Here is a 55,519-nt window from a genome sequence, read left to right on the forward strand (position 1 = left end):
GTGCCAACTCCCTATCGGGGGTGGGGGGGGCGGGGGGGGTGCCCGGTGCGCACCGGGCACTCCCGCCGCGTCCCACGGTCACGCCGCCGTACAGGTCACGCTCGGGACGCCTCCGTTTCCGGGCGCGCCACCCAGACCGAAGCTCACCGAACCCCCGGTCGGCACACTCCCGTTGTGGGCGGCGTTCGCGGCCGTCACGCTCGCCCCGCTCTGCGTGTACGAGGCGTTCCACATGCTGGTGACCTGCTGGGCGCCGGGCCACGTCCAGGTGACCTTCCACGACTTGATCGGCGTCGTGCCCGAATTGGTCACCTTCACCTCGGCGTTGAAGCCGCCGCCCCAGTCGCTGCTGACGCCGTAGGCGGCGGTGCAGGCCGCCGTGCCCCCGCCCGGATCACCCGGGCCACCGGGATCCGTCCCGCCGCCCGGAAAGCCCGGCGCCTTGATACTCGCCAGGTATCCGTCCTTCACCGTGTCCACGGTCGTCCAGTCGTCCTTCAGGATGCCGCCCGTGTCACCGGAGTTGGGGTTCCACGACCAGAAGGTCCAGGAGATGCTGTCGGCGCCGTACGTGCTCGTGGGCCTGAGGTAGCTCACCAGCGCGGCCAGCCACTTCTGGTCGGTCGTCGACTGGAGGGTCGTACCGAACTCGCCGACCCACACCGGCGCGATGTTCTGCTTGAAGATGTAGCCCCAGTACTTGTCCCAGATGTCGGGCATGTTGGCGGGGAAGGACGGGTCGTCGAACCAGCTCTGGTGGGCCACGCTCGTCGCGTAGTCGTGGGCCGAGTAGACGACCCGGTTCGGGACGTCCAGCTGGACGGGGTACTGGGCGACGCCCATCAGGTTGCCGCCCCACCAGCCCGACACCCCGTTGAACGTCTGCACTCCCTCCACGAAGATCAGCAGCTCGGGGTTGACGGACAGCACCGCGTTCCCGGCGCGCTGGGCGGCCAGCCGCCAGTCCCTCGCCGTGTCGCCGCAGCCCCAACAGGCCGGGTCGTGCGGCTCGTTGTGGAGGTCGATGCCGATCACGGCAGAGCTTCTCTTGTAACGGGCCGCCAGCGCCTTGAGGTTGGCGATCCACGTCGTCTCCGGGACCGCGGACGTGTACCAGAGCGCGGACTGGCCGCCCGCGTCCGGCCGGTGCCGGTCCAGTACGACCTTGAGGCCGCCCTGACCCGCGTACGCCACGATCCTGTCCATGATCTGGAGGGAGCCGAGGCCCTGCAGGTCGGCGTTCTTGCCGCCGGAGAAGTCGATGCTGTTGGGGACGGAGCCGCTCTTGAAGATGTCGTCGCTGTACGGCAGCCGGAGGGTGTTGTAGCCGAGCGACTTCATCTGGTCGATCATGCTCTTGTAGTCGCGTGCCCAGAGGCCGTGCGGGGCGTAGTTGGCGGTCTCGAAGCCGAACCAGTTGATGCCGGCGATCCGTACGGGCTGACCGGCGGCGTCCAGGATCCGGCGGCCGCTGGTGTGCCAGTAGCCGTCACCGGGAGCGGCCTGGGCGACGGCTGTCTTCGCTGCCGCGTCCACGGCGGCCGCGTCTGTCGCCTGGACACCGGCCAGCGGTAACACGAGCGCCGCGGCGGCAGCACACAGCGCTCTTCGCAAGCTGCGGAACATGTCGCTGCTTCCTCTCGGGAGGCGCGGGCCCGGAACGGATGGGAGCGCTCCCACCACACCGCGCACCCCCATGGAAGAGATAGGCCGTGGACACGTCAAGAAGTCGGGCGGCTTTCGGGACATTCGATGTCCCGAAAGCCGCCCGACCGCGACCGGTTCACTCGTGGCTCAGCCCTGGCTCAGTCGTGGCTCACCGCGACTCACCGTGTCTCACCTGCTGAGCTTCTGGAACCTCCGTACCGCCAGCGGAACGAAGATCAGCGTGAGGACCAGCGGCCACACGCCCGCCATCAGCAGGGCGTGCTGCTCCACCCACGAGTCGCCGCTGCCCACCGGCGTGCCGAACAGCTCGCGGGTGGCCGCGGCCGTCGACGAGATGGGGTTCCAGGCCGCGACCGCGCCCAGCCAGTCCGGCATCAGCTGCGGTGCGACGAAGATGCTGGAGATCATCGTCAGCGGGAAGGCGACCGCGAACAGGCCGCCCGCCGCCTCCGGGTTGGGCACGAGCAGGCCGAGCCACACCCCGAGCCAGATCAGCGCGAACCGCAGCCACAGCAGCAGTCCGAAGGCGGCCAGGAAGCCGAGGCCGCCGTCGGGCCGCCAGCCCATGGCGACCGCGGTGAGCATCAGGATCGTCAACTCCGCGCAGGCCACGATGAGATCGGTGACCCCGCGCCCGGCGACCACGGCCGACGGCGCCATCGGCATGGAGCGGAACCGGTCGATGACGCCCTTCTCGGAGTCGTACACGACGAGCGTCGCGGTGTTGATGAACCCGAAGGCCATCGTCATCACGAACATGCCCGGCATCAGGAAGTCCTTGTAGTCACCGCCGCCCGGCACCTTCATCGCGCTGCCGAAAACGTACCCGTACAACAGCACGGACAGGATCGGGAAACCCAACTGCCAGGCGATGTTGATCGGTTGGCGCTGGTAGTGGGTGAGCCCGCGCCGGACGATGTTCCAGCAGTCGGCGAGCACCCAGTACGTACGACTGTGAACGCGAACGCTCGATTCGGCCGGCCCGCTCACCTCCAACGTGCTCATGCCGCGACCCCCTTCGTCTCCTTGGCGTCCTGCGCTTCCTTCGCTTCCGTTGCCCCCGCCGCTTCCGTTGCTTCCGTGCGGTGTCCGGTCAGCCGCAGGAACACGTCGTCGAGGCTGGGCCTGCGCAGCCCGATGTCCTCCACCCGGACGCCCTCGTCCTGAAGTGTGCGCGCCACCTCGGTGAGGGCCGCCACCCGCTCGGTGACCGGTGCGTGCACCCTCAACTCGGTCTCGTCCGACTCGGGTTCGCCGTCCGTGACCCGGGCGACGACCTTCACCGCCCGGGCGAGGTCGGACCGCTCGGCGACGACGACCTCGATCCGGTCGCCGCCCACCGTGTCCTTCAGCCCGTCCGGGGTGTCGTCGGCGATGGCCCGCCCCTGGTCGATCACGGTGATGTGGGAGGCGAGCTTGTCGGCCTCCTCCAGATACTGCGTGGTCAGCAGCACGGTCGTACCGCCGGTCACCAACGCCCGTACGGACTCCCAGACTTCGCCCCGTCCGCGCGGATCGAGCCCGGTCGTCGGCTCGTCCAGGAACAGCACGCTCGGGGTGAGGATCATCGACGCGGCGAGGTCGAGGCGCCGCCGCATACCGCCGCTGTACTTCCCGACTCCCTTGTCGGCGGCGTCGGCCAGGTCGAACTGCTCCAGCAACTCCACCGCCCGCAGCCGCGCCCGGCGCCCGCCCAGGTGGAAGAGCCGCCCGAACATCTCCAGGTTCTGCCGACCGGTGAGCACCTCGTCCACGGCGGCGTACTGACCGGTGAGCCCGATCCGCGCCCGCACCTCCCGCGGCTGCCGTGCCACGTCCAGGCCCGCCACCCGCGCGTGTCCCCCGTCCAGCTTCAGGAGCGTGGCCAGGATGCGCACGGCGGTGGTCTTGCCCGCGCCGTTCGGCCCGAGCAGGCCGTGCACCGTGCCCTCCCGCACCGCCAGGTCGAAACCGTCGAGAGCGCGCTTCTCCCCGTATCTCTTCTCAAGCCCCTCGGCCCGGACCGCGTAACCACCACTCACAGCAGTACTCCTCCACCCCTGAAATCCACCCGGAAGTCCACCCCGAACCCGGGAACCCAGAAAACTGGGTACGCCGTACTCTTTTGAGAGTACACCGTACCCAGTTCTGGCCCAAGGGATTATTCTGAGCCCCATGACAAGCGGCACGACTGGCGGCACGGGTGGCACGGACACCAGCGGGAGCGGCGACATCGTCCGCACCCTCCACCTGCTGTGGGACACGGGGCCGCGCCCCAGCCGCGGCCCCAAACCGGGGCTGACGCTGGACCGGATCGTGGAAGCGGCCGTCCAGGTCGCGGACAGGGACGGCCTGGAGGCGGTGTCGATGCGCCGGATCGCCGCGGAGCTGGGCACCGGCACGATGTCGCTGTACCGGCACGTTCCCGGCAAGGGCGAACTGCTCGACCTGATGCTGGACCGCGTCCAGCGGCCGGGTGACGACATGAGCGTCTTCGGCGAGAACTGGCGCTCGGCCCTTGAGGCCTTCGCCCGCGCGACCCTCGCCCTCTACCAGCGCCACCCCTGGCTGCTCCGGGTCAACAACTCCCGCCCGGTGCTCGGCCCGAGCTCCATGGACGGCATGGAGAAGGTGATCTCCCGTATCAGGCCCATGAGCCTGCGCGACCCCGAACTGGTCTCGGTGGTCATCATGATCGACTCGTACGTCACGGGGGCCGCCCGCACCCAGCTGTACGCCCAGGAGGCGGAACGCCGGACCGGCCTGACGGACACGGAGTTCTGGGCGGCCCAGTCCCCGATCCTGGAGAAGGTCATGACCAGCGGCCGCTACCCCGTGATGGCCTCGCTCTCCGAGGACGCCTTCGGCTCCGACTTCGACCACTTCGAGTTCGGGCTGCAGCGGATCCTGGACGGGCTGGAGGTGCTCGTCGAGCGCGACCGTCGCGACCACGGCGGCCGCGGCGACGGTGGCGACGGTGGCGGCCATCGCGGCGGAGAGTGACAAACCGGGCGTTCGGTGCCTCTATGGAGGCATGAGTACTCCGACTCCGAGCCCCGAGCTCACCCGCTTCGTCAAACAGTGGGCCGTCCTGCTCACCAGCCACAAGAAGGACGGCAGCGGCGTCGGCACCCCCGTCAACATCGCTGTCGAGGGCGACCACGCGTACTTCCGCACCCCGGGCAAGGCATGGAAGACCAAGCGGCTGCGCAACAACCCCGAGGTGGAGATCGCGCCCTCCACCATGCGCGGCGCACCCACCGGACCCGAGATCCACGCACGGGCCCGGCTGCTCGACCACGACAGCGAGGAGGACCGGCACGCGGCGAAGCTCCTGCGCCGCAAGTACCCGCTCACCCATGGCGTGTTCGTGCCGCTCGCCCACAAGGTGATGGGCGCACAGACGCTGCACTACGAGGTACGCGTACGGGACGAGTAGGCGGGGGCGGGCCGGACGACGGGGACCTCTGGTGGCGTCCGGACGGGGACTTCCCAGGGCGAAGTCCGGAGCGCTCAGCCGCGCCGCAGGAGCCGCTTGAGCCCGAAGACGACAGCGAGGGCGACGGCGAGGGCGATCGCGCCCATCTTGAAGTCGGCGTTCGGCCCGTCGCCTCCGTCACCACCGTCGTCACCCGCGGCCGAACCGCCGCCCTCCGAGGGCGACTTGCCGCCGCCCCCAGGCACGTTGCCCGCCTCCACGGAACTCTCGCCCCCCTCGCTCCCGTACAGCAGCGTGGATCCGTCCGGGGTGTACGTCACCGACTCCCCCTGCCCCTGGAGCGGCACGCTCAGCCGGCCCTGCTTCTTCAGTTTCCCGCCGTTCCACTCGTACGCGATGCCGCCGAAGTAGCCGCGTACGGCGAGCTGTTTGCCGTCGGGCGAGAAGGCGCCGTCGGTGACCCAGAGGTCGATGTCGTCGATGCGCTTGAAGGTGTTGGTACCGGAGGTGGAGAGCTGGGCGGGCCCCTCGTACAGTCCGCCCCCGTCCTCGTTCTTCGAGGCGATGTAGACCCGGCCGGTCTTCGGATGCACCATCAGCGCCTCCGCGTCCCGGGCCCCGTCCGCGTACTTCACGTCGTACTGCGTGGCGCGGATCGTCTGGTCCTTCAGCTGCTTGGGTTCGGGAAGTTCGTAGATCCACACGTGGTCCCACGTACCGCCGAGGTTGTCGCCGATGTCGCCGACGTACAGGTTCCCGTCGGGACCGATGGAGATGGCCTCCACGTCCCGGGGGGCGCCCACGCCACTCATGGTGACCGTGGCGACGGTCTCGCCGGTCCTGCTGTCGACGGCGTAGAGGAACGCCCCGTCGTCGCTGTCGTTGTGGGTCCAGTAGACGCCCGGGTGGGCGCGGGAGGCGACGAGTCCGCTGGACTCGGTGATCCGGGGGTCCTTGATCGTGAACCCGTCCGCTCCCTCCGACCCGTCGGCATCGGCGGCAACGGCGGGCGCGGCGAGCACCCCGGCGAGGAGGGCCCCGAAAAGGAACGCAAGCGAGCGACGCATGCCCCAAGACTGCCATCCCCGCCGCCGTTTCAGAGGGCGTGGTCAGCCTCACACCCGGCCGCCACCGGTGATCGTCCATGATGAGCGGATGCTCAGGTTCATGCCCGTCGGCGATTCCATGACCATCGGAAGCGCCGGCGAACACACTTGGCGTTACCGGATGTGGCAGCACCTGCGCGCTACGTACGGCGGACCGTTCGGGATCGTCGGTCCCCGCGAGACGATCTACGACAAGGCCACGGACGCTCCCGGCTCGTACGAGTACGCCGACCCCGACTTCCCCCGCGCCCACCTGGCCGGCTGGGGCGAAGGCTGGATCCACCTGGCCCCGCTGATCGGCGAGGCGGTGCGCTCGTCCGGCGCCGACGTGCTCCTCGTCTCCCTGGGCCTGATCGACCTGGGCTTCTACACGGACGCGGAACAGACAGCTGCGAACGCCCGCACCTTCATCACACAGGCCCGCGCGGCGAACCCCCGCGTGGCGATGGTCCTCCTGCCGGTGATCCCGAACACCCGGGCGGACACGGACGCGCCCTTCGCCGCGGAGGTCACCCGCTTCAACGAACTCCTCGCGAAAGCGGTCGCGGACCTGGACGAGCCCGGGTCCCCGCTTCTCCTGGCCTCTGTCCCCGAGTCCTACGTCATCGGCTCGGACACGTACGACGGCACGCATCCGAACGCCTCGGGCGAGCGCAAACTGGCGGCGGCGTTCGCAGGGGCGATGTACCAGGCGTGGGGCCTGGGCGAGCCGTACGGGGCCGAAACCGCCTGACCGAATCACGGCGTGCCCTGGTCACCGTGCGTATCGTTGTACTGCGCGGCTGCACTCGTCCCAGGGGCAGCCGAGGAGCGCCACGATGACCGTCCTGGAAGACAGGATCGAGATGGCCGACACGAACGCCGATCGCCTGGACCAGTGGTTTGCGCGACTTGAGCGGATGCCCGTCCCCGAGGGAATCAAGGTCGAGATCGTCGGGGGCAACGTCTTCATGACGCCGCAGCGAAGCGTCCATTGGCACATCATCCGGAGGATCGTCAGGGCGTTGGAGGACAGGTTCGGCATGGACGTCGAGGCATTGTCCGACGTGCGGATCGACTTCCCCGGTCACGAGAACGGCTTCTGCCCGGACGTGGTCAAGATGCGCGACGGCGCTACCGATGGCACGGAAGGCCGCCGGCGCCACGAGGATGTCGAATTCGTCGCCGAGGTCATCTCGAAGGGGACGGCCCTGAACGACTACGGCCCCAAGAAAGCCGCCTACGCCCTCGCCGAGGTCCCCGTCTACCTCATCGCCGACCCGTACCAGGGCAAGTGCCACCTCTACACCCAGCCCAAGGACGGGGAGTACATCAGCGAACTCTCCGTCGCCTTCGGCGCGGACATCGACACGACGAACACGCTCCTCGGCCTCACGCTCAGGACGGACGAGTTCCCCCGCGACTGACACCCCGGCAGCCTCGGCCTCACGGTTCGGCGCCGGCGGCCTACCCGCGCGCGGAACGGTGTTGCCTAGAGCGCACTCCACGTCGTTGGCTAGGACCTCATGAAGTACACGCAGCTCGGACGCACAGGTCTCAAGGTCAGCCGGATCGTTCTCGGGACCATGAACTTCGGTCCCCAGACCGACGAGTCGGACAGCCACGCCATCATGGACGCGGCGCTGGACGCGGGAATCAACTACTTCGACACCGCCAACGTGTACGGCTGGGGCGAGAACAAGGGCCGTACCGAATCGATCATCGGGAACTGGTTCGCCAAGGGCGGCGAGCGCCGCGACAAGGTGGTCCTGGCCACCAAGGTCTACGGCAACATGGCCGCCGACGGCACCAGCCCCTGGCCCAACCACGACAAGCTCTCCGCACTCAACATCCGCCGCGCGGTGGATGCGAGCCTGAAGCGTCTTCAGACCGACTACATCGACATCTACCAGTTCCACCACATCGACCGGTCGACTCCCTTCGAGGAGATCTGGCAGGCCGTCGACGTGCTGGTGCAGCAGGGGAAGATCCTGTACGCCGGATCCTCCAACTTCCCCGGCTACAAGATCGCCCAGGCCAACGAGACCGCAGCCCGCCGCGGCGGCACGATCGGCCTCGTCAGCGAGCAGTGCCTCTACAACCTCGCCGAGCGCCGCGCCGAGATGGAGGTCATCCCGGCCGCGCAGGAGTACGGCCTCGGCGTCATCCCCTGGTCGCCGCTGCACGGCGGACTGCTGGGCGGCGTCATCAAGAAGGAGGTCCAGGGCGGCCGACGCGCCTCCGGCCGCTCCGCCGACGCCCTCGCCAACACCGCGACCCGCGCGCAGATCCAGTCCTACGAGGACCTGCTCGACAAACACGGTCTGGAGCCCGGCGAGGCCGCCCTGGCCTGGCTGCTCACCCGCCCCGGCGTCACAGGCCCGATCGTCGGCCCCCGCACCGCCGAACAACTCGACTCCGCCCTACGAGCCGCCGAACTGGAGCTGTCGGACGAGCTCCTGACCGCCCTGGACGAAATCTTCCCGGGCCCGGGCCCCTCCCCAGAGGCCTTCGCCTGGTAGGAGGCGCAGCCCCTACCAGGGGCGCGGGGAACTGCGCGACCAGCCACAACGGGCCCGCAGCCGACAGCCCACGCGCAGTATCCCGGCTCTCCCGGGGGGAACGACCGGTTACCTTCCGACCGCCGCCGCCACGGCAACCACCACGAACATCAGCACAAGTACACCGGCCATGATCCGGTTACGGGTTTTCGGGTCCACACGGTCGAGCGTAACCGGACGCCCTCAGCCACCTCCGCCGAGGGCCCACCGGGTGAGCGCCTCGTAGTGAGGCTGCTCACCCGGTACGCCCGACCTCGGCAGCCGGCTGCGCATCAGGCACAGCTCGCCGACGGTCCAGGTCGGGCCTGCGAAGTCGGCCAGCACGGAGACGTACGGCGCGAGGTCCGCCCCCTCCCGGGCGCGGGCCAGCGTGAGATGCGCCCGGTACCGGTGCCGCTGCTGGTCCCCCGCCACGCCCACCTTCCGGCCCGCCGCCTCCGCCCGCTCCGCGAGCAGCCGCATCGTCCGTACGTCCCCCGCGGCGCCCACCCACAGCGTCCGCTCCCCGAACCGGCCCCCGCCGCGCAGCGACAGCGGGAACGGGTCGGTCCGTCGCGCCGAACGCTCCAGCCGCGCCGACAGCTCCGGTACGAGTTCGTCGGCGACCTCTCCGTAGAACGCGAGCGTGAAGTGCCACCCGGGGCGACCCGTCCAGCGCAGCCCGTCCGCACCGGGCAGTTTCCTCAGCCCGGCCACCACCGAGGCGAGGTCACCGGACACGTCCTCGGGCGGCAGTACGGCGGCGAAGAGTCTCATGGAGCCAGTCTCCCCGCCGGGCGCCTTCACACCCGAGCGTGTCCTGGTCACCATGCGTATCGTTGTACTGCGCGGCTGCGCTCGAACGAGTCGCAGCCGGGGAGGAGCGCCACGATGACCGTCCTTGAAGACAGGATCGAGATGGCCGAAGACAGCGGCGAACTCACGCTCGACGCGATGTTCGAGTGGCTGGAGAAGATGCCCGTCCCCGAGGGAACCAAGGTTGAGATCGTCGGGGGGAACATCTTCATGTCGCCGCAGCGCCACACGCACTGGCGGATCATCTTCAACATCCTCAAGCAGCTGCTCGCCAGGTACCCGGAGGAGCACCTGCTGTCCGACGTCCGCATCGACTTCCCCGGCCACCTCAACGGATTCGCGGCCGATGTGGTAGCCCTCATGGAGGGCTACGAACTGGACGACAAGAGCCGCCTGCGCTACCAGGACGTCGAGTTCGTCGCCGAAGTAATCTCCAAGGACACCGCCCGCAACGACTACGAGCCGAAGAAGGCCGCGTACGCCGCCGCCGAGGTGCCGGTGTACCTGATCGTGGACCCGTACACCGGCCGCTGGCACCTGCACACGCAGCCGAAGGACGGCGAGTACCGGGGCGAGGTCAGCTTCGACTTCGGCGACGAGGTCGACCTGACCGGAACGCCCGTCGACCTCGTCCTCAAGACCGACGAGTTCCCCCGCGACTGAGCCCGGTCGAACCCGGGCGCCCTACGCCACCGTCGCCAACTCCCGTTCGCGCGCCCGCCCCTCCCGCGGGACGAACCGGACCTTCGGGTGGCCGTGGTGCCAGCCCACCGACAGGCGCAGGCCGCCGACGCGGGCCAGAACCAGGCCGACGGTGATCGCGGCCAGGGCCGAGATGACACCGCCGACGGCGAAGCCCACCCGGGGGCCGTACGCGTCCGTGATCCAGCCGACGACGGGTGCCCCCAGCGGCGTACCGCCCATGAAGACCATCATGAACAGGGCCATGACGCGGCCGCGCATGGCGGGGTCGGTGGCCATCTGGACCGAGGTGTTCGCCGTGACGTTGACGGTCAGGCCGAAGATCCCGATCGGGACCATGAGCAGGGCGAACAGCCAGAAGGACGGGGCCAGGGCGGCCACTATCTCTATGACGCCGAACGCCACGGCCGCCGCGATCAGCACGCGCAGCCGGGCCGTGCCGCGCCGGGCGGCGAGCAGTGCGCCCGCGAGGGAGCCGACAGCCATCAGTGTGTTGAAGAGGCTGTACGCGCCCGCGCCCGCGTGGAAGACGTCGTCCGCGTAGGCCGACAGCCAGACCGGGAAGTTGAAGCCGAAGGTGCCGATGAAGCCGACGAGGACGATCGGCCAGATCAGCTCGGGGCGGCCGGCGACATAGCGCAGGCCCTCCCGGAGCTGGCCCTTGCCGCGCGGGGTGCGCTCGACCTCGTGCAGTTCGCGGGAGCGCATCAGGAGCAGGCCGGTGATGGGCGCGATGAACGACAGGCCGTTGAGCAGGAACGCCCAGCCCGTGCCGACGCTCGTGATGAGCAGGCCGGCGACCGCGGGGCCGACCAGGCGCGCGGACTGGAAGTTGGCGGAGTTGAGGCTGACCGCGTTCTGCAGCTGGCCGGGGCCGACCATCTCGGAGACGAAGGACTGGCGGGCCGGGTTGTCGACGACCGTGGCGAGGCCGACGGCGAAGGCGGCGACGTAGACGTGCCAGACCTGGACGTGTCCTGAGATGGTGAGGAAGGCGAGCGCGAGGCCGGTGACGCCCATGGCCGTCTGGGTGGCCAGCAGGGTCGGGCGCTTCGGGAGGCGGTCCACGAGGACTCCGCCGTAGAGGCCGAAGAGCAGCATCGGCAGGAACTGCAGGGCCGTGGTGATGCCGACGGCGGTCGAGGAGCCGGTGATGCTGAGGACCAGCCAGTCCTGGGCGATGCGCTGCATCCAGGTGCCGGTGTTGGAGACGACCTGGCCGGTGAAGAACAGGCGGTAGTTGCGGATCTTCAGCGAGCTGAACATCGACGAGCGGGTCTTGCGGACGGACGGGGAGTCAGGAGCGGAGGGGGATTCGGGCGCGGTCGGGGAGTCGGGAGCGGTCGGGGAATTGTGGGCGGCTGGTCCGGGGGCGGAGTCTGCTCCGGGTCCCGTACTCAACGGCGTCGCCTCCTTGCGAGTTGGGTGAGTTCGGCCTACATGTGCGCGAGCTTCTCCAGGACGGGAGCGGCCTCGCGGAGCTTCGCCCACTCGTCCTCGTCGAGGCCGTCGACCAGTCCGGCCAGCCACGCGTTCCGCTTGCGGCGGCTCTCGACGAGCATGGCCTCGGCCCGCTCGGTCTGCGTGACGACCTTCTGGCGCCGGTCCTCGGGATGCGGCTCCAGCTTGACCAGGCCCTTGGCTTCGAGGAGCGCCACGATGCGGGTCATCGAGGGCGGCTGCACATGCTCCTTGCGGGCGAGTTCGCCCGGCGTGGCCGTGCCACAGCGGGCGAGGGTGCCGAGTACCGACATCTCGGTCGGGCTCAGCGACTCGTCGACCCGCTGGTGCTTGAGTCGACGCGACAGGCGCATGACGGCGGATCGCAGGGAGTTCACGGCGGCAGCGTCGTCGCCATGGGTTAGGTCAGGCATGTTCCTTAGAATAACTCATTACCCTAACTAAAGACCACCGGAACACCAGCCGAATGCCCGTGACCCGGACCACTGAACCCTCTACCTCGCCGCCATCACCCATATGAGTGAGTCGAACGCGGAAAGCGACCCGGCGGCCCGTACGGGCCAGCGACCCTCGTAGACATGGGGACCAGCGTGCTCAGCCTGCGGATAGACGGGGAGCTGCTCGAGCGGCTCCGGCACCATGCGGCGAGAAGGGGAATGAGCGTCCAGGACTATGTCGTCCGGACGCTCGTTCGCGATGACTTCGACGAGCGGTTCCAGACCGCGGTCGAGGAGACCGAAAAGTTCTACGGGGTCACGTGAACCAGCACGTGAGCAGGTGAGCCCGCGGCCGGTCGGGGCTCAGGTCAGCCCCAGCGCCGGCATCAGGTAGTAGAAGCCGAACACCACCGACACCACGTACATCGCCACCGGCACGTCACGCCCGCGCCCGGCCGCCAGCCGCAGCACGACGAACGTGATGAAGCCCATCCCGATGCCGTTGGTGATCGAGTACGTGAACGGCATCATCAGCATCGTCACGAACGCGGGGATGGCGATGGTGTGGTCGCTCCAGTCGATCTGGCCGATCGAGCCGGAGAGGATCAGGAAGCCGACCGCGAGCAGGGCGGGGGTGGCGGCCTGGGACGGGACCATCGTGGCGACGGGGGTCAGGAAGAGCGCGACGGCGAAGAGTCCGCCGGTGACGACGTTCGCGAAGCCGGTCCTCGCCCCCTCGCCGACGCCCGCCGTGGATTCGACGAAGCAGGTGGTCGCGGACGAGGAGGTGGCGCCGCCCGCGGCGACCGCGATGCCGTCGACGAAGAGGACCTTGCTGATGCCCGGCATGTTGCCGTCCTTGTCGGTCAGCTCCGCCTCGTCGCCGATGCCCATGATCGTGCCCATCGCGTCGAAGAAGCACGACAGCAGGACCGTGAAGACGAACAGGACGCCGGTCAGTACGCCGACCTTGCCGAAGCCGCCGAAGAGACTGACGTCGCCGACGAGCCCGAAGTCGGGGCTTGAGACCGGGTTGCCCGGCCACTTCGGGGTGGTCAGGCCCCAGGAGGGCACCTCGGCGACGGCGTTGATGACGACCGCGAGGACCGTCATGGCGACGATCGAGATGAGGATCGCGCCCGGCACCTTGCGGGTGATCAGCGCGAGTGTGAGGAGCGTGCCGAGGACGAAGACCAGGACGGGCCAGCCGGTGAGGTGCCCGGTCCCGCCGAGTTGCAGCGGCACGGTCGTCCCGGCGACGTCCGGGATGCGCGTGACGAAGCCCGAGTCGACGAGGCCGATCAGCATGATGAACAGGCCGATGCCGATCGCGATGCCCTTGCGCAGGCCGAGCGGCACGGCGTTCATGACACGCTCGCGCAGACCGGTGGCGACCAGCAGCATGACCACGAAACCGGCGAGCACGACCATGCCCATCGCGTCCGGCCAGGACATCCGGGGCGCCAGCTGGAGCGCGACGACCGTGTTCACACCGAGGCCGGCCGCGAGCGCGATCGGTACGTTGCCGATGACGCCCATCAGAAGCGTGGTGAAGGCCGCGGTCAGCGCGGTCGCGGTGACCAGCCGGCCGTTGTCCAGCTGGTGCCCGTACATGTCCTTCGCGCTGCCCAGGATGATCGGGTTCAGCACGATGATGTAGGCCATCGCGAAGAAGGTGGCGAAGCCGCCGCGGATCTCGCGCGACAGGGTGCTGCCGCGTTCGGAGATCCTGAAGTGGCGGTCGAGGACGCCGTGGGCGGGCCGGGGGCCCGGCTGCTCGGGCGCGGAGGCCTTGGTGGGGGCCGAGGTGGGCATGCGGGGACCTCATCACCAGCGGACATCCCCGATATCCCTTTGGCGTTTCATACGAGCGGAAGTGGCCAGAAACAAATCGGTTCAGTATGAATATATATCCGAGAGAGCGCCATCTCCGCGCGTAGACCTGATCGCCTCGTAAGCTGTCCCCATGGCGAAGTGGACTCCTGAGCACGAGGCACCGGAACCCCTGGAGGGTCCCGTGGTGGCCACCGTCACGGGTGGCACGATCCTCTGGTTCGTCCTCTTCCTGGCGCAGCTGCCGTTCTACGGCTGGTTCGACGACCACGGGTACCTGTGGTGGCTGTGGACGTGCCTGGCCGGAGCGGGTCTCGGCCTGTACGGCATCTGGTTCGTACGGAAGCGGGAAGCGGCGATCAAACGGGACGCGGAGAACGCGGAGAACCCGGAGAAGACAGAGAAGGCCGAGCAGACAGAGAACGCGGAGAAGACCTCCGGCGACCTGTCCGAACCGGTCACGGACTAGCACTTCCGGCCAGTCCCGTACAACCACGGCATCACCCCGACTCCTCCCCTGGTCGGATCTTTACGGCACTCGGCGGGTGAAGCCGGATATCGCCCCGTACCGTCGGAGGCATGACGCACATCGACGCGGGCGCGGAACTCGACCCTGTGCATCCCGTACCCATACCGGCCGCCTCCGTGCCGCGGGCGGCGGGCCTCAGTACGGCCGAGGTCGCCGAGCGGGTGGCGCGGGGCGAGGTCAACGACGTACCCGTACGCAGCAGTCGGTCGACGGCCGACATCGTCCGCGCGAACGTCTTCACCCGGTTCAACGCGATCATCGGCGTGCTGTGGCTGATCATGATGTTCGTCGCGCCGTTCCAGGACAGCCTGTTCGGCTATGTGATCCTCGCGAACACCGGCATCGGCATCATCCAGGAGTGGCGCGCCAAGAAGACTCTGGACTCGCTGGCGGTGATCGGCGAGGCCCGGCCGACGGTACGGCGGGACGGGGCGGCCGTCGAGGTCAGCACCTCCCAGATCGTGCTCGGGGACCTGATCGAGATCGGGCCTGGCGACAAGATCGTCGTCGACGGGGTGTGCGCGGAGACCGACAGCCTGGAGATCGACGAGTCGCTGCTCACCGGTGAGGCCGACCCGGTCGTCAAGCAGCCCGGCGACCAGGTCATGTCGGGCAGTTTCGTGGTGGCGGGCGGGGGCGCGTTCACCGCGACGAAGGTGGGGCGTGAGGCGTACGCGGCCCAGCTCGCCGAGGAGGCGAGCCGCTTCACCCTCGTCCACTCCGAGCTGCGTACCGGTATCTCCACGATCCTCAAGTACGTGACGTGGATGCTGATCCCGGCCGCGACCGGCCTGGTGATCACCCAACTCGTCGCCAAGGACAACGACTTCAAGGACTCGGTCGCGCGGGCCGTCGGCGGCATCGTGCCCATGGTCCCGGAAGGGCTCGTCCTCCTCACCTCCGTCGCCTTCGCGATCGGAGTCATCAGACTTGGCCGGAAACAGTGCCTGGTGCAGGAACTGCCGGCCATCGAGGGCCTCGCCCGCGTCGACACCGTCTGCCTCGACAAGACGGGCACGCTCACCGAGGGCGGCATGGACGTCACCGAGCTGCGCCCTCTCAACGGCAGCGACGAGACGTACGTACGAAAGGTCCTCGGCGCCCTCGGGAAGTCCGACCCGCGCCCGAACGCGTCGTTGCAGGCGATCATCGACGCCTACCCGGACGGCGAGGCCTGGCGCTCCACCGGGTCGCTGCCCTTCTCCTCCGCCCGCAAGTACAGCGGGGCGTCCCTCAGCAACGGCGACGGCGAGTCGAGTACGTGGCTGCTGGGCGCCCCTGACGTGCTGCTGGACGACGAGGACGCGGCGCTCGCCGAGACCGAGCACCTCAACCAGCAGGGCCTGCGGGTCCTGCTGCTGGCCCGGGCCGTCAAGGACCTGGACGACCCGCTGGTCGCGGAGGGCGCCCGGCCCACCGCGCTGGTCGTCCTGGAGCAGCGGCTGCGCCCGGACGCGGCGGACACGCTGAGGTACTTCGAGGAGCAGGACGTCCAGGCCAAGGTCATCTCCGGCGACAACGCCGTCTCGGTCGGCGCGGTCGCGGCCAAGCTCGGTCTGCCCGGCGCCTCGGCGACGGTCGACGCGCGCCGGCTGCCCGCCGGGCGCGAGGAGATGGCGCGGGCCCTGGACGAGGGCACGGTGTTCGGCCGGGTCACCCCGCAGCAGAAGCGCGACATGGTGGGCGCGCTCCAGTCGAACGGCCACACGGTGGCCATGACCGGCGACGGCGTGAACGACGTGCTGGCCCTGAAGGACGCCGACATCGGCGTCGCGATGGGCTCCGGCTCGGAGGCCACCCGGGCGGTCGCCCAGATCGTGCTGCTCAACAACAGCTTCGCGACGCTGCCTTCGGTCGTCGCCGAGGGGCGACGCGTCATCGGGAACATCACGCGGGTGGCGACGCTGTTCCTCGTCAAGACCGTGTACTCGGTGCTGTTGGCCGTGATGGTGGTGGTCTCGCAGGTCGAGTACCCGTTCCTGCCGCGGCACTTGACGCTGCTGTCGACCCTGACGATCGGTGTTCCGGCGTTCTTCCTGGCGCTGGCTCCCAACAAGGAACGGGCTCAGCCGCACTTCGTCCGCCGGGTCATGCGGTACTCGATCCCGGGCGGGGTCATCGCGGCGGTGGCCACCTTCACCACGTATCTGCTCGCCCGTCACCACTACACCGGGGAAGGGGCGTTGGACGCGGAGACGAGTGCCGCGACGCTGACGCTGTTCCTGATCGCGATGTGGGTGCTGGCGATCATCGCCCGGCCCTACACCTGGTGGCGGATCTGCCTGGTCGCGGCCATGGGTCTTGGGTTCCTGATCGTGCTTGTCGTGCCGTGGCTTCAGGAGTTCTTCGCGTTGAAGCTGGTGGGGACGACCATGCCGTGGACTGCCGTCGGCGTCGCGGCTGTGGGTGCGGCCGGTTTGGAGTTCGCGTGGAGGTGGGTGGATCGGAAGGTGCCTGCTTGAACGAACCGCGCCCAGCCCCCACGCGACCTGCGGGTGGGTGGGGGCTGGGCGCGCAGTTCCCCGCGCCCCTACGGGGCTCGGGGGTTACTGCACGTCGACGAAGTCGCCCGCGGCCTTGGCCGCCGGGGTGGTGGTCGTGCCTGCGAAGTTGTAGCGGAAGTAGCCGTCCGTGGCGGCGGTGACCGTGGTCTTCAGGGCGCCGGTCGATGTTGACGTGACCGTCTTGACGTTGACGTACGTCGTCGTGCCCTTCTTCTTGAACTGGAGCTTCACGGGCTGGTTGGTGTAGCCCGCGTACTTGTGCGTCTCCCAGTTGGCGCGGGTCAGGGCGCCGGTGACCGTGATGGTCTTGCCCTTCTTCACCGGCTCCGGGGAGGCGTTGACCGTCAGCTTGGAGTAGCGCTGGAGCTTGGTGGTGCCGAGGTCGCCCTTCTCGACGACACCGACCTTGGTGACGTCGAAGTCGTCGGCCTCCGGGTCCTGGCCGTTGAAGGCGATGGCGAAGGCGGCGGCCTTCCAGGTGCCGGCGTCGGAGTTGAGGAGCTCCACGTCCGGGTAGATGTCGATGGCGCCCTTGCAGCTGGCCGTCGTGGCGGTGACCGGGGTGCAGACCGGGTAGTCGTCGCCGATGAGGAAGTTGTCCGGCTCGGCGTAGGAGCCCTTGTAGATCGCCACGTCGACGACGAAGTCGGCGGCGGTGACGTCGACGTCGGCGGCGTGCGTCAGCGTGAACGTCGCCGGGACGGTGACCTGCTTGCTGGTGCCGGCGACGATCGCCTTGCCACCGTTGATCTTCATGTTCGAGAAGCCGGCGTCGAGGGCGTACGGCTCGTCCTCGGCGGCTGCGGCGATGCGGGCGCCGGTCTTGCCCGAGGCGGCGTGAGCGGCGTCGAGAACCTTCGCGACGTCCGCGCGCGAGGGAGCGGAGCCGTCGGCCTGGGCGGCCGGAACCGCGAAGGCGGAGAGAGCCAGGGCGCCGGTGACGGCGGCCACGGTGGCACGTATGCGCATGCGTTCCCCTGATGGAGAAAGGGACCCCGACGGTAATCGTCTGCACGCCGGGGCCCAAGTGATCGAAGAGCCTGTTGACTCGGTGATCAGATACGCGACGGAGGATATGGGTTGTACGTGTCGTGAATCTTTTGCGAATCCGTGGCCAAGATCACTGACCGGAGGAGCCCGGAGCCCGATGGGCCTCCCCGCGATCGGATTCACGCCCCCGGGCCGCCCTCAGTCGAACCAGCGGTCCCGCGCCAGCTCCGCTGTCCTGGACGGGTCTTCGAGCAGCGCGGCCACCTCGAAGCGGCGCGGCCACTGGCCCGCCGCCCAGGCGAGGCCCGCGGCGACGCCCTCCACGGTGGCGGCGTGCAGTACGCCGTCGCGGGTGCGGCGCCAGTCGAGTTCGGTGCCGTCGACGAAGAGTTCCTCGTGTTCGACATACGTCGTGGGGGTGGACGGTCCCAGGAGGCTCCGTACGGACTCCGGTACGTCGTGTTCGGTGCCCTCGCTCGTGACCTCGCCGGTGACCGATTCGCTCAGCCGCCGTACCTGGAACAGCTCGGCGAGGTCGGCGGCCCGGGCCGGCCGTACGGGGAGCAGGGGGGTGCCCGCGGTGAAGGGCAGCAGGTCGGGCGAGTCCACGACCACGGCGTCGGCCGCGTCGACCACGGTGACCTGGCCGTCCACGACGGCCCGCAGCTCGTCCGGCAGGGTGACCTGCTCCGGGTCGAGGTCGGCCAACGCGCCATAGAGGGCGTGCAGTTGGGTGGCCGAGACCTCGCGGTCGGGGTCGGCGAGCCGGTCGAGGAGTTCGGCGGCGCCGCCGGGTTCGGCGAGCAGGGCGGCCACCGAGGTGCGGACGCCGAGGGCCCGCAGGACCTGCTCGTCGTTGAAGCCGCTGGCGTCGGCGGGGTCGTACAGGCCGTGCAGGAGCGGGTCGCCGCCCTCGGCGCGCAGGCCGGCCGGGCGGCGGCCGTCGAGGACGGGGTGGTCGCGCAGCCACCAGGCCGTGTACGGCCGGACGATCTCGTGCGTGCCGTCCGGCAGCAGGACGCGGACCGGCTGGGTGAGGGCGTCCCGCAGCGGCGGGCGGGAGAGCAGGGCGAGGGCCTGCGGCCAGCGGTCGTCGTCCACGAGGTCGAGGTCCCGTACGGCGACGAGTTCCGTGGCGACGGGCGGCACCGGCGAGTCGGGCAGCCGGTCCAGGACGTCCTCGCACCACACGTCGACGGCGTCGAGCAGTCCCGCGTCGTCGGGTTCGGCGAAGTCCCCTTCCCTCGGCTCCAGTTCGTCCGGGTCGAGGACGACGTCCGTGGCGCGTACGAGGGCGAAGCCGGCCAGCACCCCGCAGGCGGCCAGCGGCTGCTCGCCCCAGCGCTCGGCCAACTCGGCGTCCACGGAGGCGAGTTCGTCCTCCCGCATGACCTGGGCGAACGGGCTGCCGGGCAGCACCAGCTCACCGGCCGGGGCGAGGTCGCCCTCCTCGTCCGGGAGGGCGAGGGCGGCGAGCCAGGGTTCGTCGCCCGGTGCGAGGTGGGCGTCGCGGACGAGCGCGAGGACGGTGTCGGCCAGTTCCTCGGCGTCCGGGGCGTCGTCGTCCCAGCCGCGGTCGTCGTCGAGGGAGGCGGCGACGGCCGCGCGGACCTGCGGGGTGGTGAGGACGGCGCGCGCGGTGGCGGGCAGGGCGCCCAGCTTCTCCAGGAGCGGATGGGCGGCGTCCGGATGGGCGACCTTCAGGCCGAGGCGCGCGAGGGCCTCAGGGGCCGCCTGGGCGCCGTCGGCGGTGGGCAGCAGGATCTGCCGGGGCCCGATCGTCGTACGCCCGTCCGCGAGCGGCACCGGAAGCCCCGAGAGCCGGTCCGGGTCGACGCCGGCCAGGCTGTCGTACAGCCGCCGCCACCACTCCGGGTCCTTCTCCAGGCCCGCGAGCCGGTCGACGGCCTCGGTCAGCGGCACCCGCGCGACACCCAGCGTCCGCAGCTCCACCCGCCGTTCCAGCCCGGCGGGCAGCAGGCTGGGCAGGACCTCGGCGAGCACCTGGACGGTCTCGGCTCCGGCCCCCTCCACCACCTCGGCGTCACGGGGGCGCAGGGCTTCGGGGAGGTCCTCGTCGTCGCCCGGCTCCACCACGGGCGGCAGGAAGGCGGTACGCGGCAGCCGGTCCAGGATCGCCTGGCGCAGCGCCCCGTCCAGCTCGCCCTTGCCGAGCGGGCCGGGCACGAGGCCGATGATCCCGGGGGTCACCGGACGCCAGGCGGCCAGCAGCTCGGCGTACGCGTCCGCGGCGCGCTGCACCAGGAAGTCGGTCAGCGGGCCGGGCGCGGCATGGCGGCGGGTCGTGTCGAGCGGGAGGGAGGCGATGAGCAGGGCGGGGACGCCGAGGGGTTCGTCGCTCGGGGTGGGCGCGTGCACGACCGGGCTGGTGCGGGGGCGCACCGGAGTGCCGTCGGCGTCGACCGGAACGGCCCAGGTGACCGACCAGTGGGGGCGCAGCCGCTCCTCGACGGGCCGGTCGGCGAGCAGGGCGGGCTCCAGGGGGCCGTGCGCGGAGACGGTGCGCCAGCGGGTCGTGCCGGTCATGCCGTCGCGGGAGTCCTCGACGAACACGCTGCCCTCGTCGTCGGCGCGGCGCCGGATCGTACGGACGTCGCCGTCCCCGATCTCGACGACGACCTCCTCAAGGCCGGGCAGGGCGAGCAGCAGGGCGTCGTCGACGGCGCCGAGGAGCCGCTCGGCGAGGTCCTCGGCCGCGGAGTCCCGCAGCGGCAGGATCACGGCCGTGTCGTACGGGTCCGGGGCGGTGCCCTCGGCCGCGAACGGCAGCCGGAGCAGCGGCACATGGCCCTCGCGGCGGCGCAGTTCGTCGCCGAGTCCGGGGCTGTGGCGGGCGATGTCCGTGGCCAGGTCGCGGGCCTCGGCGAGGGACCAGCGGACCCCGCCGTGCCGCCCGACGAGGGCGGGCTCGTCGGTCACGGCGAGCACGGCCGCGAAGCCGACGCCGAAGCGGCCGACCGCGCTGTCGTGGTCGTCCCGCTTGGCGGAGGCGCGCAGGGTGGAGAGCGACTCGACGCCGGTCGCGTCCAGCGGGGCGCCGGTGTTCGCGGCGACGAGGGCGCCGCCGCGGAGGGTGAGCCGGAGCCGTCCCGGGACGCCGGCCCGTGCCGCGGCGTCCGCGGCGTTCTGGGCCAGCTCGACGACCAGCCGGTCGCGGTAGCCGCCGAGGGCGAGGTCCTCCTCGGCGTTGGCGTCCTCGCGGAACCGGGCCGGGCTCGTCGCCCAGGCGTCCAGCACCCCGCGCCGGAGCCGCGCCGTCCCGAACGGATCCGCGCCCTCGGCCGCCGGCCGCACGAACTTGCTCACGGTTCACTCTTCCTCTCACGTTGTACGGCCGCCCGCGATGCCACGCGATGCCAGGCGATGCCTCGGTCGCCGCAAGAAGGTACCGCGCGGGTTCCCTGGCCGGGGGCTCCGCCGGAAGGCAGTATTCCCCTGCGGGCCGGTGGGGGCTGGTCGCGCCGTTCCCCGCGCCCCTTTGGGGCGCTGATGGGCGCGCCCCAGCCACAACGAACCCGCAGGTCATCTCCGGGGCCAGGCCCCACCGTCCTAGGGGCGCGGGGAACTGCGCGACCAGCCCCCACGAACCCGCACATCACACCGAACCCGCGGAAGCAAACCCTCAGGAGTGCCCGAACTCCTCAGCAGGCTCGTCCGGAGTGAGCGGTACCGACCCCGAGTCCGGCGACGGCCGGAGCGGGAACGGGTCCACCCGGGTCTCGTCGATCACCGGCGGAGCCGGCCGCGGCGGCGCAGGCATGACCGCCGCCTCCGAATGCCCCCCACACCCGTACGACAGCGACACCACACGCCCGTCCGCCGGCGAGAACTCATTCGCGCACACACCGAAGGCCTGCCCGAGCGAGCCCCCGATCGGATTCAGGAAGCCACAGCTGACGCACGTGGCCGGCGCGGCCTGCGCCATCGCCGACTTGGGCCCGTACGAGTCCTCCCAGCGGTCGGCGGCCACATGCAGCCCGTACCGCGACAGCACCCGCGCCCGCCGCATCCCGAGCTCCTCGGCGACGGAGGCGATCGAGCCACGGGAGGGCACGGCCGGCAGGGCGGCCGGAGCCACCGCCGTGACCTCGGCGTCCTCCGCCTCGACCAGCTCGGCCATCTCCTCGGAGATCGGCGAATTCGGCGCGGGCTCGTCCTCGCCGGAGAACCCGGGCTCAAGCCGCAGATCCTCCGCGTCGGTGGGGAGAAGATCGCCCGGGCCCATGTCACCCGGCCGGAGCCGCTCGCTCCACGGCACCCACTCGGGGGCGAGCAGGGAGTCCGGGCCGGGCAGCAGCACCGTCTCGTCGAGCGTCACGACCTTCGCCCGCGAGGCCCGGGCCACCGTCACGGCCCAGCGCCAGCCGCGATAACCCAGTTCCTTGCACTCGAAGAAGTGCGTGACGACGCGGTCCCCTTCGCTCACCAGCCCCGCGTGCTCCCCGACGACGCCGGGCGCGGCGGCCTCCTCGGCGGCGGCCCTGGCGAGGTCGACTGCCTCGGCGCACAGGCGGTCGGGGGTTCGGCTTCGCGTTGTCGCGCTCACAGGTATCGCTTCTCTCCTACGCCGTCTCACGAGTGCGCCGTCCCTCGACGGGGGTGCGGACGGAGCGGACCGGAGGGCCGCGTCGACGTCCGCGCCCGATCGCACTCGGGCGCACCTACGCCATCCATTCTGCGGGATGGCCGAGAGGCGCGCGGCCGAGAACAACCGCCGCGGGCGCGCTACGCACGCTACCTTCTCCCGGGCGCTTGGCCCACACCGAGTCGCCGCAGTTTGGCCTCGCGGGGCGGTTTCCCACCCGTTCCCACCTCTTCCCACCCGTCCGGCCCGTCGAACCACGCCCCCGAATCGCTCGCCTGCCTCCGAATTCACAGCGTCCACTCAGCCCCATACGCGCGGTAACCGCACTACGTACGCCCATCTCGGGGCACTATGACGGGGTGGCATCTGCAAGGTCGCCCCAAGGCGCCACCGGAATCGGTGGCCCCGGGGCAGGTCGGACGAGCGGATCGGGCCCGGTGCGCGGGGCCGTCCGTTCGGTCGGGCGCGCCCTGCATCTGCCGTTCACAGGAACGGCGAAGGGCATCAGGAAGGCGACCCACGCGCACGGCGCGGGCGAGTCCGGCCTCGGCAAGCTGATCGAGCTGCACGGGGTGAACGGCGCCGGCGACATGATGATCACCGTGGCGCTCGCCTCGACGGTCTTCTTCTCGGTCCCCACGGACGAGGCGCGCGGCCGGGTGGCCCTCTACCTCGCGATCACGATGGCCCCGTTCACACTCCTCGCCCCGGTGATCGGCCCGCTCCTGGACCGCCTCCCGCACGGCCGCCGCGCCGCGATGGCGGGCGCGTTCCTGGCCCGCGCGTTCCTGGCGCTGCTGCTGTCGGGCGCGGTCGTCACGGGCGGCATCGAGCTGTATCCGGCGGCGCTCGGTGTGCTGGTGGCGTCGAAGGCGTACGGCGTGGTCAGAAGCGCCGTGGTGCCCAGACTCCTGCCGCCCGCGTTCTCCCTGGTCAAGGCCAACTCGCGGGTCACCCTTGGCGGTCTCCTCGCCACCGGTGTGGCCGCGCCGATCGGGGCGGGGCTGCAGGCGCTCGGGCCCCGCTATCCGCTCTACGGCGCCTTCGTGCTCTTCGTGACGGGCATGTTCCTGTCCTTCTCGCTCCCCCACAAGGTCGACTCGGCCAAGGGCGAGGACAAGGCACTGCTCGCCGCGGACGAGGAGCATCTGCACGGGCCGCACCTGATCAAGGAGAAACTGCGGCGGCCCGGACTGCGTACCGTCGGCACGGCCGTCACCCACGCGCTCGCCGCGAACGCGGCCCTTCGCGGCCTCTCCGGCTTCCTGATCTTCTTCCTCGCGTTCCTGCTGCGCGAGCATCCGCTCGCGGGCGCCAGCGCGGCGGTCTCGCTCGGCATCGTGGGCGTCTCGGCGGGCGCGGGCAACGCGCTGGGTACGGCGGTCGGGGCGACGCTGAGAACGCGCGCGCCGGAGCTGATCATCGTGACCGTCATCGCGGTGGTGCTCGGGGTGGCCGTCACGGCAGCGGTGTTCTTCGGGGTGATCCTGGTGGCGATACTCGCCGCCTTCGCCGGGTTCGCGCAGGCCCTGTCCAAGCTGTCGCTTGACGCGCTGATCCAGCGGGACGTGCCGGAACTGGTGCGTACGTCGGCGTTCGCGCGCTCGGAGACGCTGCTGCAGATGGCGTGGGTGGTCGGCGGAGCGATCGGCATCGCGCTGCCCCTCAACGGCACGCTGGGCCTGTCCGTGGCCGCCGCGATCGTCGCCATCGGCTGGCTCGGCACGGTCCGCGGCCTGCTGGGCGCGGCCCGGCAGGGCGGCCGCCCGCACGCACGGGTCGCATGACGCGGCAGGTGGTGACCGTGGCGACGGGCAGCCCGGTCCGAGCGCCGGACGGAGTGTGCGGCACGCCGCGTACCCCAGGTGGCCGGGGCGCCGGGCGCGCCCGATAGCCTTCGGCCATGACCTCCCTGCCCCGCGGCAGAGCCGCTAATGGACTCGGCCCTTCGCGCCGCCGCCGCGCCGTCGCCGCCGTCGGCGCTGTTTCCGCCGGACTTCTCGTCCTGTCCGCCTGTGAGAAGCCGACGCCGATGGCCACCGTCACGGTCGGCAACAGCTCGGTCGCCACCGAGGCCGAGTGCTACAAGGACGGCGACGCCCTCGGCCGCGAGGCAGCGACCGAGTGCGTCGGCAAGAAGGCCTCGGACACGATCAGCGTCCCGCAGGGCGAGACACTGCGGATCGGTGTCGACCCGGAGATCGCCGACGAGGGCTGGGCCCTGTGGATCAACGGGCAGCAGGCCACACCGCCGTTCAAGAAGACGTACTACGCCTTCCAGGGCGTGGACCTCTTCGCCGGCCAGCAGGGCCAGCCCGCCCCGAAGACGCTGAACGTCAGCATCGTCCAGCAGAACAAGTCCGGCTCGGAGCTCCAGGGCGTCTGGAACTTCAAGCTGGAGAACGCGGACGCTTGAGCCGCCTGAGCAGCCGCGAGCGTCACGTGAACCGGCTGAACCGGCTGATCCGACGCCCATGCGCATCCTCGTAGCCACCGCGGTCCCCGCCGAACGGGACGCGGTGGCACGGGCGTTGTCGGCCGAGGCACTGGAGCGGGCGATTCCGGGGGCGAGCCTGTGGCGGGCCGCCCCCTTCGATCTGCTCGCCGCGGGCGTGGGCCCGGCGGCGGCCGCCGCGTCGACCGCGGCCGCCCTCACCGCCGCCGCGCTGGCCGGCGAACCGTACGACCTCGTCGTCTCCGCGGGTATCGGCGGCGGCTTCCAGCCCGAGGCGCCCCTCGGATCGCTCGTCCTCGCCGACGAGATCACCGTCGTGGACCTCGGCGCCGAGACCGCGGACGGGTTCGTTCCGGTTACCGAACTGGGTTTCGGGACCGTCACCCACCGTCCGCCACAAGCACTCGTACGAGAGCTCGCGGCCGTCACGGGAGGGCGGGCCGGGGCCGTCCTGACCGTCAGCACCGTGACCGGCAGCGCCGAGCGCGCCGCCGAGCTGCGCCGACGCCATCCCCGGGCGCTGGCGGAGGCGATGGAGGGGTTCGGGGTCGCGGAGGCGGCCGCCGCGCACGGCGTGCCCGTCCTCGAAATCCGTGCCGTGTCCAATCCGGTGGGCCCCCGCGACCGCGCCGCCTGGCGGATCGGGGACGCGCTGGCGGCCCTCACCGAGGCGTTCGGGAAGCTCCCGCCCGTACTGGAGAGTTGGAACCAGCATGACCCCACCCACTGACACCGAGCCCGCGACCGAGCCTCTCGGCACCGGGCCCCTCCAGATCGCCTACTCGCCCTGCCCGAACGACACCTTCGTCTTCGACGCCTGGGCGCACGGCCGGATCCCGGGCGCGCCCGCGCTCGACGTGACCTTCGCCGACATCGACATCACCAACGGCATGGCCGAGCGCGGCGAGTTCGACGTACTGAAGGTGTCGTACGCCGTCCTGCCGTACGTCCTGGACGAGTACGCGCTGCTGCCCTGCGGCGGGGCGCTGGGCCGGGGCTGCGGGCCGCTGGTCCTCACCCGGGAGCCCGGGGTGGACCTCACCGGCCGCACGGTCGCCGTGCCGAGCGAGCGGTCGACGGCGTATCTGCTGTTCCGCCTCTGGGCCGCGGACACGGTCCCCGGCGGCGTCGGCGAGGTCGTGGTCATGCCGTTCCACGAGATCATGCCCGCCGTACGGGACGGCAAGGTGGACGCCGGACTCGTCATCCACGAGGCCCGCTTCACGTACCAGAACTACGGCCTGCACCGCCTCGCCGACATGGGCGAGCACTGGGAGGCCACCACGGGCCTGCCCATCCCCCTCGGCGCGATCATCGCCAAGCGCTCGCTGGGCCCCGAACTCCTGCACCGGCTCGCGGACTCCGCCCGCGCCTCGGTCCGCGCCGCCTGGGACGACCCGGAGGCCTCCCGCCCCTACGTCCGGGCACACGCCCAGGAAATGGACCGGAAGGTCGCCGACCAGCACATCGGCCTGTACGTCAACGAGTTCACGGCAGACCTGGGCGAGGACGGTTACGCAGCTGTCCGGGGGCTGCTCACGCGTGCGGCGGCGGAGGGGCTGGTCCCGCCGCTCGGGCCCAACGCGCTGGCGTTTCCCTGACGCCGACGATCCGGACCGAGGGGCCGGTGTGATCCCTCGGTCCGGAGGCGGGCTCGACGTGCGTGTCTCTCGATAGGCTCGAACGGCCGGTTTTCGTGGGTCCGGTGTCCCGGTCGGGTCAGACGTCCAGTTGGTCGGCGACCGCGCGCAGCAGGCCCGCGATCTTCGCGCCGGAGGCCTTGTCGGGGTAGCGGCCCCGCTCCAGCATGGGCGTGATGTTTTCGAGAAGGGTCGTCAAGTCCTGGACGATGGACGCCAGTTCGTCCGGCTTGCGGCGCTGGGCGGCCGCGACGGACGGGGTGGGGTCCAGGATCGTCACCGAAAGCGCCTGGTCACCGCGTTGTCCGGCGACCACGCCGAACTCCACGCGCTGACCCGGCTTGAGAACATCGACTCCGGCGGGCAGGACCGAGGAATGGACGAAGACGTCGCCGCCGTCGTCGCGGGAGAGAAAGCCGAAGCCCTTCTCGCTGTTGAACCACTTGACCTTGCCGGTAGGCACGTCTGTCCTCGTCCTCGTACTCGTCGGAAACTGCTCTGGCTGCTGCGGGAAAACTGCGGCTGAAACTGCTCGGGAAACGGGTCCGGATAGCACTACAGCGGGTCGTCGGACCCGCCGGTACCAAGGCTAATGGTCCGGCGGCTGCTGACAAGACGTCGCCGGATTGTTCCTCCGGGCTGGGAACTACCCTGGTCGGGTGCGTGACAAAACCCAAACGAATTCCGTAGCGGCCGGAGATGGACTGATCCGTGCCGGTGTCATCGTCTTCTTCGTCGGTGCCGTGGCCACGTTGGTCACTGTGGCCCCGTTGTTGCTCGACGCGACGCCCTTTCCTACGTACATGTTCGGTCTGAGCATGTTGATGGGGGTTGGTTTCCTGATTGCGGGGGCGGGGGTGTTCCAGTCGATCGCGAGTGGGCGTCGGCAGGCTCGTGGAGGGTCCTGAACTTCTCGGTTGTTCGTCGGCTGCGGGTTGGTCGTGGCTGGTCGCGCAGTTCCCCGCGCCCCTTACGGGGCGCTCGTGACGGGGCGCTCCTTACGGGGTGCTGTAGGTCGCCAGCCATGCCGGGAATTCCAGCAGGTCCCTGAGGATCACGTCCGCGCCCGCCTCGCGTAGTTCCTCCGCGTCGCACGGGCCCGTGGCCACCGCTACCGACAGGGCGTTCGCGGCACGGGCGCCTCGTACGTCGCCGGTGTGGTCGCCGACGTAGACGGTCGCGTCGTGCTCGCGCAGGGCCTGGGCCTTCTGTTCGGCCCACAGGTCGCCGATCACGGCGTCGGCGTCGATGCCCAGGTGCTCCAGGTGGAGCTTGGCGTTCGGCTCGTACTTGGCGGTGACGACGATGGCCCGCCCGCCGGCCGCCCGCACGGCCGCTATCGCCTCACGGGCGCCGGCCATCGCGGGCGTCGCGGCGATGGCGTGTGTGGGGTACATCTCCCGGTAGACGTCCGCCATGGCCGCGACCCGGTCCGCCGGGAACCAGTTGACCAGCTCGTCCGCGAGCGGTGGGCCGAGCCGGGAGATCGCCAGATCGGCGTCGATGTACGTACCAGTCCGCGCGGAAAGTGCCTGGTAGCAGGCGTGGATGCCGGGGCGGGAGTCGATGAGGGTCATGTCGAGGTCGAAGCCGACGGTACCGACGGTCTGCGGGCGCGAGGTCATCTGAGCCGAGGTCACACGGCCCATTGTGCAAGGTCGCCCTCGCCCGCCGCCCTCGAATATGGGGCGCATACACTCAGCCAAGCCTTACCAACCTCACCGCCTTCACCGCCTCACCGCCTTCACCGGGAGCGAGCCCAGCCCATGGCAGTCAGACGTGCCGTCGCGATGACGGCGGCCGTCGTGGCCCTGCTGCTCGCCATCCTGTTCAGCCTCGCCGTCGGCGCCCGCGCGATCGCCCCGTCGGCCGTCCTCGACGCACTCCTGAACGGCGGCCACAGCGACGCCGCCGACGTCGTACGAGGCCTGCGGGTGCCCCGGACCCTCGTCGGCCTGATGGTCGGCGCCGGGCTCGCCCTGGCGGGCGCGGTCCTCCAGGGCATCACCCGCAATCCGATCGCCGACCCGGGCATCCTCGGCATCAGCCAGGGCGCCTCGGTCGGGGTCGTCCTCGCCATCGCGTTCGCGGGGATCCACACGCTCACCGGGTACGTCTGGTTCGCTTTCGCGGGCGCGGCGATCGCGTCGGTGGCGGTGTACGCGATCGCGTCGAGCGGACGGGGCGGCGCGACCCCGGTGAAGCTCGCGCTGGGCGGCGCCGCCATCAACGCGCTGCTCGTGTCGGTCACCACCGGCGTACTCACGAGCAAGGCCTCCGCGCTGGACGAGTTCCGCTTCTGGCAGGTGGGTTCGCTGGCCGGGCGGGACGCGGAGATCGTCGGTCAGGTCTGGCCGTTCCTGCTCGTCGGGGCCGTCCTCGTACTGTCGGTGGCCCGCGGTCTGGACGCGCTCGCGCTCGGCGAGGACGTGGCGAAGGGGCTCGGGCAACGGGTCGCGACGGTACGGGTGGTCGGCGGGCTCGGCGCCACGATCCTCACCGGCGTCGGTGTCGCCGCGGCCGGACCGCTCGCCTTCATCGGCCTCGCGGTGCCGCACATCGCCCGGGCGATCGTGGGGCCGGCCCATCGATGGGTGCTGCCGCTGTCCGCCCTCCTCGGGCCCACCATGCTGCTCGTCTCGGACACGGTCGGCCGGGTGCTGTTCCCGCCGAGCGAGGTTCCGGCGGGCGTGATGACGGCGTTGATCGGGGTGCCGTTCCTGGTGGGGCTCGTCCGCAGGAAGGCGGTCCCGGCGTGACGACGACAGCCGCGGCCACGAAGGCCACAACTACCGTTGCGGCGGCCGGATACGCGGTGGTGCGCACCCGGCAGGCGACCCTCCTGCTGCACCGGCGGGCTGCCGCCGTCGGCACCGGCCTGGCCGTGCTGCTTGCGGCGGCCTGTCTCGCGTACCTCTGCGTGGGCGAGAGTTTCGTGGCGCCCGGTGAGGTCCTGAAGGTCCTGACGGGCCGCCCCTCGCCGGACGAGCTGGTGGTCGGGACGCTGCGGGCGCCCCGGCTGGTCGTCGGGCTGCTGGTGGGGGCCGCCTTCGGGGTGGCGGGCGGGCTCATCCAGACCGTTGCCCGCAACCCCCTCGCCAGCCCGGACATCATCGGCATCAGCCAGGGCGCGAGCGCACTGACGGTGGGCGCGATGACCTTCGGGGTCACCTCGTACACGGTCCTTCCGTACCTGTCCGTCGTCGGCGGCATCCTCGCCGCCGCGCTCGTGTACGTCTTCGCCTGGCGCGGCGGGCTGCACGCGACGCGGTTCGTGCTCATCGGGATCGGCTTCGCGATCGCGCTGCGGTCCGTGACGACGCTCTTCATGACGAAGGGCGACTATCTCGTCGCCCAGCAGGCGCAGATCTGGATGACGGGCTCGCTGAACGGCCGCGGCTGGGCGGAGGCCGCGCCCCTCGGGTGGACGCTGCTCGTGCTCGTCCCTGCCGTGGCGTGGGCGGCGCGGGCCCAGCGGACGGTCGGCCTGGACGACGACACGGCGACCGCGCTGGGCGTGCGGCTGAACCGGGTGCGGCTTGGGCTCGTGCTGCTCGGGGTCGTCCTCGCCTCGGTGGCGACCGGTGCGGCCGGGCCCGTCGACTTCGTGGCGCTCCTCGCCCCGCAGATCGCCCGCCGTATGACCCGTACCGCGCAGATTCCCCTGGTCTGCTCGGCGCTTCTCGGCGCCGTCATCGTCGTACTGGCGGATCTGCTGGCGCGGCGGCTGTTCTCGCCGGAGGAGTTGCCGGTGGGTGTGCTGACGGCGGCCGTGGGGGCGCCGTATCTGATCTGGCTCATCGTCCGGAGCCGTACCGTCCGTTCTGGAGGCAAGGCATGAGCAGGCTGTCGGCGCGGGAACTGACGCTCGCGTACGAGGACCGCACGGTGGTGCACGAGCTCGATCTCGCCGTGCCCGACGGGCAGGTCACCGTCATCGTGGGCCCCAACGCCTGCGGTAAGTCCACCACCCTGCGTGCGCTCGGGCGGCTGCTGAAGCCGAAGTCCGGCGCCGTACTCCTCGACGGGACCTCGCTCGCCAAGCTGCCGACGAAGCGGATCGCGCAACAGATCGGGCTGCTGCCGCAGACTCCCGTCGCGCCCGAGGCGATCACCGTCGCGGACCTCGTCTCGCGTGGCCGGCAGCCGCACCAGAGCTGGTGGCAGCAGTGGTCCGACGCGGACGAGCGGGCCGTGACGGAGGCGATGGATCGTACGGACGTGGCGGCGCTCGCCGAGCGGCCCGTGGACGAGTTGTCGGGCGGGCAGCGGCAGCGGGTCTGGATCGCGATGGCCCTCGCACAGGACACGGACCTGCTGCTCCTGGACGAGCCGACGACCTACCTCGACATCGCCCACCAGGTCGAAGTCCTGAACCTCGTACGTCAGTTGAACCATGATCAGGGCCGCACGGTCGTGGTCGTCCTGCACGACCTCAACCAGGCCGCCCGGTACGCCGACCACCTCATCGCCATGAAGGAGGGGCGGATCGTCGCCTCGGGGGCGCCGTCGGAGGTCGTCACGGCGGAACTCGTACGGGAGGTCTTCGGGCTGGAGTGTGTGGTGGTGCCGGATCCGGTGACGGGGTCGCCGCTGGTGGTGCCGGGGTCGCCGTGGCAGGGACAGAGGCAGGGGCAAGAACACGGGCACGGACATGGGCAGGGGCAGGGCGCCTTCGAGGACGCCGACGCGGCGCCTCAGGAGTCCCAAGAGCCCGGGGAACCCCAGGACCCCCGGGAGCCCCAAGACCTCCGGAAGGACCTACGCCCTCGGGCGCTGTGACTTCCACACCAGGTACAGCGCCGAGGCGATCGCCGCGCCCCGCAGGACCCACGGCCAGGTCTCCGAGACCGCGTCGCTCATCTGGCCCTCGGCGATGGGGTCACCCCAGCGGCCTTCCGTTCGGCCCCAGAGCCAGACGATGCCGGCGGTGGCGACCAGGCCCGGCATGCCGAGGACGGCCCACTTCGACTCGGCGGGGCTGAGCCGGCGCGAGAGGTAGGCGATGAGCCAGCCGAGGCCGAGCAGGACGAGGTTGCCGATGGCGGCTCCGGCGACCAGAAGCGCGGCGGCGAGCAGGAGCAGGGGGTTGGTCCAGCCGCCGCCGATGGGGCGCAGCCGGGGGACGAAGCGGCGGGGTTTCCGCACGGCCGCCTCGACCACGGGTGCCTCGGGTCCGGCGGCGGGCGCCACGGCCTTCGGGCCGACCGCTTTCTCCAACTTCCCCGATTTCCCCGGTGTGCCCGCCTCCTCCGCCCTCTCCCCCTCGTCCGCCCTCTCGGGCGGCGGCTTGAGCAGTTCGGGGATCTCCACGCCGCCCACGAAACCCGGCACGCTGTCCATCGCCCCGAAGGGGCTGCCGCTGTCCACCCGCCACCAGTCGGGCTGCCCGGAGCCGAGTTCGTCGAGGCTCGCGAGGTGCGGCGGGGACGGCACGTCGTCGGACACGGCCGGTACGTCCGGCTCCGCGGGGCGCGGCCGGGGGACCACCCGGCGCAGGCCCTTGGGCCGCGACTCGGACTCCCGGGCACGCTGCCCGGGAAAGGCGGCGCCGCTCTCGGCCGCACCACCGCCACCGCCGCTGCCGCCGTCACCCGTGCCACCGTTGGCGTTCGCGGCCGCCACCACCGACTCGGGGCTGCCGAGGCGGTCGAGGATGCGGCGGACCGCGGCCGGGCTGTCGGCCGTCGTCACCTTGGCGCGACGCCGGTCGATCTCGCCGCGCAACTCCGACACGAGCCGCATCCGCGTCCCGGACGGCAGCTGACGCTGCTGGGCCAGGTCGCCCACCCGGCTCAGATAGTCGAATACGAGCTGATCGCTCTCGATCCCCACGAAGTCCCCTCCGGGGCGGCTGTGTTGTCATCCGCGGGCACGCCTCTACGCACCCCACACCAACCGACGTTACCGCGCCGGCCGCCCCCTGCCTTCAGGGGCGCAGAGCTGTGCGCCCCGTAAGGGGCGCGGGGAACTGCGCGACCAGCCCCCACTCACCCGCAGCTCCCCACCCGCCTTGGCACGCGAACTCAAACCGCCGGTACGAAGCACACGCCGGGCACCCCCGACAAGGGGCGCGGGGCTGTGACATTTGCGGCTCCGCCGCGGGGCGCGCCCAGCCCCCACCGAACCCGCGGCACCCCACCCGCCCCAAGCCCACATACCCCCGCTCAGGCCAGCGCAGCGCGGTGTACCCGCTAACGTGGATCGGATGAGCGTCCAGGAGCAGTCACCAGAGGGGCCCGCCACCGCGGGGGCGCATCCGCGTTCGCTCGCGGAGGACCTGCGGGCCCGCGACGACGCCTCCCTGGCCGCGCTCCTGCGAGCCCGCCCCGACCTCATCACGCCCGTCCCGACCGACCTCACCCAGCTGGCCACCCGCGCCGGCACCCGCGCCTCCGTGGTCCGCGCCCTGGAACGGCTCGACCGGTTCGCCCTGCAGACGGCGGAGGCCCTGGCCGTGGCCCCGGAACCGGCGCCGTACGACACGCTCCTCGCCCTGCTGGCCGGCGACGACGGCGACCCGGCCGTCACCGGCGCCCTCCCGCACGCGCTGGCCACCCTGCGCGAACAGGCCCTGGTGTGGGGCGCCGACGACCGGCTCCGCCTGGTCCGCACGGCCCGCGAACTCCTCGCGCCCTCGCCCCAGCACCCTTCCCCGACGGGCCTGGGCCCGACGGTCGCGGAGGCCACGACGGGCATGTCCCCCGGCCGGATCCAGGAACTCCTCACGACGGCCGGGCTGCCCTCGACGCACGACGCGGTGTCGGCGGTGGCGTCCCTGACCGCGCTGTTCGCCGACCGCGCCCGTATGTCGGCCCTGCTCGACACGGCCCCGCCCGACTCCGTGGAGGTCCTGTCGCGGCTGGTCTGGGGCCCGCCGTACGGCCAGGTGACCGCCGACCCGGCGCCCCGCCTGCGCTGGCTCCTGGACCGCGGCCTGCTCCTGCCGACGGCGCCCGGCACGGTCGTGCTCCCCCGCGAGGTCGCCCTGCACCTGCGCGCGGGCCACGCGCACCGGGAGACGGAGCCGCTGCCGCCCGCGGTCGAGCCCACCGCCGCACACCGTCCACAGGTTGTGGACGGAACGGCGGCCGGCCAGGCGTACACCGCGCTCGCCACCGTCGAGGAGCTGCTCAAGGACTGGCACGAGGGCGGCCCGGCCGTCCTGCGCGCGGGCGGCCTGAGCGTACGGGACCTGAAGCGGACGGCGACGGCCCTGGACGTATCGGAGCCGGTCGCCGCCTTCTGGATCGAACTCGCTTACGCGGCAGGCCTGTTGGCGTCGGACGGCGCGGCCGACGAGCGGTACGCGGCGACCCCGGCGTACGACGAGTGGCTGGAGCTGCCGCCGGCCGAGCGCTGGACGCGGCTGGCCACGGCGTGGCTGTCGGCCACCCGCACGGCGGGCCTGACCGGCGGCCGCGACACCAAGGACCGCACCCTGGCGGCCCTGGGCCCGGGCCTCGACCGCTCGGCCGCCCCCGAGGTCCGCCACCGCGTCCTCGCCCTCCTCGCCGCCCTGCCCGAGGGCGCCTCCGCGGCCGCCGACTCCCTCGTCGCCCGCCTCCACTGGGAACGCGCCCTGCGCGGCGCCACCGCCTCGGACGACCTGCGCGCCCGCCTCGCCCGATGGACCCTGTCCGAGGCGGAGTCGCTGGGGATCACCGGCCGGGGCGCGCTGTCGGCGCACGGGCGGATGCTGCTCGGGCTGCCCGCGGGGACGGCCACCGGCCACCGGACCGCACAGGAGAACGCGCAGGAGAACGACCACGGGCACGAGCACGGGCCGGCCGATTCGGGGCCCGGCGGCAAGCTCCCCTTCCACCACCACAGGCCCCATCACCCGGCGCCCGCCCCGGAACCCCGCTCCCCCGCCGAACTGGCCTCCGCCGCCGCCCGGGCCGGCCGCCTCCTCGCGCCGCTCCTCCCCGAACCCCTCGACCACGTCCTCCTCCAGGCGGACCTGACCGCGGTGGCCCCCGGGCCCCTTGAACGCCCCCTGGCCGACACGCTGGGCGTCCTCGCGGACGTGGAGTCGAAGGGCGGCGCGACGGTGTACCGGTTCACGCCGGGTTCGGTCCGCCGGGCCCTGGACGCGGGCCGTTCCGCCTCCGACCTGCACGCCTTCCTCGCCGACCACTCCCGCACCCCGGTGCCACAACCGCTGACGTACCTGATCGACGACGTGGCCCGGAAACACGGCCACCTGCGCATCGGCGCCGCGTCGGCGTACGTCCGCTGCGACGACGACGCCCTCCTGAACGAGATCCTCGTCGACAAGCGGTCCCAGGGGCTCCGGCTGCGCCGCCTCGCGCCCACGGTCCTGGCCGCCCAGGCCGACCCCGCGGCCCTCCTTGACGGCCTGCGCGCGATGGGCTTCTCGCCGGCCGCGGAGTCCGCCGAGGGCGACGTGCTGATCACCCGCGCCCACGCCCACCGCACCCCGCCCCGCACGGCCCCCGAGCCCGTCCCCGACGGCCCGCCCGTCCCGGACGCGACCCTCCTGGGCGCCGCGATCCGCGCCGTCCGCGCCGGCGACCTGGCCTCCACGGCCCCCCGCAAACCGGCCGCCGCCGCCCCCAACGGCGGCCTCCCCCGCACCACTTCGGCCGAGACCCTCGCCACCGTGCAGGCCGCCGTCCTCACCGGCGACACCCTGTGGATCGGTTACGTCAACGCCGAGGGCTCAGCCAGCCAGCGCGTCATCGCCCCGGTGCGCGTGGAGGGCGGCTTCGTGACGGCGTACGACCACACCGCGGACGAGGTCCGCACGTACCCCCTGCACCGCATCACAGGCGTCGCCGAACTCGCGGACGACCCCGCCTGACCCGGCGGCCCCCTCCCGGCTCACTCGTTCGGGTGTACGCCGGACTTCATGCACGCCACGCCGGACACTTCCCACCCTTGAGGGACCTTGCGGGATCCCGCGCATCGCCGCCCGAGCGGCAGGGCAGCCACTGGTCGTCCTGATCATGCTCGACCGAGCGCCGGGCTCCTGGGGAGCACGGCCCGTGCGAGCACAACGGAGAGGTAGTCCCATGCGCACTGCTCGTCGTGTCGCCACCGTCCTGATCGGAACCGCGGCGCTGCTCGGCGCACTCGCCGCACAGGCCGCGGCGATCGGTATCGATCTCGGCGGGGGCCTGACCCTCTGAGCCGCCCCCGGCACACTCCGCACACCCCGCACACCCCGCGGGCCGGACTCGGCGCCCCGAGTCCGGCCCGTCCCCTCCGTGGGTCCCCACCCCGGTCATCAGCGCCTCAGCGTCCGAAAGGCTCGACAGTCCCCATGCGTCCCAAGCTCCCCACCCGTACGCGTACCGGCGTCCGCACGCGTTTCGCCCTGACGGCCTCCGCCGTCACGCTTCTCGCCGGCATCGCTCTCGTCGGCGGGCTCGCCCCACAGGCCGCCGCGGTCCAGCCCGCCCTGCCGCTGCCGCTCCCGGTCGCCGCCGTCGAGCCCCTGGTCACCGAGGGCGTCACCGTCGAGGGGCCGTTGGTCAACAACCTCACTCTGCCCACGCTGAAGTAGCGCGGCGCATCCGGTAGCTGTCCCCGTCGAGCCGGAGGATCTCCGCGTGGTGCGCGAGGCGGTCGACCATCGCGGGGGCCGCCCCGCCGCCGAAGATCTCGTCCCAGCGGCCGAGCGGGCGGTCGCTGGTCACGATCAGCGAGGCCCGCTCGTAGCGGTGCGCGACGAGCTGGAAGAAGAGGTGGGCGGTGTCCGCGTCGAAGGGGCGGTAGCCGACCTCGTCGACGATCAGCAGCGGGTGGGCGTCCAGGGCGGCCAGTTCCTCGCCGAGCCGCCCGCCCGCGCGCGCGTCGGCCAGCCGGGCGGCCCACTCCGTGGCGGTCGCGAACAGCACCTGGTGCCCGGCCTGGCAGGCCCGCACGCCGAGGCCGACGGCGAGGTGCGTCTTGCCGGTTCCGGGCGGGCCGACGAACATCACGTTCCGCCGCGCGGCCACGAAGTCCAGCTTGCCGAGCCGGGCGAGCGCCTCCCGGTCGAACGCCCGGGGATGCTCCTCGTCGAAGTCCTCCAGCAGCTTCCGGGAGGGAAAGCGGGCGGCCCGGATCCGGGTCTCGGCCCCCGTCTCGTACGAGGCTGTCGCCTGGGCCGGAATCGACCCGGGAGCCGGCCTGGCCACCGCGAGGGCCGAGAACTCGGCCGGGACGGACGACGAGGCGGAAGTCTCCCGTCCGACCATCTCCGGTACATGCCCATGCCCGTGGTTCTCTCCATGCCCGTGCCCGTGGTTCTCTCCGTGCCCGTGATCCTCCCCCTGGCCAGGGCCGTGACCATGGCAGTGACCCTTGTGCGAGGAGCCCTCCGCGTGCGCCGCCATCGGCCCCGACATGTACGCCAGGATCGCCGCCGAGGCGATGAACGCCATGTGGATCACCGTTCCCCACATCAGCGAGTGGTGCGAGGTGTGGTGCACGTCCACGAACATCTGGAGCAGGTGGACGGAGGAGATGCCCACGATGGCGGTGGCGAGCTTCACCTTCAGCACGTTGGAGTTGACGTGCGAGAGCCACTCCGGCTGATCGCGATGGCCCTGCAGGCCGATACGCGAGACGAAGGTCTCATAGCCGCCGACGATCACCATGATCAGCAGGTTGGCGATCATGACGACGTCGACCAGCTTGAGCACCGCGAGCATGACGTACGTCTCGTTCGCCTGCCCGGTCACGCACCGGAGGATTAAAGTCCACAGCTCGTTGAAGAACTTGTAGACGTACACGCCCTGCGCGGCCACCAGCCCGAAGTACAGCGGGGCCTGGAGCCAGCGGGTGGCGAACAGGGCGTACCCGAGCGTCGTGGTGGGCGGGGACGCGACGGGCGGCGGCGGGGCAAGGGTGTGACCGGACAACAGTGCTTCTCCCTGGGCGGTGACCTGGGGCAGTGACCTGCGGGGATCGCCATTCTTGGGGTCCGTTGCCGTAAATCTGAATTCACACCACTCATTCGAATGAATAGACATTCAGTAGGACAGGACGGGGTGGTCGATCCGTTCGCACCGGGCCGGGCCCGCGATCAGGCACACTGGACGTTTGGCCGTGCACACCGCACAGCTGTGCAGAAGGGGACGCGCGCGTGAATGGTCCACTCATCGTCCAGTCCGACAAGACCCTGCTCCTGGAGGTCGACCACGAGCTGGCGGACGAGTGCCGCCGGGTCATCGCGCCCTTCGCGGAGCTGGAGCGTGCGCCCGAGCACATCCACACGTACCGGGTGACGCCGCTCGGGCTGTGGAACGCGCGCGCCGCCGGACACGACGCCGAGCAGGTCGTGGACGCGCTCGTGCAGTACAGCCGCTATCCGGTGCCGCACGCGCTGCTGGTCGACATCGCGGAGACGATGGACCGCTACGGCCGCCTCACCCTCTCCAAGCACCCGATCCACGGTCTGGTCCTCACGACCACCGACCGGCCGGTGCTGGAGGAGATCCTGCGCTCGAAGCGGGTCGCTCCGCTCGTCGGCACCCGGATCGACCCGGACACCGTGGCCGTGCACCCCTCCGAGCGCGGCCAGATCAAGCAGACGCTGCTGAGGCTGGGCTGGCCGGCCGAGGACCTCGCCGGGTACGTGGACGGCGAGGCGCATCCGATCGAGCTCGCCGAGGACGGCTGGGCGCTGCGGCCGTACCAGAAGCAGGCGGTGGAGAACTTCTGGCACGGCGGGTCGGGAGTGGTCGTACTCCCCTGTGGTGCCGGAAAGACGCTGGTCGGCGCCGGTTCCATGGCCCAGGCGAAGGCCACCACCCTCATCCTCGTCACGAACACCGTCTCGGCCCGGCAGTGGAAGCACGAGCTGGTGAAGCGGACGTCGCTGACCGAGGAGGAGATCGGCGAGTACAGCGGTACGAAGAAGGAGATCCGCCCGGTCACCATCGCGACGTACCAGGTCCTGACGACGAAGCGGAAGGGCATCTACCCGCACCTGGAGCTCTTCGACTCACGCGACTGGGGGCTGATCATCTATGACGAGGTGCACCTGCTGCCGGCCCCCGTCTTCAAGTTCACGGCCGACCTCCAGGCGCGCCGCCGCCTCGGTCTGACGGCCACGCTGGTCCGTGAGGACGGGCGCGAGTCGGACGTGTTCTCGCTGATCGGCCCGAAGCGGTTCGACGCTCCGTGGAAGGAGATCGAGGCGCAGGGGTACATCGCGCCGGCCGACTGCGTCGAGGTCCGGGTGAACCTCACCGACTCCGAGCGGCTCGCGTACGCGACCGCCGAGACGGAGGAGAAGTACCGCTTCTGCGCGACGACGGCGACCAAGCGCAAGGTCACCGAGGCGATCGTGCGGAAGTTCGCGGGCCAGCAGATCCTCGTCATCGGCCAGTACATCGACCAGCTCGACGAGCTGGGCGAGCACTTGGACGCGCCAGTCATCAAGGGCGAGACGTCGAACGCCCAGCGGGAGAAGCTCTTCGAGGCGTTCCGGCAGGGCGAGATCAGTGTGCTGGTCGTGTCGAAGGTCGCGAACTTCTCGATCGACCTGCCGGAGGCGACGGTCGCCGTCCAGGTGTCGGGGACGTTCGGCTCCCGCCAGGAGGAGGCTCAGCGTCTCGGCCGGGTGCTCCGCCCGAAGGCCGACGGCCACCAGGCCCACTTCTACTCGGTCGTGGCCCGCGACACCATCGACCAGGACTTCGCGGCCCACCGCCAGCGCTTCCTGGCGGAACAGGGGTACGCGTACCGGATCATGGACGCGGACGAACTGCTGACGGACAGCACGGACAGCTGACGGCTCATGGTCGAGGGCGGCGGCCCGTAGTCGAGGAGGGCTACCGGCGGCGTATGCCGGCTTCCTCGCCGTACTCGCCGAGCAGGATCACGCCGAAGGCGGCGCCGGCGAACACCTTGACGGCGCGCAGGGCGTCGCCGAGACGGTGCCGGTGGCTGCCCTGGAGGGCGGTCGCGCCGGGCGGCGGGCCGGACCGGGCGGGGGCTGGGGTGAAGGTGGCTGCGCTCATGTATCCATAGTGGATTTCGGGCGCTCCGCTTACATCGGCCTGCGGACCGAGCCTCCGCCGCCTCCTCGTACGACTCCGGAGTGACCCGTCCCCCGTAGGGAGGGGGACCCTGTCCCCTAGGGGACAGCAAGGGACAGCAGGGGGCGTAGGAAAACGGGGGCACGAAAAACGGAGTCGGGAAACGGGGCGGAAAAGCGGGGCCCCGAAAACAATTGGCCCCGGCCCACCCCGCTCGCCTAAAATCTCCGCTCTTGCCCGCCTCCCTCGTGGAGCGCCGCCGCCCGGACGGAAACCGGCCGGCCCACCGCCACTCAGCAGGCCCCAGCAGGTGCCGCAGGTCCCCGGAGGCAACCCCCGTGTCCACCCCGCCCGACTCCGCCACGTCCGACGCCGCCCCATCGAGCTCCGCCCCGTCCGACGACCCCCTCTCCCGCGAGCGCGCCCACCTCACCCACTCCCGCGCCGCCCTGCGCTCGATGCGCGAGGACGTCGAGTCGCTCGACATCCGGGACGTCACCGCGAACTGGGTCAACGCGGAAGCCCTCACCCACCAGATCGACGAGCGCATCAAGGCCCTCGCGGACCTCTCCCACACCCCGCTCTTCTTCGGCCGCCTCGACTACCTGCACTCCCCCGGCGCCGAACAGGCCGAGGGCGCGGAGGGCGAGCGCTTCTACATCGGGCGGCGGCACGTGCACGACGCCGACGGGGACCCGATGGTCATCGACTGGCGCGCGCCGGTGTCGCAGCCCTTCTACCGGGCCTCGAAGACGGACCCGCTCGACGTCGCGCTGCGCCGCCGCTTCGGTTACACGGGCGGCGACCTCACGGCGTACGAGGACGAGCACCTCATGGACCCCGCCGAGGCGGCGACCACCAGCAGGCTGCTCCAGCAGGAGATCGAGCGCCCGCGCGTGGGCCCGATGCGCGACATCGTGGCCACCATCCAGCCCGAGCAGGACGAGATCGTACGGTCCGGTCTCGGCGGCACGGTCTGTGTGCAGGGCGGCCCCGGCACCGGGAAGACGGCCGTCGGCCTGCACCGCGTCGCGTACCTCCTCTACGCCCACCGCGACCGGCTCGCCCGCACCGGCACCCTCGTCATCGGGCCGAACAGGTCCTTCCTGCACTACATCGAGCAAGTGCTGCCCGCGCTGGGCGAGTTGGCGGTCAAGCAGGCGACGGTCGACGATCTGGTCGCGCATGTGGAGGTGCGGGGTACGGACGAGGCGGTGGCCGCGGTCGTGAAGGGCGACGCGCGGATGGCCGAGGTCCTGCGCCGGGCCGTCCGTTCGCACGTGACCATGCCCACCGAACCCGTCGTGGTCGTACGCGGCTCACGGCGCTGGCGGGTACCGGCGTACGAACTGGAGGAGATGGTCCGGGAGTTGCTGGCCCGGGACATCCGCTACGGCGCCGCCCACGAGGCCCTGCCGCAGCGCATCGCGCACGCCGTGCTCGTCCAGATGGAGCGGTCCGGAGAGGCGCCGGACGACCGTGTGCAGGACGCGGTCGCCCGCAACACCGCGGTGAAGGCGGCGGTGAAGGCGATCTGGCCGCCGGTCGACCCCGCGAAACTCGTCCTGCGCCTGCTCTCCGACCCCGACTTCCTGGCCGCCCACGCGGAGGGAATCCTCACCGAGGACGAGCAGAAGACGATCCTCTGGGCGCCGCCCGGATCCGGTAAGAGGGCCGTACGGTCGGTCAAGTCCGCCAAGTGGTCGGCCGCGGACGCCGTGCTGATCGACGAGGCCACCGACCTCGTACGGCGCACGCACTCGCTCGGGCATGTGGTGCTCGACGAGGCGCAGGACCTCTCCCCGATGCAGTACCGGGCGGTGGGCCGGCGCTGCTCGACGGGTTCGGCGACGGTACTCGGAGACCTCGCGCAGGGCACGACGCCCTGGGCGACGCGGAGTTGGGACGAGGCACTGGCCCATCTGGGTAAGCGGGACGCGGTCGTGGAGGAGCTCACGGCCGGTTTCCGCGTGCCGACGGACGTCATCACGTACGCGTCCCGGCTCCTCCCGCACATCGCGCCGGGCCTGACCCCGGTGGCGTCGGTCCGCGAGAACCCGGGCTTCTTCGAGGTCCGTACGACGACCGGGGACGGCGACCCGGACGCCGAAGTGGTGGCCGCCTGCGAGGAGTTGCTGCGCAACGAGGGCTCGGTCGGCCTGATCGCGGCCGACGCACGCGTGCCGGCCCTCGCCGAGGCCCTGACGGCCGCCGGCCACACCTACCTCGGCCCCGGCGAGGAGACGACCCTCGCCACCCGTCTGACCCTCGTACCGGCCTCGCTGGCCAAGGGCCTCGAATACGACTACGTGGTCCTGGACGAGCCACAGGCCGTGGTCGACGGCGAACCGGACGAACGAACCGGCCTGCGCCGCCTGTACGTGTCCCTGACCCGAGCCGTCTCGGGCCTGATCGTCACGCACACGGCCCCGCTGCCGCAGCAACTGGCGCCATAGCCGTATAACCATCGGCATCGGCATGAGCCGGGCTCGTCAGGCGTCCAATGCCGTCCGCCACTCCCGTACCGCCTCCGCCGACACCGGCGCCGCCCAGCCGTCGGGCCGGGCCGCGCCGCCGATGTGGAACGCGTCGATGCCGGCCGCGCGCAACCGCGGCAGGTGGTCGAGGCGGAGGCCGCCGCCGACGAGGAGCTGGGGCCCGTAGCCCGGTTCACCGTGTCGGCGGGCCTCCGCGAGGAGCGTGGGCAGGCCCTCGTCGACGCCCGCCGGCGAGCCCGCCGTGAGGTACGTGTCCAGGCCGGGCAGGTCGGCGAGCCGCTTGCGGAGCGCGTCCCGGTCCGCCGTGCGGTCGATGGCCCGGTGGAACGTCCAGCGGCAGCCGTCCAGTTCGGCGAGGAGCGCCTCGATCACGGGCAGGTCCGGCTCCCCGGCCTCGTCGAGGAACCCCAGCACGAACTCGTCCGCCCCGGCCACCCGCAGCCCCCGCGCAGCCCGTACGAGCCCCCGCACGTCCCCGGCGTCGAAGCCGTCGGCCGACCGCAGCATCACGCGCAGCGAGATGTCGACGGCGGCCCGGATCCCCGCGAAGGTCCCGACCGGCGGGGTGAGCCCGTCGGCGGCCATGTCGGTGACCAGCTCCAGCCGGTCCGCACCCCCGGCCTGGGCGGCGACCGCGTCCTCGACACCGAGGGCGATCACCTCCAGGACTGCACGCTTGCTCACAGGACCTCTCCCCTCGGGCGGCTACAGGCTACAGGTCTAGTCCAATAGCAAGCCTACGCGCACACCGGGGGGCTCAGCCGAACAGGTTGAGCTCTGCCTCCGTCGCGCCCGCCAGCTCGTACCGCGTGCCGGTCAGCGGCCGGGCCGCGTAGAGCCGTACGAGGGTGGCAGCGTCGCCGATGTAACGCGCGGGCGGCCGCTCGCCGGACGGCGCGCCGAGCAACAGCGGCTCATCCATGTCGTCGAGGTCGGCGTGCAGCGCGAGGAGGCCCCGCTCCCGGCTGAGCCACGCCAACAGGTCGAGCGCGGGCCCCACTTGGGCGCCCGCGTACGCTCCGGGCTCGCCCCAGGCCTCGCGTACGTCGCCCGCGTGCACCCACTCCCCGAGCGCGACCGCGTCCAGTATTCCGCGCGTCTTGGCGATCACCGGTCCCGCGTCGGTCATCCCCCGCTCCAGCTCGTCGACGATCTCCGCCACGGACCAGCCGTCCCGCTCGGCGATGTCCCGGTCGTTGGCCTCAGGGCTGAACACGTCCTCCTCGTAGCGCCTCTCCACCACCCGGTTCAGCACGGTCGAACAGTGCGCCACCACATGCCGCACCGTCCACCCCGGACAACAGGTCCTGACCGCGAAGTCCTCCTCAGGCCGCCCCCGCAGGAGCGGTATCAGCACATCCCGCTCGGCGGCCAGCAGCCGCCCGGGCAGTTCCGGGTCCCGTACACCGTGCACGTCAGCAGCAGTCATGCGGTCCACGCTAGAGGCGGCGCGGGATCAAGGACAGTGCACCGGCGCACAGGCGCACAATGGCCCCATGCCCGACCCCGACACCCCCATGGCCTCCGAGCCCCCCGGCCCCGTGGACGACCTGCGCACCCGCTGGATCCGCACGCTCCGAGCGAGTCGTGGGACGGGCGCCCCGGACGCTCCGGACGTCCCCGACCCCATCCCGTACGCCGACGACCTCCTCGCCCGCTGGTCGGAGCCGCAGCGGCGGTACCACACCCTCGACCACCTCACCGCGGTCCTGGACCACATCGACGTGCTGGAGGAGGACGCGGAGGACCCGGAGCTGGTCCGCCTGGCCGCGTGGTTCCACGACGCGGTCTATCTGCCCGACCGCTCCGAGAACGAGGAACGCTCGGCCCGTCTCGCCGAACGTGCCCTCCCCGAGGCCGGCCTCTCCCCCGCCGCCACCGCCGAGGTCGCCCGGCTGGTACGCCTCACGGTCACCCACGACCCGGCCGAGGACGACCCGAACGGCCAGGTCCTCTGCGACGCCGACCTGGCGATCCTGGCGGCGCCCCCGGGCACGTACGCCCTCTACACCGCCGCCGTCCGCGAGGAGTACGCCTTCGTCCCGCCGGACGCCTTCCGCGAGGGCCGGGCCGCGATTCTGCGCCAGCTCCTGGACCTGCCCCGCCTCTTCCGCACGCCGTACGGGACAAGGGAATGGGAAGGCCGGGCCCGCCGGAACCTGGAATCCGAACTGGCCGGACTGACCGAACTGACGGACTGACCGACGGGCGGGCGGGCGGGCTGACGCGTGGGCTGACGAGCTAAGACAGGATCTCGACGTACCCGTCGGTTCCGTGCACGCGGATCCGCTGCCCGTCCCGGATCAGCCGGGTGGCCTGCTCCACGCCCACGACGGCCGGCAAGCCGTACTCCCGGGCGATCACCGCGCCATGGGTCATCAGGCCGCCCACCTCCGTCACCAGGCCCGCGACTCCGACGAACAGCGGCGACCAGCTGGGGTCCGTGAAGGCCGTGACCAGGATGTCGCCCGCTTCGAGATCGGCCTCCGCCATGTCGAGGATGACGCGGGCCCGTCCCTCGACGGTCCCGGCGGAGACCGGGAGGCCGATCAGGGCGCCGGACGGCACGCCGTCGCGCCGGTACGCCCCGGTGACCGCCTCACCGTCCGAGGTGAGCACCCGGGGCGGTGTGAGCGCGTGGTACGACCGGAACGCGTCCTTGCGCTGCTGGATGAGCCGGTCGTCTACTTCGTTCGAGCGCACGACGTCGTGCAGTTCCTGGAACGTGAGGTAGAAGACGTCCTCCTTCTCAGGAAGCACTCCGGCCCGCACGAGGCGCTCGGCCTCCTCCAACAGGGCCTGCTTGTAGACGAAGTAGCGGCTGACGATGTTGTACTTCGGGTACTCCCGGTACCCGACGAAGGTCCGGACCCGGTCGATCATCCGCTTGGCCTCGTCGGCTTTCCGGTCCCCGTCCGGCAGGGCCCGCAGGCGCGACAGCACGTCCTGTTCCTTCTTCCGCGCCTTCTGCCGCCCTTCCTCGAAGCGCCGCCCGGCGGCGCCCGGCTCGAAGTTCCTGACGTTGTCGAGGATCACCGGTACGAGCGTGGTGGGGCGCTCGCGCCAACGCGGCCTCGTGATGTCGATCTCGCCGACGCAGCGCATGCCGTACCGGTCGAGGTAGGCCTCGATGGCGTCGCGCGCCTCGGCCCCGCCCGCGAGTCGCGCCAACTCGCCCAGGAAGTCTGTGCCTTCGACGTACTCGACGTGCTCGACGACCCGCAGGAACGCCACCACCTCCGGATGCGGGCGGATCACGTCGGCGACGTCGAGCAGCGCCAGTCCCATCTCGGACGTGACGTTGTCCGGTGCGGACAGCGTGAGCGTGTCAGCCGCGTTCTTCTCGCCCAGCCACTCCTGCAACTTGTCGTTGAGCCACCAGTTGGCCTCCATCCCCGCCATGATCGCCCGCATGCTCAGCGGATCGCCGAGGACTCGTTTGTGGTCCTCGAAGGCCTCCGACAGGTACTCGAACAGCGCCGGTCCGGTCTTCGTCCGGATGTCGCGCTCCAGGGCGGCGAGGGACGCCTGGCTGCGCTCGATCAGCCCGGTGACGATGGCCGGATCGGTCTCGATCGGGGCGGCCGCGCCGCCGGCCGGTGCGGCCGGTGCGGCTGGTGCGGCTGGAGCGACCGGAGGCCCGCCGGGACCCGCGTCCGGGAGCGACGGGATGAAATCGTCGCGGTCGAGGACGGTCTCCAGCGCGTCCCTGATCAGCGGATCGCCCCTCCCGATGACGTCCAGGAGGCCGGCGCGGCTCGCGGGCGAGGCCAGCCGCCGGGTGACGTCGACGAACAGCCTCCCGCCGGCCTCGGGCATCGGCACCATGGCCGTCAGCTGCCACACGGAGAGCCCCAGCGGCCGCATGGGGTCGGTCATCATCTGCTGATGGCCGACGGAGATGTAGACGTGATTCTCCTGATCGCCGGTCTCGGGGACGGGGGTGGGAGTGGGGACGGGGATGGGGATGGGGATGGGGAACAGCGTCGTGATCGGCCGGCTCTGGACGATCTGGAAGCCGTCGTCGGCCAGGCACCACTCGATGTCCTGCGGGCTGCCGAAGTGCGCTTCGATCCGCCGCCCGAGTTCCACGAGCCGCACGACCTGCGCATCCGTCAGCGCCGGCTGCTCCTGCCGCCGCGAGTCGATCGCCACTTCCCGCGTACCGCCGGCCGGCAGGGCGTGAACGGCACGCTGTTTTGCGGCGATCGTCCTGGCGACGACCTCGCCGTCCCGCACCTTGAAGACGTCCGGGTTCACCAGGCCGGAGACCAGGGCCTCGCCGAGGCCGAAGCCGGCGTCCACGGTGGCGACCTTCCGGTTGCCCGTGACGGGGTCGGCCGTGAACAGGATGCCGGACGCTTGCGGGAAGACCATCCGCTGCACGACCACGGCCATGTCGACCGTACGGTCGTCGATGCCGTTCTGCCGCCGGTAGGTCACGGCCCGCTCGGTGAACAGCGAGGCCCAGCACCGGCTGACGTGCCGGAGGATCGCCTCCGGCCCCACGACGTTCAGATACGTGTCCTGCTGGCCGGCGAAGGAGGCCGTCGGCAGGTCCTCCGCCGTCGCGCTGGACCGGACGGCGCAGGCGGCCTGCTCGCCGAGCCGGGCGAGCGCGCCGGTGATCTCCGCCGCGAGGTCGCCCGGGACGGCCGTCTCTTCGATGGTCCGGCGAATCTCCGCGCTGAGCGTGCGGATCGCCTCCCGGTCGTCCGGGTCCAGGCGCGACAATTGATCGAGCCGGTCGTCGACCGACGGCGCCTCCGCCATGATCCGCCGGAAGGCGTCCGTCGTCACGCAGAAGCCACCCGGCACGCGGATACCTTCGATCCGCGACAGCCCGCCCAGGTGCGCGCCCTTGCCGCCGACGACCGCGACCTGCGCCTCGTCGACCTCTTGAAGATCCAGCACGTACTGCCCGGTCATGTCCGACGCCACCGCGTCCCCCATCGTCGACACCAACACACGCTCGCTGTGGCCCCAACTCCGCAGGTTGCGGCCTCGGCCGACGATTCTGCGCCGCGCCCCGGGGCTTGCCGCAAGCCCCCCGGCGCGCTATACGTTGAGAGTGGCAAGGAGCGGGCTCTCCTTGCCTTTGTCTTTGTCCTCCCTCTGTCTTTGTCCTCCCCGGCCTACGGATCGGCCGGATTGACGGGCTGAACAGCACTCGATGGAATGGCACACCCATCCTTGAGGTTGGCACTCAATATGCCCGTCCCCACGCGCAACAACAGCGCCACCAATGACCACCGCACCCGCATGCCCCTGGCCGTCTACATCCTCGGGCTCTCCGTCTTCGCACTCGGCACCAGCGAGTTCATGCTCTCCGGCCTGCTGCCGGCCGTCGCGGACGACATGAACGTGTCGATTCCGCGCGCGGGCCTGCTGATATCGGCCTTCGCGGTCGGCATGGTGGTGGGCGCGCCCCTGCTGGCCGTCGCGACCCTGCGGCTGCCCCGCCGCACCACCCTGATCGCCCTCATCACGGTCTTCGGCCTGGGCCAGATCGCGGGCGCCCTCGCCCCGAACTACGCCGTGCTCTTCGTGTCCCGCGTCATCAGCGCGCTGGCCTGCGCCGGATTCTGGGCGGTCGGCGCGGCCGTGGCCGTCGCGATGGTCCCGGTGAACGCCCGCGCCCGCGCGCTCGCCGTCATGATCGGCGGCCTGTCGATCGCGAACGTCCTCGGCGTCCCGGCGGGCGCCTTCCTCGGCGAGAGCCTCGGCTGGCGTTCGGCGTTCTGGGCGGTCGGCGCGGCCTCCGCGATCGCGCTTGTCGGAGTGGCCACCCTCATCCCCCGCATCCCGCTCCCGGACGAGAAGCCGCAGCTCAGGCGCGAGCTGACGATCTACCGCGACCGCCAGGTCTGGCTCACCATCTCCCTCATCGCGCTCGCCGCGGGCGGTGTCTTCTGCGCGTTCAGCTATCTCGCCCCGCTCCTCACGGACGTCGCCGGGCTCGACGAGAGCTGGGTGCCCGCCGTGCTCGGGCTGTTCGGGATCGGCGCGCTGGTCGGTACGACGATCGGCGGCCGGATCGCGGACGCGCACCTCTTCGGGGTGCTGCTCTCCGGCATCGCCGCCTCGACCGTCCTGCTCGTCGCGCTCGCGCTGCTCGGGCAGTACGCCGTGGCCGCCGTCGCGCTCTCCTTCCTCCTCGGCCTCTCCGCCTTCTACACGGCCCCGGCCCTGAACGCCCGGCTGTTCAACGTCGCCGGCGCCGCCCCCACCCTGGCCGCCGCGACCACCACGGCCGCCTTCAACCTCGGCAACACCAGCGGCCCCTGGCTCGGCGGCGCGGTCATCGACGCGGGCCTCGGCTTCTCCTCACCGGCCTGGGCGGGCGCCGCCATGACGCTCACTGCGGGCGCGGTGACGGCGGTCTCGCTGCGCCTTCACCGACGTACGGCATCCAGGGTGGTCATCGGCGCCCAGCCCGCCGACTCCGCCCACTCCGACCGGTCCATGGTGTCCAACTCGCCCGTAAATCCGTCCCGTTCCGCGAACTGAGCACCTATTCTCACCGACATGGGGGACATGGGCATGAGCGCGGACATGGGCGGGGAACGGGTGGAAGAGGCCGTCACCGGCGCGCTCGCGCTGCTGCGAACGGCGGCCGGGCGGGACTGGAGCGTCAAGGCGGGCCGCCTCGACTGGAGTTGCCGCCGGACGGCGGAGCACATCGCCTCGGCTCTCGTCGCGTACGCGGGGCAGTTGGCGGGCCGCCCCACCGACCGGTACGTACCGTTCGACATCACCTTCGAGGAGTGCGAGGGCGCCGAGGACGTCCTCGAAGTCATCGAGACGACCGCCGCCCTGCTCGCAGCCGCGATCCGCGCCACCCCACCCGAGGTCCGCGCCTTCCACCCCTACCCCTTCCGCAGCGCGAACCGCGAGGGCTTCGCCGCGATGGGCGTCACCGAGGTGCTCGTCCACACGCACGACATCGCCGAGGGCCTGGGGATCGCGTACGAGCCCCCGGCCGCGCTCTGCGAGGGCGTACTGACCCGGATCTTCCCGAACGTCCAGCCGGCCCCCGACCACTGGCGGACCCTCCTGTGGGCCACCGGCCGGGGCGACCTGCCGGGCCGCGCCCCGGTCACCACCTGGCGCTGGAGCAACAACCTGGTCATCCCCGCCGAACGCCTCACCCTGCAAGGGGTCAGCCCCGCGGCCGCCACCGACCTGCACGTGGGCGGCGGCACCGGCGGCTTCGAGTGGACCGAGGACGGCCCGCTGGACGGCACGCGCGCCGGCGCCGGCCTGGTCGTGCGGGCGTACGAGGCCGGGACGCACCGCCCGGAGTGGGGCCAGTTCGTCCTCGTACGCCGTGCGGACGGACGCGCGGTCGGCAGCATGGGCTTCCACGGCGCCCCCGACGACGAGCGCCGCTCCGAGGTCGGCTACGACCTGGTGGAGTCCGCCCGCGGCCACGGCTACGCGACCGAGGCCCTGCGCGCCCTGTCCGCGTGGGCACTGGCCCGCGAGGACGTAACAGCCCTGTTCGCCCTGGTGGACCGCGCCAACTCCCCTTCCCAGCGCGTAGTTTCACGCGCGGGCTACACGCTGGTGAGCGAGGGCGAGGAGGCGTACGCGTACGAGCTGCGCCGCTAAAACCCGGGGGGCCGGGGGGCCGGGGCCTACGAACTCCCGGACTCCGACTCCGTACGCCCCTTATGCCCCGCACTCCCCGTAGGTCCCATACTCCCCGTACGTCCCTTGGGTCTGCGCAGGCCGGACGCGTGGAGGAGCCGTACCACCTCGCGGCTCCGCACCTCCACCGCGCCCGCCCGCACGACGTCCGCGTACCGGTGCGCGGGGATGTCGTAGTGGTCGCGCTCGAAGGCCCGCGGCGGGACGCCCAACTCGGCGGCGAACCGGTGCAGTTCGTCGAACGAGACGTCGCTGACCAGGTGCGACCACATACGGCCGTGCCCCGGCCAGTCCGGCGGATCTATGTAAACCGTCACGAGGAAGGCGTCCCCCCGGCGGCCGACCCGAGGGCGCCCACCGCCGAGACCGTCACGCCCGCCTTGTGGCACACCCAGTGCGGGTCGGGCCCCAACTCCGGCTCCACGTCGAGGGCATGCGGGTCACCGGCACCGCAGACCGGGCAGAGCGGCCAGCGCCCGTACCGCTCCAGCAGCGCGTCCTGTACGTCCTGGGCCACCAGCCCCGCCACGAAGTCGACCCCCTCGGGCCACTGCTCCACCCACCACCGGCGCTGCACCACCGACTCCTCGACAAGCGAGACGACGTCGGCCTCCGCGACCTCCCCCGCGACAAGATCGGCGAGCACCAGCGCACGAGCCGCGTGCAGCGCCTGCTCCAAGGGGCTGACGGAATGAGGAGATGGCGGAGAGTCGTCCATCCCTCCATTGTGCGCCAGCCCCACGGCGTAAGCCGCGCCCCGCAAGGGGCGCGGGGAACGGCGCGCCCAGCCCCCACCGAACCCGCACCCACCCACCGGCCCGATAAGGGGCGCGAGGAACTGCGCGACAAGCCCCCACCGAACCCGCACCCACCCACCGGCCCATTAAGGGGCGCGAGGAACTGCGCGACAAAGCCCCACCGGCCCGCACCCACCCACCACCCCCGGCGCGGAGCGCCAACCACCCCCGCGCCCCCCTTGACCCACCCCCCGCCCGAAAATATCTTTCACACGTGAGCAACAAAGTGAAGGAAATTTTCGCCGGACCGGCCCCACCCGCCCCGGCCGCCCTCGCGGCAAAGGTCCGCACACTCGCCCCATCAATGACCCGCTCAATGCAACGCGTCGCCGAGACAGTGGCAGGCGACCCAGCCGGCTGCGCAGCCCTCACAGTCACCGGCCTCGCGGAGCTAACCGGCACCAGCGAAGCCACCGTCGTCCGCACCGCCCGCCTCCTCGGCTACCCCGGCTACCGCGACCTGCGCCTCGCCCTGGCCGGCCTCGCCGCCCAGCAGCAGTCGGGCCGGGCCCCCGCCGTGACCGCCGACATCGCGGTCGACGACCCGATCGCGGACGTGGTCGCCAAGCTCGCGTACGACGAGCAGCAGACCCTCGCCGACACCGCGGCCGGACTGGACACGGTCCAGCTCGGCGCCGCCGTCGGCGCGCTCGCCGCGGCCCGCCGTATCGACGTCTACGGCGTCGGCGCGTCCGGCCTCGTCGCCCAGGACCTCGTCCAGAAGCTGCTGCGCATCGGCCTGATAGCCCATGCCCACAACGACCCGCACCTCGCGGTGACCAACGCGGTGCAGCTGCGGGCCAAGGACGTGGCGATCTCGATCACGCACTCCGGTTCGACCGGCGACGTCATCGAGCCGTTGCGGGTCGCCTTCGAGCACGGGGCCACGACGATCGCGATCACCGGGCGCCCGGACGGACCCGTCACGCAGTACGCCGACCACATCCTCACCACGTCCACGGCCCGGGAGAGCGAGTTGCGGCCGGCCGCGATGTCCTCGCGTACGAGCCAGCTCCTTGTCGTGGACTGCCTGTTCATCGGGGTTGCGCAGAAGACGTACGAGACGGCGGCGCCCGCACTGTCGGCGTCGTACGAGGCGCTGGCGCACCGCCACCGGAGTGCTCCGCGGTAGTGCCGTTTGAGGCCGGTGGGTAGGTGCGGGTAGTGGGGGGCTGGTCGCGCAGTTCCCCGCGCCCCTGAAGGGGCGCCCAGCTGCACCGGAGAATCCAGTACCAGAAAGCCACGCACCAGAAAGAGCCGCCGTACATGACCTCCAGCGCCGATGCCACCGACGCCTCCGCCCCGTCTCCCTCCTCCTCCAACCATCGTGATCTGCGGGCCGAGTTGGAGACCCTGACCACCGAGGCGTTCCGGCCCGAGTTCTCCGAGATCGACCGGCTGCCCACGCTCGACATCGCGAAGATCATGAACGGCGAGGACGCGACCGTGCCGGCCGCCGTCGCCGCACGGCTCCCGCAGATCGCCGCCGCGATCGACGCGACCGCGGAACGGATGGCCCGGGGCGGCCGCCTGGTCTATGCGGGCGCGGGCACCGCCGGCCGGCTCGGGGTCCTGGACGCGTCGGAGTGTCCGCCCACCTTCAACACGGACCCGTCCGAGGTGGTCGGCCTGATCGCGGGCGGACCGTCCGCCATGACCACGTCGGTCGAGGGCGCGGAGGACTCCGGCGAACTGGCCGCCGAGGACCTGACCGCCCTGGACCTGACTCCGGACGACGTGGTCGTCGGCATCTCCGCCTCGGGCCGCACCCCGTACGCGATCGGCGCGGTGGAGTACGCCCGCGCGGCCGGCGCCCTCACCATCGGCCTGTCCTGCAACGCGGACAGCGCCCTCGCGGCAGCCGCCGACCACGGCATCGAGGTGGTCGTGGGCCCGGAGCTCCTCACCGGCTCGACCCGCCTGAAGGCCGGTACGGCCCAGAAACTCGTCCTCAACATGCTCTCGACGATCACGATGATCCGCCTGGGCAAGACGTACGGGAACCTGATGGTCGACGTACGCGCCTCGAACGACAAGCTGCGGGCCCGCTCCCGCCGCATCGTCTCCCTCGCCACCGGCGCCTCCGACGAGGAGATCGAGTCGGCACTCGCCGCGACCGACGGCGAGGTGAAGAACGCGATCCTCACGATCCTGGCCGACGTGGACGGCCCGACGGCGGCCCGCCTGCTGGCCGAGAACGGGGGCCACCTGCGCCCGGCGCTGGCGGCGGCACTCAGCTGACCTCCTGCCGGAGTCGGGGTCGGGGTCGGAGCCGGACGGGACGGTGGACTGTCAGTGCGGCATGCGAGGCTGGGTGGGCCAACAGGAAAGGGGTACGAGCACCGTGAACCACGCGCAATTGACCGCCCTGGGCCGCGCCCTGCGGGTGCTCGGCGAGCACGGGGACGCGTTGTCCGCCGACACGGCCGACACGAAGCTGCACGAGGTCAAGGCCGACCTGAAGCGGGCCCTGGACCTGCTGGAGGAGACCGTCAGCACGGCGGCGCCCACCACGCGCTGCCCCGAGCACCCCACGGGACCGGTCGACGAGGATGCCCCCGACCTGTGCCTGCTCTGCGAGACCCGCCGCCGCATCGCCCGCCGCTCCAAGGTCAACGACTCGTTCCCACAAGGCCGTTCACCCGCTCCGGACGAGATCGTGGAGCGTACGAAGTCCCGTTACGGCGTACGGGGCGACCGCCCCCAGCCCCAGCAGCGCTGGCTCCCCGAGCTGTGGACCGGCCAGGCCTGGCAGCTCTGCGGCACCCCCCGCCGAGACAAGCAGGAAGCCGAGCTGTACCTCTCCGCCCAGCGCCGCGGCCCCCGCCCGAGCATGGCCTACCGCCTGGTCCACGAGTTCACCGACTACGAGGTGCTACGGATCTGGGGCACGCCGGTGAAGATCGACATCGAGCCGATGGGGAACTTGTAGGCGAGTTCGGGTCCGCCTGACCCGACACGAACCGAACCGTCATCTCGGCCGGGACCCGATCGGGTTCGGGTCGGGTTCAGGGCTTGCATAATGACGAGACGATACGTATCGTTTCGCAACATGAAGCCACTCGAACAACTCCTCCCCGTCGCACCCGGCACCCACCTGTGGACCGAGCAGCGCGGCAGCGCCGACGCACCGCCCCTCCTCCTCATCATGGGCGCGGGCGCGTCCGGCCTCGGCTGGCCCGAGCCGCTGGTCGACGCCCTCGCCGCCCACCACCGCGTGATCCGGTACGACCACCGCGACACGGGCCGTTCCACCTGGTCGTACGAGCAAGAGCCGTACCGCATCACCGACCTGGCCACCGACGCCCTCGCGGTCCTCGACGGCCTGGATGTGCGGCGGGCCCATGTCGTGGGGCTGTCACTCGGCGGCATGCTGGCCCAGTTACTCATCGCCGACGCCCCCGACCGCCTGCTGAGCGCCACACTGATGGGAACGGCGGCCCTCAGCACCGCCCCCTACACCCGCCCCGACGGAACCCTCGTCCCGGCGGACGAACTCCCCGGCATCTCACCCGAGATACTGGAGCTGTGGTCGCAGCCCGTCGAGGACCACGGCCTGGAGGCCGAGCTGGACCGGCGCGTGGCGCACTGGCGGGCACTCGCCGGCGACCAACTCCCCTTCGACGCCGCATACTTCCGCGACCTCGAACGGCGCATCATCGAGCACTCCGGCGGCTACGCCACGTCACCCGCACACGCCCTCGCAGACCAGTCGGACCTGCTCCGCACCGAGGCACTCGCCACGACCGAGGTACCCGCGCACGTCATCCTCGCCCCGGCCGAGCCCGTGTTCCCGCCGCCGCACGCACAGCACCTCACCCAGGCGATCCGGACCGCCCACCTCACCGAGATCCCGGGCATGGGCCACGCACTGCCGGGCCCGCTTCTCCCCGACCTCGCCAAAGCGGTGCTCTCCCACACCACGCGAGCCACGACGTCCCGGTGAGGTGGTGAGGTGGTGAGGTGGTGAGCTGGTCCATCGTCACGTCAACGGCGAGCGGACAGCCAGTCATCGAGCACGGCAAAGTCCGTATCGGCGAGACCGATCACGGAATCCACCCGGTGGAGGAGCGCCTGCCCTCGATGGTGCCTCGACACCCAGACGCGATCGAGATCGGTGATCTCGTCATCGACCCAGATGAACGGGCGTCCGGCCGCAGCCCGGACCAGCGCCCGGGTCTTCCAGTGCAGCACGCCCGCCTCGTCCTCCTCCGGCGCGTCCGGCAGGTCCGCCACCGGTAGCTCGGGCAGCCCGAGCAGCGGCGCTATCACCTCGTTGGCGTCGTCCATCCACGCGGTGGCCCAGATCAGCACGCAGGGCAGCGCGAGCAGACGCGGACCGTGTGCCGGGTCGATCTTCGCGAGCTGAGGATTCGACATGTCCTGCCAGCTGTCCCACTCCCCAGGGGCCGACGGAAGCCGCCCTCCGCCATAGGGCAGCAGCGTTCCGTCTACATCCAGGAAGAGCAGCGGCGACTCCACGTGATCGGTCATGGCCACACGCTAGCGGCGCTCCGCCCGGGCGAGGGCTGGAGTGGTCGGCCGCCGATGCGAGAGGGCACCGAGCCGCAGAGATCCGGAATCACCACAACCAAATAACAAGAGTCTTGTTAAAATGGCGTCATGGCCACCACTTCCGACCCCGGCCCCGGCGAAGGGCCCGTCCGCCCGGTCTCCGTCTCGCTCCACGAAGGCACCATCGCGGCCCTGAGGGCACGTACCGGCAAGCGCGGCATGTCCGCCTATGTCGAAGCCCTCATCCAGCGCCAACTGGAACGTGACCGGCTGCGCGAACTCATCGAGGACGCCGAAGCCGAACACGGCCCGGTCGACCAGACAGCGGTCGCGGCAAAGCGAGCGCTGCTGCGCGGCGACGCGGCCGATTCCGC

Annotated in this window: 51 protein-coding genes (1 of these 51 cut by a window edge); 29 read left to right on the forward strand and 22 right to left on the reverse strand. The window is 71.4% G+C overall.

What is annotated here, in order from left to right:
• Positions 1–78 precede the first annotated feature (78 nt).
• The 3 genes from AB0I18_RS30200 to AB0I18_RS30210 all read right to left on the reverse strand — a co-directional run bounded on the left by AB0I18_RS30200 (position 79) and on the right by AB0I18_RS30210 (position 3,689).
• Positions 79–1,626, reverse strand: a complete 1,548-nt coding sequence (locus AB0I18_RS30200) for a cellulase family glycosylhydrolase (RefSeq protein WP_363108786.1) — start codon at positions 1,624–1,626, stop codon at positions 79–81.
• A gap of 210 nt (positions 1,627–1,836) precedes the next feature.
• A complete protein-coding gene (locus tag AB0I18_RS30205) occupies positions 1,837–2,673 on the reverse strand; it encodes an ABC transporter permease (protein WP_363108787.1) in 837 nt (278 codons plus the stop codon).
• Entirely contained in the window at positions 2,670–3,689 is a 1,020-nt protein-coding gene (locus tag AB0I18_RS30210; RefSeq protein WP_363108788.1) for an ATP-binding cassette domain-containing protein, read from the reverse strand. Before AB0I18_RS30210 ends, AB0I18_RS30205 begins: the two co-directional genes overlap by 4 nt.
• A gap of 133 nt (positions 3,690–3,822) precedes the next feature.
• Between AB0I18_RS30210 and AB0I18_RS30215 the strand changes: the two genes are divergently transcribed.
• Positions 3,823–4,650: a TetR/AcrR family transcriptional regulator gene (locus tag AB0I18_RS30215; RefSeq protein WP_363108789.1), complete on the forward strand. Its 828-nt coding sequence runs from the start codon at positions 3,823–3,825 to the stop codon at positions 4,648–4,650.
• A gap of 31 nt (positions 4,651–4,681) precedes the next feature.
• Entirely contained in the window at positions 4,682–5,086 is a 405-nt protein-coding gene (locus AB0I18_RS30220) for a PPOX class F420-dependent oxidoreductase (RefSeq protein WP_363108790.1), read from the forward strand.
• 74 nt (positions 5,087–5,160) lie between these two features.
• Here the strand turns inward: AB0I18_RS30220 and AB0I18_RS30225 are convergent, their stop codons facing one another.
• Positions 5,161–6,153 (reverse strand): WD40 repeat domain-containing protein, encoded by a 993-nt coding sequence (locus AB0I18_RS30225; protein WP_363108791.1) that lies wholly within the window; start codon positions 6,151–6,153, stop codon positions 5,161–5,163.
• An 88-nt stretch (positions 6,154–6,241) separates the two neighbouring features.
• Between AB0I18_RS30225 and AB0I18_RS30230 the strand changes: the two genes are divergently transcribed.
• From AB0I18_RS30230 to AB0I18_RS30240, 3 genes are all read left to right on the forward strand, one after another.
• On the forward strand, positions 6,242–6,925 hold the full coding sequence (locus AB0I18_RS30230) for an SGNH/GDSL hydrolase family protein (protein ID WP_363108792.1): 684 nt from the start codon (positions 6,242–6,244) through the stop codon (positions 6,923–6,925).
• Positions 6,926–7,010: 85 nt separating this feature from the next.
• Positions 7,011–7,598 carry a Uma2 family endonuclease gene (locus tag AB0I18_RS30235; protein ID WP_363108793.1) on the forward strand — a complete coding sequence of 196 codons (588 nt, stop codon included), beginning with the start codon at positions 7,011–7,013 and terminating at the stop codon, positions 7,596–7,598.
• Positions 7,599–7,697: 99 nt separating this feature from the next.
• Positions 7,698–8,693, forward strand: a complete 996-nt coding sequence (locus AB0I18_RS30240; protein ID WP_363108794.1) for an aldo/keto reductase — start codon at positions 7,698–7,700, stop codon at positions 8,691–8,693.
• A 222-nt stretch (positions 8,694–8,915) separates the two neighbouring features.
• On the opposite strand, the gene thpR is transcribed toward AB0I18_RS30240, so the two are convergent.
• On the reverse strand, positions 8,916–9,488 hold the full coding sequence (gene thpR, locus AB0I18_RS30245) for an RNA 2',3'-cyclic phosphodiesterase (protein WP_363108795.1): 573 nt from the start codon (positions 9,486–9,488) through the stop codon (positions 8,916–8,918).
• A 114-nt stretch (positions 9,489–9,602) separates the two neighbouring features.
• On the opposite strand from thpR, the gene AB0I18_RS30250 reads away from it, so the two are divergent.
• The gene (locus AB0I18_RS30250; protein ID WP_363108796.1) at positions 9,603–10,190 is read left to right on the forward strand and encodes a Uma2 family endonuclease; all 588 of its coding nucleotides are present in this window, start codon (positions 9,603–9,605) and stop codon (positions 10,188–10,190) included.
• Between the two features lie 21 nt (positions 10,191–10,211).
• Here the strand turns inward: AB0I18_RS30250 and AB0I18_RS30255 are convergent, their stop codons facing one another.
• Both AB0I18_RS30255 and AB0I18_RS30260 read right to left on the reverse strand, forming a co-directional pair.
• Positions 10,212–11,495, reverse strand: coding sequence for an MFS transporter (locus tag AB0I18_RS30255; RefSeq protein WP_363108841.1), 1,284 nt, complete (start codon positions 11,493–11,495; stop codon positions 10,212–10,214).
• Between the two features lie 170 nt (positions 11,496–11,665).
• Positions 11,666–12,103 (reverse strand): MarR family transcriptional regulator, encoded by a 438-nt coding sequence (locus tag AB0I18_RS30260; protein WP_363108797.1) that lies wholly within the window; start codon positions 12,101–12,103, stop codon positions 11,666–11,668.
• 165 nt (positions 12,104–12,268) lie between these two features.
• Here AB0I18_RS30260 and AB0I18_RS30265 point away from each other — a divergent pair, with 165 nt between their 5' ends.
• Positions 12,269–12,451: a ribbon-helix-helix protein, CopG family gene (locus tag AB0I18_RS30265; protein WP_030673043.1), complete on the forward strand. Its 183-nt coding sequence runs from the start codon at positions 12,269–12,271 to the stop codon at positions 12,449–12,451.
• A 39-nt stretch (positions 12,452–12,490) separates the two neighbouring features.
• On the opposite strand, the gene AB0I18_RS30270 is transcribed toward AB0I18_RS30265, so the two are convergent.
• On the reverse strand, positions 12,491–13,942 hold the full coding sequence (locus AB0I18_RS30270; RefSeq protein WP_363108798.1) for an NCS2 family permease: 1,452 nt from the start codon (positions 13,940–13,942) through the stop codon (positions 12,491–12,493).
• Between the two features lie 151 nt (positions 13,943–14,093).
• Between AB0I18_RS30270 and AB0I18_RS30275 the strand changes: the two genes are divergently transcribed.
• Both AB0I18_RS30275 and AB0I18_RS30280 read left to right on the forward strand, forming a co-directional pair.
• Positions 14,094–14,429 (forward strand): DUF2530 domain-containing protein, encoded by a 336-nt coding sequence (locus tag AB0I18_RS30275; protein WP_363108799.1) that lies wholly within the window; start codon positions 14,094–14,096, stop codon positions 14,427–14,429.
• A gap of 110 nt (positions 14,430–14,539) precedes the next feature.
• A complete protein-coding gene (locus tag AB0I18_RS30280; protein ID WP_363108800.1) occupies positions 14,540–16,951 on the forward strand; it encodes an HAD-IC family P-type ATPase in 2,412 nt (803 codons plus the stop codon).
• 84 nt (positions 16,952–17,035) lie between these two features.
• On the opposite strand, the gene AB0I18_RS30285 is transcribed toward AB0I18_RS30280, so the two are convergent.
• The 3 genes from AB0I18_RS30285 to AB0I18_RS30295 all read right to left on the reverse strand — a co-directional run bounded on the left by AB0I18_RS30285 (position 17,036) and on the right by AB0I18_RS30295 (position 22,550).
• Positions 17,036–17,962, reverse strand: coding sequence for a hypothetical protein (locus tag AB0I18_RS30285; RefSeq protein ID WP_363108801.1), 927 nt, complete (start codon positions 17,960–17,962; stop codon positions 17,036–17,038).
• Positions 17,963–18,181: 219 nt separating this feature from the next.
• Positions 18,182–21,310 carry a molecular chaperone Hsp90 gene (locus AB0I18_RS30290; RefSeq protein WP_363108802.1) on the reverse strand — a complete coding sequence of 1,043 codons (3,129 nt, stop codon included), beginning with the start codon at positions 21,308–21,310 and terminating at the stop codon, positions 18,182–18,184.
• A 316-nt stretch (positions 21,311–21,626) separates the two neighbouring features.
• Entirely contained in the window at positions 21,627–22,550 is a 924-nt protein-coding gene (locus AB0I18_RS30295; protein WP_363108803.1) for a DUF3027 domain-containing protein, read from the reverse strand.
• A gap of 398 nt (positions 22,551–22,948) precedes the next feature.
• On the opposite strand from AB0I18_RS30295, the gene AB0I18_RS30300 reads away from it, so the two are divergent.
• The 4 genes from AB0I18_RS30300 (at position 22,949) to AB0I18_RS30315 (ending at position 26,645) form a co-directional block, all read left to right on the forward strand.
• Positions 22,949–24,376 carry an MFS transporter gene (locus AB0I18_RS30300; protein ID WP_363108804.1) on the forward strand — a complete coding sequence of 476 codons (1,428 nt, stop codon included), beginning with the start codon at positions 22,949–22,951 and terminating at the stop codon, positions 24,374–24,376.
• Between the two features lie 116 nt (positions 24,377–24,492).
• A complete protein-coding gene (locus tag AB0I18_RS30305) occupies positions 24,493–25,005 on the forward strand; it encodes a hypothetical protein (RefSeq protein WP_363108805.1) in 513 nt (170 codons plus the stop codon).
• Positions 25,006–25,063: 58 nt separating this feature from the next.
• Positions 25,064–25,774 (forward strand): futalosine hydrolase, encoded by a 711-nt coding sequence (locus tag AB0I18_RS30310; RefSeq protein WP_363108806.1) that lies wholly within the window; start codon positions 25,064–25,066, stop codon positions 25,772–25,774.
• The gene (locus AB0I18_RS30315; protein ID WP_363108807.1) at positions 25,758–26,645 is read left to right on the forward strand and encodes a 1,4-dihydroxy-6-naphthoate synthase; all 888 of its coding nucleotides are present in this window, start codon (positions 25,758–25,760) and stop codon (positions 26,643–26,645) included. The genes AB0I18_RS30310 and AB0I18_RS30315 overlap by 17 nt, the downstream gene beginning before the upstream one ends.
• A gap of 118 nt (positions 26,646–26,763) precedes the next feature.
• Here the strand turns inward: AB0I18_RS30315 and AB0I18_RS30320 are convergent, their stop codons facing one another.
• Positions 26,764–27,147 carry a cold-shock protein gene (locus AB0I18_RS30320; RefSeq protein WP_055610283.1) on the reverse strand — a complete coding sequence of 128 codons (384 nt, stop codon included), beginning with the start codon at positions 27,145–27,147 and terminating at the stop codon, positions 26,764–26,766.
• A gap of 196 nt (positions 27,148–27,343) precedes the next feature.
• Between AB0I18_RS30320 and AB0I18_RS30325 the strand changes: the two genes are divergently transcribed.
• Entirely contained in the window at positions 27,344–27,592 is a 249-nt protein-coding gene (locus tag AB0I18_RS30325; protein ID WP_363108808.1) for a hypothetical protein, read from the forward strand.
• 90 nt (positions 27,593–27,682) lie between these two features.
• On the opposite strand, the gene AB0I18_RS30330 is transcribed toward AB0I18_RS30325, so the two are convergent.
• Entirely contained in the window at positions 27,683–28,333 is a 651-nt protein-coding gene (locus tag AB0I18_RS30330) for a haloacid dehalogenase-like hydrolase (protein WP_363108809.1), read from the reverse strand.
• 117 nt (positions 28,334–28,450) lie between these two features.
• On the opposite strand from AB0I18_RS30330, the gene AB0I18_RS30335 reads away from it, so the two are divergent.
• From AB0I18_RS30335 to AB0I18_RS30345, 3 genes are read left to right on the forward strand one after another with little or no spacing between them, the layout of a single operon-like run.
• Positions 28,451–29,443: an iron ABC transporter permease gene (locus AB0I18_RS30335; RefSeq protein WP_363108810.1), complete on the forward strand. Its 993-nt coding sequence runs from the start codon at positions 28,451–28,453 to the stop codon at positions 29,441–29,443.
• Entirely contained in the window at positions 29,440–30,525 is a 1,086-nt protein-coding gene (locus tag AB0I18_RS30340) for an iron chelate uptake ABC transporter family permease subunit (protein ID WP_363108811.1), read from the forward strand. Before AB0I18_RS30335 ends, AB0I18_RS30340 begins: the two co-directional genes overlap by 4 nt.
• Positions 30,522–31,466 (forward strand): ABC transporter ATP-binding protein, encoded by a 945-nt coding sequence (locus AB0I18_RS30345; protein ID WP_363108812.1) that lies wholly within the window; start codon positions 30,522–30,524, stop codon positions 31,464–31,466. Before AB0I18_RS30340 ends, AB0I18_RS30345 begins: the two co-directional genes overlap by 4 nt.
• Here the strand turns inward: AB0I18_RS30345 and AB0I18_RS30350 are convergent.
• Positions 31,446–32,519 (reverse strand): hypothetical protein, encoded by a 1,074-nt coding sequence (locus AB0I18_RS30350; protein ID WP_363108813.1) that lies wholly within the window; start codon positions 32,517–32,519, stop codon positions 31,446–31,448. The genes AB0I18_RS30345 and AB0I18_RS30350 overlap by 21 nt on opposite strands.
• Before the next feature lie 373 nt (positions 32,520–32,892).
• On the opposite strand from AB0I18_RS30350, the gene AB0I18_RS30355 reads away from it, so the two are divergent.
• A complete protein-coding gene (locus AB0I18_RS30355; RefSeq protein ID WP_363108814.1) occupies positions 32,893–35,511 on the forward strand; it encodes a helicase C-terminal domain-containing protein in 2,619 nt (872 codons plus the stop codon).
• Positions 35,512–35,973: 462 nt separating this feature from the next.
• Positions 35,974–36,216 carry a hypothetical protein gene (locus AB0I18_RS30360; RefSeq protein WP_363108815.1) on the forward strand — a complete coding sequence of 81 codons (243 nt, stop codon included), beginning with the start codon at positions 35,974–35,976 and terminating at the stop codon, positions 36,214–36,216.
• Here AB0I18_RS30360 and istB read toward each other — a convergent pair.
• Complete coding sequence (gene istB / locus AB0I18_RS30365) at positions 36,194–37,558, reverse strand: IS21-like element helper ATPase IstB (protein WP_363108816.1); 1,365 nt, start codon at positions 37,556–37,558, stop codon at positions 36,194–36,196. The two genes, AB0I18_RS30360 and istB, sit on opposite strands and share 23 nt — an antisense overlap.
• A 224-nt stretch (positions 37,559–37,782) precedes the next feature.
• Here istB and AB0I18_RS30370 point away from each other — a divergent pair, with 224 nt between their 5' ends.
• Positions 37,783–39,435 carry a DNA repair helicase XPB gene (locus AB0I18_RS30370; RefSeq protein ID WP_363108817.1) on the forward strand — a complete coding sequence of 551 codons (1,653 nt, stop codon included), beginning with the start codon at positions 37,783–37,785 and terminating at the stop codon, positions 39,433–39,435.
• 40 nt (positions 39,436–39,475) lie between these two features.
• On the opposite strand, the gene AB0I18_RS30375 is transcribed toward AB0I18_RS30370, so the two are convergent.
• On the reverse strand, positions 39,476–39,664 hold the full coding sequence (locus tag AB0I18_RS30375; RefSeq protein WP_363108818.1) for a hypothetical protein: 189 nt from the start codon (positions 39,662–39,664) through the stop codon (positions 39,476–39,478).
• 356 nt (positions 39,665–40,020) lie between these two features.
• Here AB0I18_RS30375 and AB0I18_RS30380 point away from each other — a divergent pair, with 356 nt between their 5' ends.
• Positions 40,021–42,138, forward strand: coding sequence for an AAA family ATPase (locus AB0I18_RS30380; RefSeq protein ID WP_363108819.1), 2,118 nt, complete (start codon positions 40,021–40,023; stop codon positions 42,136–42,138).
• 36 nt (positions 42,139–42,174) lie between these two features.
• Here AB0I18_RS30380 and AB0I18_RS30385 read toward each other — a convergent pair whose 3' ends face one another.
• Together AB0I18_RS30385 and AB0I18_RS30390 are read right to left on the reverse strand one after the other, a co-directional pair.
• Positions 42,175–42,864 carry a copper homeostasis protein CutC gene (locus AB0I18_RS30385; protein WP_363108820.1) on the reverse strand — a complete coding sequence of 230 codons (690 nt, stop codon included), beginning with the start codon at positions 42,862–42,864 and terminating at the stop codon, positions 42,175–42,177.
• A gap of 73 nt (positions 42,865–42,937) precedes the next feature.
• Positions 42,938–43,609, reverse strand: coding sequence for a maleylpyruvate isomerase family mycothiol-dependent enzyme (locus AB0I18_RS30390; protein ID WP_363108821.1), 672 nt, complete (start codon positions 43,607–43,609; stop codon positions 42,938–42,940).
• Positions 43,610–43,676: 67 nt separating this feature from the next.
• Here AB0I18_RS30390 and AB0I18_RS30395 point away from each other — a divergent pair, with 67 nt between their 5' ends.
• Entirely contained in the window at positions 43,677–44,381 is a 705-nt protein-coding gene (locus AB0I18_RS30395) for a hypothetical protein (RefSeq protein WP_363108822.1), read from the forward strand.
• A 40-nt stretch (positions 44,382–44,421) separates the two neighbouring features.
• Here AB0I18_RS30395 and rph read toward each other — a convergent pair whose 3' ends face one another.
• Positions 44,422–47,109 carry a rifamycin-inactivating phosphotransferase gene (gene rph / locus AB0I18_RS30400; protein ID WP_363108842.1) on the reverse strand — a complete coding sequence of 896 codons (2,688 nt, stop codon included), beginning with the start codon at positions 47,107–47,109 and terminating at the stop codon, positions 44,422–44,424.
• A gap of 333 nt (positions 47,110–47,442) precedes the next feature.
• Here rph and AB0I18_RS30405 point away from each other — a divergent pair, with 333 nt between their 5' ends.
• Both AB0I18_RS30405 and AB0I18_RS30410 read left to right on the forward strand, forming a co-directional pair.
• The gene (locus AB0I18_RS30405; protein WP_363108843.1) at positions 47,443–48,690 is read left to right on the forward strand and encodes a Cmx/CmrA family chloramphenicol efflux MFS transporter; all 1,248 of its coding nucleotides are present in this window, start codon (positions 47,443–47,445) and stop codon (positions 48,688–48,690) included.
• A 27-nt stretch (positions 48,691–48,717) separates the two neighbouring features.
• On the forward strand, positions 48,718–49,794 hold the full coding sequence (locus AB0I18_RS30410) for a GNAT family N-acetyltransferase (RefSeq protein ID WP_363108844.1): 1,077 nt from the start codon (positions 48,718–48,720) through the stop codon (positions 49,792–49,794).
• A gap of 26 nt (positions 49,795–49,820) precedes the next feature.
• Here the strand turns inward: AB0I18_RS30410 and AB0I18_RS30415 are convergent, their stop codons facing one another.
• Positions 49,821–50,150 (reverse strand): DUF4031 domain-containing protein, encoded by a 330-nt coding sequence (locus AB0I18_RS30415; RefSeq protein ID WP_363108823.1) that lies wholly within the window; start codon positions 50,148–50,150, stop codon positions 49,821–49,823.
• Complete coding sequence (locus tag AB0I18_RS30420; protein WP_363108824.1) at positions 50,147–50,551, reverse strand: hypothetical protein; 405 nt, start codon at positions 50,549–50,551, stop codon at positions 50,147–50,149. Before AB0I18_RS30420 ends, AB0I18_RS30415 begins: the two co-directional genes overlap by 4 nt.
• 293 nt (positions 50,552–50,844) lie before the next feature.
• Between AB0I18_RS30420 and AB0I18_RS30425 the strand changes: the two genes are divergently transcribed.
• From AB0I18_RS30425 to AB0I18_RS30440, 4 genes are all read left to right on the forward strand, one after another.
• Positions 50,845–51,762 carry a MurR/RpiR family transcriptional regulator gene (locus AB0I18_RS30425; RefSeq protein WP_363108825.1) on the forward strand — a complete coding sequence of 306 codons (918 nt, stop codon included), beginning with the start codon at positions 50,845–50,847 and terminating at the stop codon, positions 51,760–51,762.
• 134 nt (positions 51,763–51,896) lie between these two features.
• The gene (murQ, locus tag AB0I18_RS30430; protein ID WP_363108826.1) at positions 51,897–52,871 is read left to right on the forward strand and encodes an N-acetylmuramic acid 6-phosphate etherase; all 975 of its coding nucleotides are present in this window, start codon (positions 51,897–51,899) and stop codon (positions 52,869–52,871) included.
• A 103-nt stretch (positions 52,872–52,974) separates the two neighbouring features.
• Entirely contained in the window at positions 52,975–53,562 is a 588-nt protein-coding gene (locus AB0I18_RS30435; RefSeq protein ID WP_363108827.1) for a hypothetical protein, read from the forward strand.
• Positions 53,563–53,682: 120 nt separating this feature from the next.
• Positions 53,683–54,576 carry an alpha/beta hydrolase gene (locus AB0I18_RS30440; protein WP_363108828.1) on the forward strand — a complete coding sequence of 298 codons (894 nt, stop codon included), beginning with the start codon at positions 53,683–53,685 and terminating at the stop codon, positions 54,574–54,576.
• Positions 54,577–54,617: 41 nt separating this feature from the next.
• Here AB0I18_RS30440 and AB0I18_RS30445 read toward each other — a convergent pair whose 3' ends face one another.
• Positions 54,618–55,124: an HAD domain-containing protein gene (locus AB0I18_RS30445; protein WP_363108829.1), complete on the reverse strand. Its 507-nt coding sequence runs from the start codon at positions 55,122–55,124 to the stop codon at positions 54,618–54,620.
• A gap of 129 nt (positions 55,125–55,253) precedes the next feature.
• Between AB0I18_RS30445 and AB0I18_RS30450 the strand changes: the two genes are divergently transcribed.
• Positions 55,254–55,519, forward strand: the 5' portion of a protein-coding gene (locus AB0I18_RS30450; protein ID WP_363108830.1) for a hypothetical protein. Its footprint extends 13 nt past the window's final position; 266 of the gene's 279 nt are visible here — the first part of the coding sequence; the start codon lies at positions 55,254–55,256; its stop codon lies beyond the right edge, outside the window.

Origin of the sequence: Streptomyces sp. NPDC050704 (genome assembly GCF_040654355.1) — a bacterium.
GTDB lineage: Bacteria > Actinomycetota > Actinomycetes > Streptomycetales > Streptomycetaceae > Streptomyces.

What these genes read in the sequence shown, in the direction of transcription:
- AB0I18_RS30200 (WP_363108786.1), bottom strand. Translation starts at nt 1,626, where the DNA reads ATGTTCCGCAGCTTGCGAAGAGCGCTGTGTGCTGCCGCCGCGGCGCTC.
- AB0I18_RS30205 (WP_363108787.1), bottom strand. Translation starts at nt 2,673, where the DNA reads ATGAGCACGTTGGAGGTGAGCGGGCCGGCCGAATCGAGCGTTCGCGTT.
- AB0I18_RS30215 (WP_363108789.1), top strand. Translation starts at nt 3,823, where the DNA reads ATGACAAGCGGCACGACTGGCGGCACGGGTGGCACGGACACCAGCGGG.
- AB0I18_RS30220 (WP_363108790.1), top strand. Translation starts at nt 4,682, where the DNA reads ATGAGTACTCCGACTCCGAGCCCCGAGCTCACCCGCTTCGTCAAACAG.
- AB0I18_RS30225 (WP_363108791.1), bottom strand. Translation starts at nt 6,153, where the DNA reads ATGCGTCGCTCGCTTGCGTTCCTTTTCGGGGCCCTCCTCGCCGGGGTG.
- AB0I18_RS30230 (WP_363108792.1), top strand. Translation starts at nt 6,242, where the DNA reads ATGCTCAGGTTCATGCCCGTCGGCGATTCCATGACCATCGGAAGCGCC.
- AB0I18_RS30235 (WP_363108793.1), top strand. Translation starts at nt 7,011, where the DNA reads ATGACCGTCCTGGAAGACAGGATCGAGATGGCCGACACGAACGCCGAT.
- AB0I18_RS30240 (WP_363108794.1), top strand. Translation starts at nt 7,698, where the DNA reads ATGAAGTACACGCAGCTCGGACGCACAGGTCTCAAGGTCAGCCGGATC.
- thpR (WP_363108795.1), bottom strand. Translation starts at nt 9,488, where the DNA reads ATGAGACTCTTCGCCGCCGTACTGCCGCCCGAGGACGTGTCCGGTGAC.
- AB0I18_RS30250 (WP_363108796.1), top strand. Translation starts at nt 9,603, where the DNA reads ATGACCGTCCTTGAAGACAGGATCGAGATGGCCGAAGACAGCGGCGAA.
- AB0I18_RS30255 (WP_363108841.1), bottom strand. Translation starts at nt 11,495, where the DNA reads ATGTTCAGCTCGCTGAAGATCCGCAACTACCGCCTGTTCTTCACCGGC.
- AB0I18_RS30260 (WP_363108797.1), bottom strand. Translation starts at nt 12,103, where the DNA reads ATGCCTGACCTAACCCATGGCGACGACGCTGCCGCCGTGAACTCCCTG.
- AB0I18_RS30265 (WP_030673043.1), top strand. Translation starts at nt 12,269, where the DNA reads ATGGGGACCAGCGTGCTCAGCCTGCGGATAGACGGGGAGCTGCTCGAG.
- AB0I18_RS30270 (WP_363108798.1), bottom strand. Translation starts at nt 13,942, where the DNA reads ATGCCCACCTCGGCCCCCACCAAGGCCTCCGCGCCCGAGCAGCCGGGC.
- AB0I18_RS30275 (WP_363108799.1), top strand. Translation starts at nt 14,094, where the DNA reads ATGGCGAAGTGGACTCCTGAGCACGAGGCACCGGAACCCCTGGAGGGT.
- AB0I18_RS30280 (WP_363108800.1), top strand. Translation starts at nt 14,540, where the DNA reads ATGACGCACATCGACGCGGGCGCGGAACTCGACCCTGTGCATCCCGTA.
- AB0I18_RS30285 (WP_363108801.1), bottom strand. Translation starts at nt 17,962, where the DNA reads ATGCGCATACGTGCCACCGTGGCCGCCGTCACCGGCGCCCTGGCTCTC.
- AB0I18_RS30305 (WP_363108805.1), top strand. Translation starts at nt 24,493, where the DNA reads ATGACCTCCCTGCCCCGCGGCAGAGCCGCTAATGGACTCGGCCCTTCG.
- AB0I18_RS30310 (WP_363108806.1), top strand. Translation starts at nt 25,064, where the DNA reads ATGCGCATCCTCGTAGCCACCGCGGTCCCCGCCGAACGGGACGCGGTG.
- AB0I18_RS30315 (WP_363108807.1), top strand. Translation starts at nt 25,758, where the DNA reads ATGACCCCACCCACTGACACCGAGCCCGCGACCGAGCCTCTCGGCACC.
- AB0I18_RS30330 (WP_363108809.1), bottom strand. Translation starts at nt 28,333, where the DNA reads ATGGGCCGTGTGACCTCGGCTCAGATGACCTCGCGCCCGCAGACCGTC.
- AB0I18_RS30335 (WP_363108810.1), top strand. Translation starts at nt 28,451, where the DNA reads ATGGCAGTCAGACGTGCCGTCGCGATGACGGCGGCCGTCGTGGCCCTG.
- AB0I18_RS30345 (WP_363108812.1), top strand. Translation starts at nt 30,522, where the DNA reads ATGAGCAGGCTGTCGGCGCGGGAACTGACGCTCGCGTACGAGGACCGC.
- AB0I18_RS30355 (WP_363108814.1), top strand. Translation starts at nt 32,893, where the DNA reads ATGAGCGTCCAGGAGCAGTCACCAGAGGGGCCCGCCACCGCGGGGGCG.
- AB0I18_RS30360 (WP_363108815.1), top strand. Translation starts at nt 35,974, where the DNA reads ATGCGTCCCAAGCTCCCCACCCGTACGCGTACCGGCGTCCGCACGCGT.
- AB0I18_RS30375 (WP_363108818.1), bottom strand. Translation starts at nt 39,664, where the DNA reads ATGAGCGCAGCCACCTTCACCCCAGCCCCCGCCCGGTCCGGCCCGCCG.
- AB0I18_RS30390 (WP_363108821.1), bottom strand. Translation starts at nt 43,609, where the DNA reads ATGACTGCTGCTGACGTGCACGGTGTACGGGACCCGGAACTGCCCGGG.
- AB0I18_RS30395 (WP_363108822.1), top strand. Translation starts at nt 43,677, where the DNA reads ATGCCCGACCCCGACACCCCCATGGCCTCCGAGCCCCCCGGCCCCGTG.
- rph (WP_363108842.1), bottom strand. Translation starts at nt 47,109, where the DNA reads ATGACCGGGCAGTACGTGCTGGATCTTCAAGAGGTCGACGAGGCGCAG.
- AB0I18_RS30405 (WP_363108843.1), top strand. Translation starts at nt 47,443, where the DNA reads ATGCCCCTGGCCGTCTACATCCTCGGGCTCTCCGTCTTCGCACTCGGC.
- AB0I18_RS30410 (WP_363108844.1), top strand. Translation starts at nt 48,718, where the DNA reads ATGGGCATGAGCGCGGACATGGGCGGGGAACGGGTGGAAGAGGCCGTC.
- AB0I18_RS30420 (WP_363108824.1), bottom strand. Translation starts at nt 50,551, where the DNA reads ATGGACGACTCTCCGCCATCTCCTCATTCCGTCAGCCCCTTGGAGCAG.
- murQ (WP_363108826.1), top strand. Translation starts at nt 51,897, where the DNA reads ATGACCTCCAGCGCCGATGCCACCGACGCCTCCGCCCCGTCTCCCTCC.
- AB0I18_RS30440 (WP_363108828.1), top strand. Translation starts at nt 53,683, where the DNA reads ATGAAGCCACTCGAACAACTCCTCCCCGTCGCACCCGGCACCCACCTG.
- AB0I18_RS30445 (WP_363108829.1), bottom strand. Translation starts at nt 55,124, where the DNA reads ATGACCGATCACGTGGAGTCGCCGCTGCTCTTCCTGGATGTAGACGGA.